Here is a 56200-nt window from a genome sequence, read left to right on the forward strand (position 1 = left end):
CCTCAAGCGGCGCACATGCCGAGGGGGCGAGGCTTGTGAGACATTCACTGCTCTGGAGCCCTCCACCCCCCCTGTGGCAGGGGCACTGCCCCCGCTGGGTGCGCGCCGCACCCCCAGGATTTTGGGGGCGCTCCCCCCCCAAGCGGGAGCAAGCTCCCTCGCCACGGAGTACTCAGTTTGACGATCTTTTAAGAGGGGGACCGCCCCATGTCCGCTGCTTCAGAAAACCAGCCTCGCGGCTACTTCGACAGTTTCGGCAAAAGCGCCGAAGCCGAGTTCATGCCGGAAACCGCCGGCGCGGCGTTGCAGGATTCGCCGCGCAAATCGCGAATCACCGTGTGGCTGGCGGCGGCGCTGCTGATCGCCGCACTGGTCTGGGCCAAATTCGCCGTGCTCGAAGAAGTGACCATGGGCGAAGGCAAGGCGATTCCGTCGAGCAAGGTTCAGGTGATCCAGAACCTGGAGGGCGGCATCGTCACCGAAATTTTCGTCCGTGAAGGCCAGATGGTCGGCAAGGGCGACACCTTGCTGCGTCTGGATGACACGCGCTTTCGCTCGAACAAGGGTGAAAGCGAAGCCGACCGTTACGCGCTGACGGCGCAGGTCGAACGCTTGTCAGCAGAGGCCGAGGGACGCCCCTTCAAGCTTTCTGCCGAAGTAATCGCCAAGGCACCGCAAGTCGCCGAGGACGAGCGCTCGCTGCACGAACAGCGTCAGCGCCGCTTGGCCAGCGAACAGCGCACCCTCAGCGAACAGCTGCGCCAGAAAACCCAGGAGCTGGCCGAATTTCGCTCCAAGCAGGGCCAGTTCAGCTCGAGCCTGGCGCTGCTGCAACAAGAGATGAACATGTCCGAACCGCTGGTGAAAACCGGCGCGGTGTCACCGGTGGAAATCCTCCGGCTCAGACGCAGCGCGGTGGAGATCCGTGGTTCGCTGAACGCCACCACACTGGCGATTCCCCGCGCCGAATCAGCCATCGCCGAGATCCGCAGCAAGATCGACGAATCCGAGCAAACCTTCCGTTCGGAAGCGGCAAAAGAGCTGAATGAGAAACGCACCGACCTGTCGAAAATCACCGCCTCGAGCATCGCCATCGACGACCGCGTCAGCCGTACTACGGTGACCTCGCCTGTACGCGGGGTGATCAAGCAGATGAAGGTCAACACCATTGGCGGCGTGGTTCAGCCGGGCAGCGACATGGTCGAAATCGTGCCGCTGGAAGACAACCTGCTGATCGAAGCCAAGGTCCGCCCGCAGGACGTCGCGTTCCTGCATCCGGGCCAGAAAGCCATGGTCAAGTTCAGTGCCTACGACTACACGATTTACGGCGGGCTGAGCGCCAAACTGGAGCTGATCGGCGCCGATACGATCACCGACGACAAGGGCAACAGCTTCTATCTGATTCAGGTGCGCACCGACAAGAATCACTTGGGCGGCGATGTGAAACCGCTGCTGATCATCCCGGGGATGGTGGCGACGGTGGACATTATTACCGGCGAGAAAAGCGTACTGGATTACCTGCTCAAACCGGTGTTGAAGGCGCGGACCGAGGCGATGCGGGAGCGCTGAGCCGGGCTCGACTCAACCCTGTGGCGAGGGAGCTTGCTCCCGCTCGACGGCGCAGCCGTCGTAAAACCTGTTGGCGGAGTCTGCCTGACCCAATCAGGTGAAGGGTCTTGGCTCTGCTGCGCAGCCCAGCGGGAGCAAGCTCCCTCGCCACAGCGCCCCCTATTGCGGCCCATGGTTCCTCTCATAAGTTTCCTCCCCCATCGCCGCAATCTGCCCTTCAATCAACGCCTCGAACGGCTTGAGTAACGGCGAAAACGTCGTTGGCGCTTCAAGTGTTTCCAACGCCTGCACAATCGCCTCGATAGTCGATAACGCCCCCGGCCCCGGTGCCTTGCGCAAGCGATAGCGCGACACGCCGCCCTCGGCCAGGGTCACCCGTGGCAACGCCGCCAGCAGCGGATTGAGGTGCAACATCTTGCGCGCCTTGCGCCATGTTCCATCCGGAACTACCAGCAACAGTGGTTCATCGGACTCGCCATAAGCCTGCATCGGCTGTGCGTCCTCAGCCGGAAACAGTAATCGCGCCTGATAACCCGGCCGGTTCAGCAGCGTCGGCAAATCCTCGAACACTTCACCGACAATCAGCTCGGCATTGCTCAGGCCAAGCGCCGCCAGGCGCGCGGTATTGAGCGCGTGACTGACCTCGCTCGGGTGCTGCAGCAGCAATACCCGGGTGCGGCTGTCGAGGTGCGGAATCAACGGGCATAGACAATGGGTCTTTGGGCGCAGGCAGCGCTGGCATTGGGGTCGGGACATGATGGATTACGCCTGATTCAATTGCGCTTTGAGCAAATCGCGGAAAGTCTGGATCAGCGGCTCGCGACTGCGACCGCGGCGCATGATCATCGAAAACGGCGCCTGATAACCGAAAGTTGCCGGCAGCAAGACACGCAGATCGCCCTTGTCGGCCCAGGCCTGCGCGTAGTGTTCCGGCAGATATCCGATGTACGCGCCGGAGAGCACCAGAATCAGTTGCGCTTCCATGCTTTCCACGGTCGCGGCGCTGTGTTTGAAACCGTGCCGGGCCAGTTCCGCCTGACTCCAGTAACCGCGCCCGACCATCCGTTGCTGGGTGATGACCTGCTCGGGGATGCGGCGCTCGTTGAACAGCGGATGACGACTGCTGCAATACAGCCAGTGCTGCTCGCGGTACAACGGCATGTAGACCAGACCGCTCATGCGCGTGGAAAACGCACCGATGGCCAGATCGAGGCGATTGTCCTGCACCCCAAGTTGCAACTCATAAGGGCTCATCACCGACAGGTGCAAATGCACCGCCGGGTGTTCCTGACTGTAGGCGCCGATAGCCTCGGCGAACGGCAGGGCCTTGTCGCTGACCGTGGAATCGATCACGCCAAGGTTGAGCGTGCCGCGCAGTTCGCCCTTGAGCGCGGCGGCGTATTGCTCGAAGCCTTCAAGCTCGGCAAGCAGGCGCAGGGTTTCCTGATGGAACAATTCGCCCTTGCTGGTCAGGCTGAACCCGCCGCGCCCACGATGGCACAGCACCAGACCGAGCGCGGCCTCGAGTTGGCTCATGTAGGTGCTGATCGCCGAGGTCGAGAGATTGAGTTCCTGCTGCGCATTGGCGAAACCCTGATGGCGTACGACGCTGACGAAGATGCGCAAGAGTTTCAGGTCGGGTAAAGCGTTGGCCATTTCTGCTCCGGGTGTTGCAGCTGTGTCTCTGTGGGAAAAGCCCCTCACCCCAGCCCTCTCCCCGAGGGAGAGGGAGCTGATCTCCATGGCTTTCAAATCCTGAGTTCGACTCGATTTTTCAGGTCGATGCAGAATCCGCCAACTACTCGGTCGGCCCCCTCTCCCTCTGGGAGAGGGCTGGGGTGAGGGCAACAATCCCCAGCCGAACACACCATTCGAACCCGCCAAAGTCTAATCCCACCTCGCCCATTAGTTTAGAAAAATCTGAACTAAGTTTTTGCCTGTAGCGATTCTTCCCCGTCACTGCATTTCGCATCATCGGCCCCACAGCGGCGTGCGACCTGTGCTCAACGGCGCGCCGACATAAATAAAACAACGACGATGAGGCCCTACCCGTGGACAAGATTCTTCACCAACCACTGGGCGGCAACGAAATGCCGCGCTTCGGCGGCATCGCCACCATGCTCCGACTTCCCCATGTACCGACTGCTGCCGGCCTCGACGCTGCCTTTGTTGGCGTGCCGCTGGACATCGGCACTTCGCTGCGCCCCGGCACCCGCTTTGGGCCGCGCGACATCCGCACCGAATCGGTGATGATCCGCCCGTACAACATGGCCACCGGAGCCGCGCCATTCGACTCGCTGTCGGTTGCCGACATCGGTGACGTGGCGATCAACACCTTCAACCTGCTCGACGCCGTGCGCATCATCGAAGAAGCCTACGACAACATTCTCGAGCACAACGTTGTTCCGATGACGCTGGGTGGCGACCACACCATCACTCTGCCGATCCTGCGCGCGATCCATAAAAAGCACGGCAAGGTTGGCCTGGTGCACATCGATGCCCACGCTGACGTCAACGACCACATGTTCGGCGAGAAAATCGCCCACGGCACCACGTTCCGTCGCGCCGTCGAAGAAGGTCTGCTCGATTGCGAGCGCGTGGTGCAGATCGGTTTGCGTGCACAGGGTTACACCGCCGACGACTTCAACTGGAGCCGCGATCAGGGCTTCCGCGTGGTCCAGGCCGAAGAGTGCTGGCACAAATCGCTGGCGCCACTGATGGCCGAAGTGCGCGAAAAAGTCGGCGGCGGTCCGGTCTATTTGAGTTTTGACATCGACGGCATCGACCCGGCCTGGGCGCCCGGCACCGGCACCCCGGAAATCGGCGGCCTGACCACCATTCAGGCGATTGAAATCATCCGTGGCTGTCAGGGCCTCGACCTGATCGGTTGCGATCTGGTAGAAGTCTCGCCCGCTTACGACACCACCGGCAACACCTCGCTGCTGGCCGCCAACCTGCTGTACGAAATGCTCTGCGTACTGCCTGGCGTGGTTCATCGCTGAGGGTCGGGTCATGCACGCACGTGATCAGGTTCTGCAAGCGGCCGCCGATCTGGTGTCCGCCTTCGCCCGTAACGATCGCGAAGCTTATTTCGGCGCGTTCAGCGCCGATGCAAGTTTCGTTTTCTACACCCTCGATCAGCCATTGCTGTCGCGCGATGCCTATCAGGCCTTGTGGGATAGCTGGCGTGCCGAGGACGGTTTCGAGGTGCTGTCGTGCACCTCGAGCAACGCCTTCGTCAGCCTGCAGGGTGACGTGGCGGTTTTCATCCATGACGTGGCCACCGAGCTGCGCATGCAAGGGGAGCAACACTTCAGCCAGGAGCGCGAGACGATTGTTTTCCGCAAACAAGCGTCGAGCCTAGAACAACAAGGCCTATGGCTGGCCTGTCACGAACATTTGTCCGCAATGCCGGAAGGGCTGCCACCCCCTTAGCCAATGGTGACGCTCACGCACGATGAGCGCGCCTGATGATCGGAGCAGATCATGAATAACAACAACAACGAAAAAAGCCTTAGCAGCATCGAAACAAACGGGGTCGAACAGATCCCGGCTCATGAGCGCGACGCCCGACCCAGCGACTTGTTTCGCTTGATCTTCGGCGGCGCCAATACCTTCGCCACCGCTGTGCTCGGCAGTTTCCCGGTGCTGTTCGGCCTGTCGTTTCAGGCCGGCGTCTGGGCGATTGTCCTGGGTGTGCTGGTCGGTGCGTTGATCCTCGCGCCGATGGGCCTGTTCGGCCCGCTCAATGGCACCAACAATGCCGTGTCTTCCGGTGCGCACTTCGGCGTGCACGGGCGGATTGTCGGTTCGTTCCTGTCGTTGCTGACGGCGATCGCGTTCTTCTCGCTGTCGGTGTGGAGTTCCGGCGATGCGCTGGTCGGCGGCGCCAAACGCCTCGTCGATTTGCCGGAAACCGACCTGACCCTGGGCCTGGCTTACGGTCTGTTCGCGCTGCTGGTGCTGACCGTGTGCATCTACGGTTTCCGCATCATGCTGTGGGTCAACCGTATCGCGGTGTGGGCCGCGAGCCTGTTGTTCCTGCTCGGCATCTTCGCCTTCGCTCCTGCTTTCGACAGCCAGTACGCCGGCAGCGTGGCACTGGGTCAGGCGGGGTTCTGGGCGGCATTCATCGGCGCGGCGCTGGTGGCGATGAGCAACCCGATTTCCTTCGGTGCGTTCCTCGGCGACTGGTCGCGCTACATCCCGCGTGAGACACCGAAAGGCCGGATCATGCTGGCGGTGATCGCTGCGCAACTGGCAACGTTGATCCCGTTCCTGTTCGGCCTCGCCACCGCCACTATCGTGGCGATCAAGGCACCGGACTACATCGCCGCGAACAACTACGTCGGCGGCTTGCTGGCGGTGTCACCGAGCTGGTTCTTCCTGCCGGTGTGCCTGATTGCGGTGATCGGCGGCATGTCCACCGGCACCACGTCGCTGTATGGCACCGGACTGGACATGTCCAGCGTGTTCCCCCGCGTCCTCTCCCGCGTCAAAGCGACTTTGCTGATCGGCGTGCTGTCGATCGCCTTCATCTTCATCGGCCGGTTTGCGGCGAATCTGGTGCAGAGCGTGTCGACCTTCGCCGTGCTGATCATCACCTGCACCACCCCGTGGATGGTGATCATGATCATCGGCCTGCTGGTGCGGCGCGGCTTCTATTGCCCGGATGACCTGCAAGTGTTCACCCGCGGCGAACAGGGCGGACGCTACTGGTTCAACCACGGCTGGAACTGGCGCGGTCTGGGCGCGTGGATTCCGAGCGCACTGGTTGGCCTGTGCTTCGTCAACCTGCCGGGTCAGTTCGTCGGCCCGCTCGGCGAAATGGCCGGCGGCATCGACATCAGCCTGCCGGTGACGTTGGGCTTGGCCTCGGTGGTGTACCTGACGCTGCTCAAGCTGTTCCCGGAACCGCGCGAAGTGTTCGGGCCGAGCGATGTGCGCAGCGAAGCCGCCATAAAACCCGAACTACGTCAGGCCGCCTGATTACACACAAAACCCTGTAGGAGTGAGCCTGCTCGCGATGACTGCAGCACATTCGCCATCGATGTGACTGAAAGACCGCTATCGCGAGCAGGCTCACTCCTACAAGGGAACTGATTTCAGCCTCGATATAAAAAAGACAATCGGAGACACGCCATCATGGCTTTGGATTTATTCGTCGTCCTAATCTACGCCGCCGGCATGCTCTTGCTCGGCTACTTCGGCATGCGCAAGGCCAAGACCAACGAGGACTTTCTCGTTGCCGGGCGCAACCTCGGCCCGAGTCTGTACATGGGCACCATGGCCGCCACCGTGCTGGGCGGTGCGTCGACCGTCGGCACCGTGCGTCTGGGCTACGTGCATGGGATCTCCGGTTTCTGGCTGTGTGCGGCGCTGGGTTGCGGCATCGTTGCGCTGAACCTGTTCCTCGCCAAGCCGCTGCTGAAACTGAAGATCTACACCGTCACCCAAGTCCTGGAAAAACGCTACAACCCGATGGCCCGCTCGGCGAGCGCGGCGATCATGCTGGCTTATGCGCTGATGATCGGCGTGACCTCCATCCTCGCGATCGGCACCGTGCTGCAAGTGCTGTTCGGCTTGCCGTTCTGGATTTCGGTACTGCTCGGCGGTGGCGTGGTGGTGATCTATTCGGCGATCGGCGGCATGTGGTCGCTGACCCTCACCGACATCGTCCAGTTCATCATCAAGACTGTCGGCCTGATGTTCATCCTGTTGCCGATCTGCCTGTACCGCGTCGGCGGCTGGGACGAACTGGTGCTGAAACTGCCGGCCACCGCGTTCAACTTCACCACGATCGGCTGGGACACGATCATCACCTACTTCATGATCTACTTCTTCGGCATCCTCATCGGTCAGGACATCTGGCAACGGGTGTTCACCGTCAAGACTGCAAAAGTCGCGCAATACGCCGGCAGCATCGCTGGCATCTACTGCATCGTTTACGGCCTGGCCTGCGCGTTGATCGGCATGGCCGCGCACGTGCTGATCCCGGATCTGGACAACGTCAACAATGCCTTTGCGGCCATCGTCAAACTGTCGCTACCCGATGGCATCCGTGGTCTGGTGATCGCTGCTGCACTGGCGGCGATGATGTCCACCGCCAGCGCCGGCCTGCTCGCCGCAGCCACGACCCTGACCGAAGACCTGCTGCCGAAACTGCGTGGCGGCAAACAGTCGAGCCTGGGCGTAAACCGATTGTTCACTCTACTGACTGGCGTAGTGGTTTTGGGAATCGCGCTGGTGGTGAATGATGTGATCAGCGCCCTCACCCTCGCCTACAACCTGTTGGTCGGTGGCATGCTGATTCCGCTGATCGGGGCGATTTTCTGGAAGCGCGCAACCACCGCCGGAGCGATCGCCAGCATGGGCCTGGGCTTCGCCACGGCGCTGCTGTTCATGTTCAAGGATGGTCTGGATGCCAACACGCCGATTTACTACAGCCTGGCTGTGGGTCTGGTGAGTTTTGTCGTGGTCAGCCTGATGTCCCGTCGCCCGGCAGTGGTAGCAACTGCGGTGTGAATCGGCGGTAACGCTTTGATGTTTTCTTCAGCGGGTATGGCGTCGGTGGCCATGCCCGTTTTTTTCGCCTGGCGAAAAGCAAAAGATCGCAGCCTTCGGCAGCCTCTACATTTTGTAGAAACCGCCGACGGCTGCGATCTTGAAATCTCTGATCGGAGGTATTAACGCCGACGTGGCTGACGCCGACGCTGTTCGTCGTCCGTGCGAATCGGTACCGGTTGCAGAGGCGGTTCGATCAAACCGAGGGCAACTCCCAAATCGTGCAGCCAGTTCTGGATTTTCTCTTTCATCGTCATGCCCCCTTCAGGGTGGTGCTGAGCGGCCGGAATTCTGAGGCCGCTTCGCACTGATAATAGTCCGAAGTCCTACGCAATGCTCGGCCAAATCCGCAATGATCTGTTACTGAATTGAACAGGATCCGCGGCGATTGGTTCACGCTGTTTCACGCACTTCATCCAAAGCCACGGGATAGACCGCTTGCTGCACGTCGATCCAGGCGTTCAGGTTGGCCCCGGCCATGCCCTTGCGCCACATGAGCCACGTTGTCGCACCCGCGAACGGCTCGGCCAGCGGATGCACCGCGACGCTTTCGCGACCCGGCAGGCTGGCGAGCATCGACTCGGCCATCAGTGCCACACCGCTGCCGGCGATCACACAGGCGAGCATGCCCTGATAGGACTCGATTTCCATCGGCCGGCCCATCGCCGCATGGTAGTGAGAAAACCACGCCTCCAGGCGCATGCGGTAGGAGCAGCCCTGACGGAAGGTGAACACCGCGAGCCCTTCCACGTCCCGCGCGCTGCGCACCGGTGGATGATCGATTTCGGTGATCAGCACCAAGCGTTCCTCGCAAAGCGGCACGCCATCGAGGCCGGCCAGTTCCAGTGGCCCGTCAACCAATGCCGCGTCGAGGCGGCCGGTGAGCAAGCCTTCGAGCAATTCGCCGGTCGGCGCCGATTGCACCTGCAAATTCACCATCGGGTACTGCTTGTGATAACGCGCCAGCAACGCCGGCAGATGGATCGCCGCCGTGCTGTACATGGTGCCCAGCACGAAGTCACCGGCCGGTTGCCCGCCCATCACCGCCGCGCTGGCCTGATCGCGCAGGGCAAACAGTTTGCCGGTGTAGTCGAGCAAAACCTTGCCCGCCGGCGACAACTGCAGGCGCTGCCGCTCGCGGACGAACAGTTCGACACCCAGCTGCTCTTCAAGCTGTTTCAGCCGCGTCGACAGGTTCGATGGCACGCGATGCAGGCGCTCGGCAGCGCGGGTGATCGAGCCTTCTTCGGCGACTGCCTGAAAAATCCGCAACTGACTGAATTCCACCTGCTTTCTCCTGAACAGAACAAGTTACTCACTATTATTCAATTTTAAAGAAAGTCAATCAGTCCTAGCCTGACGGTCATTGTTCCTCAGACGGAAGCCCGACCATGTCGCCGTTGATACGTTTATCTGCCTGCTTCGTCGCCCTGATGCTGGCCATGGGCATCGGCCGTTTCGCCCTGACGCCCCAGATGCCGCACCTGCTCAGCGAAGGGCAGATCGACCTCACCGCCGCCGGTCTGATCGCAGCCGCCAACTATCTCGGCTATCTGCTCGGGGCGCTGGATGCGATGTTCGCCCAGCGTCCGCGACAGGTGCAGCGACGGCTGCATGGCGGGCTGTGGCTGTGCGTGCTGCTGACACTGGCGTCTTTCTGGGCCAACGGTTTCTGGTCACACCTGCTGTTGCGCTTTGGTACCGGGGTGGCGAGCGCCTGGGTGGTGGTAATGATCACTTCGCTCAGTCAGCCGCTGGCGGCGGCAGCAGGTCGTCCGCGCTGGGGCGCTCTGGTTTTCGCAGGGCCGGGGCTGGGGATTTTTCTCACAGGATTGCTGGCACTGGTCTCACATCAGTTGCAGCAGACATCAGCGACGCTGTGGCTGATTTACGCAGCCGCCGCATTGCTGATGATGCTTGGCGTCTGGCGGTTGTTGCCGCAGCCCGCGGCGATAAAGGGGACGGCGATCGCCCCTGCGACATCAGCGAACCGAGGGATTGGCCGACTGGCACTGGTGTATGCGCTCTACGGCATCGGCTACATCATTCCGGCGACGTTTCTGGCGCAGATGGCCAACGCGCAGTTTCATGGCCAGTGGCAGGCGGATCTGTTCTGGCCGTGCTTCGGCCTCGGCGCGGCGCTCGGTGTGTGGCTGGTTAGCCTGCGTCGGCATGATCCCGAGACCACGCGGCACTGGCTGATGGCAACGTTATGGCTGCAAGCGGCCGGCGTGTTCGCCTGTCTGCTGGGCAGCGGCCTCGGCCTGGCGTTGGGGGTGATCCTCTGCGGCACGCCGTTTCTGGCCTGCATGCAACTGGTGATGCAGCGCTCGCGGGAACTGGCACCCCACGCCACTCAACGCAATGCTGGAATGCTCACGGCGTGCTTCGCCGTCGGCCAGCTCAGCGGCCCGTTGCTGGCGGCGCTGAGCAGCCATTTCAGCGGCGGTTTGCAGCCGGCGCTGCTGATCGCCGGCGCAGGCCTGTTGGTGGCAGGCGCGCTGGCGATGCAGGTAAAAGCTACTGGCCCAGCGCCTTGCGCAAACGCCGACGCAGCCACTGCTCGGCGCTGACAAAAGTGATGCCGAGCAGCACCAGCACGGCGCCGATGACGAAGTTCAGGCTCAAAGCTTCACCGAGCAACAGCACGCCGAAGGTCACGCCGAACAACGGCGTCATGAACGAGAACACCGCCAGGTTGGCCGCCAGATAACGACGCAGCAGCCAGAACCACACCAGGTAACTGAAAAACGACACCACCAGGCCCTGGAACAGCACGCTGGCTACCGCCACCGTGGTCAGGCTGACATGCGTGATCTGGCCGCTGAACAGCGCGATCAGCAGCAGGCCGAGGAAGCCGACCAGCAATTGATAAAACAGCGTCAACGTTACCGGCGCTTCCGACAATCGCGAGGCGCGCACCACTACAGTGGTCGCGCCCCAACAGGCGCCCGCGAGCACGCCGAAGGCATCGCCCAGGAGCATGCGGCGGTCGAGGTTGTCCCACGACACACCGCCGGCGAAGGCAATCGCGATGCCGATGAAAGCCAGCAGAATCCCCAACCACTGCAATGGGCGCAGGCGCTCGCTGGCGAGGAGGAAATGCACGCCGAGTGCGGTGAAGATCGGCGCGGTATAGAGGAACACCGACATGTGCGCGGCAGTGGTCAGTTGCAGGCCCTCGGCGATGAACAGGAACTCCAGACCAAACAGGGCACCGGCCAGCAGCCCGCCGCGCCAAGTACTGGGGACCTGATCCCAACCGCCCTTCCAGCAGATCAGCAAGCCGACCAGCAACGCGGAAATTCCCGAGCGCCCCGCCGCTTGCATCACCGGCGCGATGTCCGTTGCCGCCCACTTGATCAGGACTTGCTGGACACCCCAGATCAGGCACAGGCCGATCATCACTTGCAGGGCAAAACCGTCGGCATTGCGCCGCTCGGCACTCACCGCAACACCTCGAACACACACAACATGGCAGGCCATCCATTGGTCAGAACACAGTGTCGGGGATTATCAACCAGATGAGCAGAGAAAGGCGTCTGGAAAAGACATTCAGTTGGTCAGTGACGTCAGCGCTGAATGGTTGACGGCTGCGCCGTCATTCGCGAGCAGGCTCGCTCCCACAGAGGGTTCGGTGAACATGTAGGAGTGAGCCTGCTCGCGAAGAGGGTTCGGTGAACATGTAGGAGCGAGCCTGCTCGCGAAGAGGTCAGCACTGGCGATAAAGCTTTTGGATCAGTCAGGCGAATCGCTTCGCCACCAGATAACCCACCGTGCAGGCAACCGCCGTCGCCACTGTGCCCCACGCCCAATCCAGCAAACTCACCTGCGCCGACCAGCCGCGCAAGGTCGCCCAGTTGGTCAGGTCATACGTGCCATAGGCCACCAGCCCCAGCAGCGCACCGAGCTTCGCCGCTCGCTGCCAGCGCAGCGCCGGCAACACCACGAACACCACGCAGCCGATCACGTACAGGCCATAAAAAACCGCGGCGGGGAACAGCAGCGGTTTTTCCAGCATCAGCGAACCGAGCAGTTCGCGATAGGTCGGAGCCATCAATAGCCCGAGCCAGATACCGTCGAGCAGAAGAAACGTCAGTAGCGTCGAGACGTATGCGATCAGCGCCTTTTTCATTGGCTCACCCCTTTAGATGTGGGAGCCGCCGATTTTCAAGATCAAGATCAAAAGATCGTCCGAACGCGGCCCGAGCCTTCGGCAGCTCCTACCATGGGCCTGCGGTGAGTCAGGTTAGTTCAATGCGATCGGCGTGGATGACGATCTTGCCTTCCTTGTACAGCGAGCCGATGGCTTTCTTGAAGTTGCCTTTGCTGACGCCGAACAGGCTGCTGATCAACGCCGGATCACTCTTGTCGCTGACCGCCAGGGTGCCGTCGTTTTCGCGCAACTTGCCGAGGATCTTCGAGCTCAGGCTGCTGGCGGCTTCCTGGCCAACCGGTTGCAGGCTCAGGCTGATCTTGCCGTCGGCGCGCACTTCCTTGATGAAGCCTTTCTCGCGCATGCCCGAACGCATGAACTTGAAGATCTCGTTCTTGTGGATCAAGCCCCAGTGCTTGTTGTTGATGATCGCCTTGAAGCCCATGTCGGTGGCCTCGGCAACCAGCAGATCCACTTCCTGGCCCGGGCTGTAGGTGGCCGGGGTCTTGTCCAGATAACGATCGAGACGCGCGGTGGCGGTAATGCGGCGCGTGTGTTTGTCGAGGTAGACATGCACCACGCAATATTCGCCAGCGGTCATCTGGCGCTTTTCTTCCGAATACGGCAGCAACAGATCCTTCGGCAGGCCCCAGTCGAGAAACACGCCGATGCTGTTGACTTCAACCACTTTCAGGCTGGCAAATTCGCCGACCTGGACTTTGGGTTTTTCCGTGGTGGCGAGAAGTTTGTCTTCGCTGTCCAGATAGATGAATACGTTGAGCCAGTCTTCATCTTCGCTGGGAATATCCTTAGGGATATAACGGTTGGGCAAAAGAATTTCGCCATCGGCACCGCCGTCCAGATATAAACCGAAGTTAGTGTGTTTAACCACTTGCAAACTGTTGTAACGCCCGACTAAAGCCATTTCCGAAACCCTCAATACGTGGGCGGCATTCTACCCGTTTTTGCCGCGAACGTCGGGCGGCAGATCCTCGCAGCGGGAAATCTGCTTCAACGTGTTGATTTTGCTTGATCACCGCCCCGCGAGGTGCCACTCGTCAGTCCGGCGAGGCGGCTCACTGCCGTGCGCATTTGCCTCGGCCTGAGCAGATGTTCTTATTTAAAACAGCGGGTTAGCGACATATTAATAGTATCGACCCGGCATTAATGCGGCGCTGAGCCTGGTTATTCCCGGGGATATTTACCAAGCTATTGTCAAGTTATTCCTGTACGATGCCTGGCCGAGTTACTTTTCTACAGGTTAATGGCCGCCATGCGTGTAAAAGCATCCACCAGCAAAGCAAAGCCAGCTCCAGCCGTTGAAACCAGCGAATCGATCAACGATCAGATCGCAGCGTTCCTCAAGTCCGGCGGCGAGATCCAGCAAATTGCCAAAGGCGTCAGTGGCCAGACGTTCGGCCCGTCCAAGCAGATCAGCCTGGGCAAGAAGTAATACCGGTTTTACCCCGTCCAGAGGCGCTTTGAGCTTCGAAGCGCCTGGACTGGCACCGCACCACCCCCCTTCGCTTTAAACAAATATCCCCGAAAATCGACGAACGGCCATCATTGCCGAGCATTCGCCGGTATCCTTGCACGCGTCTAGATCAAGCGTTTCAGCAGGCATTCGCCCTGCGCTCGCGGTTCATGGAGTGACGCATGCGCCCATTTCCCTGTTTATTGTTCGTCAGCCTGCTCTCAGGCGCGACCGCGCACGCGCAGGTTTTTCAGGGTCAACTGGGCGACTTCGATCTCAAGCTCGGCACCACGCCCAGCCGCAGCATGGCCCAGGGACTGGTCAAACCGGCGGCGGTCGGCTCGTTCCATGGCGGCCTCGACCTGAGCCATGACAGCGGCGTGTATTTCGGCCAGTACGCGCCGAGCATGGGCATCACGCCGGGCAAAAACCTCGAGATCGATTCCTACGTCGGCTTCAAGCAACCTTTCGATCAGGTGCTCGGCTATGAAGTCGGGATGATTCACTACAGCTATCCCCGCGTCGACACGCTCGACAGCCAGGAGCTGTTTGGTGGCCTGACCCTGCTCGGCAGTCGCTTCGGCATCGCTCTAAGCAACGACCCGGATAAACAGAACAACACCTTGTTTGCCGATCTCAGTGGCAACCAGCCGTTCGGCATTGGCGTGAGCATGAAATACACCACCCACCAATTGAACAGCCCGGTGGCCGTGGACGGAGGCTACATCAGCAGTTTCACCGATTGGTCGGTCAAACTGTCGCGGCCGTTCATGGGCGTCGATCTCGATCTGATCTACAGCAATTCCAGCCTTAGTGGCAGCGATTGCTCGGCCTATTCCGGGCACAACAGCGAGTGCGACGGCCTGGTCACGCTCAAAGCCGTACGCACGTTCTATTGATCGGCTGAACTGCTGCGCGCATCCCGCATCACATAAGAATCAGATTTCCGACGCCAGGCTCTCGCAAGGATTTGCCCATGTCTCGCTGGTTCAAACAGATTGCCGCCCTGCTGATCTTCACCCTCGCCCTCGGCGCCTGCAGCCGCGTGGGCCTGGCCTACCGCAACCTCGACGTAATCATTCCGTGGTCGCTCGGCGACTACGTGGACATGAACGGCGAGCAGAAAGACTGGTTCAACGAACGACTGAAGGAGCACCTGAGCTGGCACTGCACCACGCAGTTACCCGGTTACCTGGACTGGCTGGATCGTTTGCAGGCCATGGTCGAAAGCAACCAGGTCACCGATGCCGCTTTGCAGGAGCGCACCGCCGAAGCCAAACAGGCAATCGCCGAAACCGCCCGGGAGATCACCCCGTCGGCGATCGAACTGCTGCAGGGTCTGGACGACAAACAGGTGGCGGAAATGAATGACGCGTTTGCCAAGGATTTGCGCAAACGCCAGCAGGAATACGTGAAACCACCCTTGGCCCAGCAGATTAAGGAACGCGGCGAACGCATGGAAAAGCGCTTGAACGATTGGCTGGGTCCGTTGAGCGACACGCAAAAACAACGCGTGGTGGCCTGGACCAACGCTTTGGGCGATCAGAACACCCAATGGATCGCCAACCGTGCGCATTGGCAGCAACAGTTCAGCGCCGCCGTTGCGCAACGCAAAAGTCCGGAATTCCCACAACGCATCGAGACGCTTCTGGTCAATCGCGAGCGGTTATGGACAGCGGATTACCGCAAGGCCTACGCCAACACAGAAGCCCAGGCTCGCGCGCTGTTTGTGGACTTGATGGCGGAGAGCACGCCGCAACAACGTGAGCGCTTGCTGAAAAAGATCGAAGGCGTGCGCAAGGATTTCAATGACCTGAAGTGCCTGAAGGCCGCGAAGAAACCTTAAGACATTACACATCCCCCTGTAGGAGTGAGCCTGCTCGCGATAGCAGTTATCCATTCAGCACATATTCAACTGACAGACCGCTATCGCGAGCAGGCTCACTCCTACAGGAGGGCGGTGGTCAGTCAGGCGATCTGGGCTTTTGAGGCGACTTCATCAAACGTCGCTTCCTCCAGCGCATCTTCCTGCTCATCCAGCACCTGGCGCGGGTGGTCATTGCCGGGAATGCTGCTGTCGATCAGGCTCAGCAGGCTGGAGCCACGCGGTGTCAGACTGAAGTTATTGCCGGTACTGCCTTCATGCTCCGCACGCGGCTCGATGAATCCACGTTCCAGCAGGAGCTTCTCGTAACCGCAGGCCACGGTTTTAAGGTGATCGAGATTCTCGATCGGCTCGCCGGCGCTGGCTTTCTCGGCCGCATGGTCCTCGGCATAAGCGCGGGGAGCGAAGCTGTGGCCCGCGCTGTTCTGCACTTCGTGCAGCAAACGTTCAATCAAATCCCAGTTATAAGTCGTCATCCTGATTCAACCTCCGGTGCGGGTGATTTGTGCCGCGTTCAAGGTTGTGACCCAAGCGCCGCGCAGCCGTTCAGCCGCATATTTTCACGCCGACCGACCGGCGGTGTGTCGATTCCCCTGCCCGTTGAACGACTAGTCTCAAAACAGCCGGCTCATCCCGCAGGAGACATCGTCATGAACGTTGCAAATCACCCGGTGGTATCACGCGAAGAATGGCTCGCCGCCCGTCAACAGCATCTGGCTCACGAAAAAGCCTTTACCCGCGAACGCGACCGCCTCAGCGCCGAGCGCCGCGCCCTGCCCTGGGTAAAAATCGACAAGGACTATCATTTCCAGGGGCCGAACGGCGAGCTCAAGCTCAACGACCTGTTTGGCAACCACAGTCAGTTGATCATCTACCACTTCATGTTCGCCAAAGGCTGGAAGGAAGGCTGCCAAGGCTGTTCGTTCCTCAGCGATCACATCGATGGCGCCGATCAGCACCTGGCCCACCACGATGTTTCGGTCGTCGCAGTTTCCCACGCGCCGTTCAGCGAGTTTCAGGCATTCAAACAGCGCATGGGCTGGACATTCGACTGGGTCTCGTCAGAAGGTTGCGACTTCAACTACGACTTCGGCGTCTGCGCCCGGGCTGAAGATGTTGCCAAGGGGACGGCTACGTACAACTACGAAAAGACCAACAGCGCCGAGGAAGAAATGCCCGGTTTGAGCGTGTTTTATCGCAACGACAAAGGCGAGATTTTCCACACTTATTCGACATACGCGCGCGGCCTGGACATGCTGGTTGGCGCCTACCACTATCTTGATCTGACGCCCAAGGGCAGGAACGAGGACGAGATCATGGAATGGGTGCGGCATCATGATCGGTATGAAGGTGCGCCGAAGTCGGGTTGCTGTCATGCCGATTGAGCGCAACGCTGACCCCACAGTTTCTGAACTTTTGCCAGGCTTCAGCCCTCAACCGGTTAACCCGCCTTAACCGGAACTGAGGCCTGCCCATGAAGACCCTGATCAAGCTCTCCCTCGCCGCCACTCTCGCCTGCGCCCTGCCCGTCTGGGCCTGTACGCCAGAAGAGGCGACGATCAAACGCGAACAACTGGCCAAGGAAGTCTCGAAGCTCACCGAGCAGAATCCGGAAAAAGCCAAGGAGATCAACGCCGAGTTGCAGAAAATGGATCTGGAGACGGCCAGCGCTGATGTGCCCGACAAGTGCCAGTTGATCGACCAGCGTTTGAAGGAACTGGGTTCGGCGGAGAAAAAGGCCGAAAGTTGAGGACGAAAAAAAACCGGACAATGTCCGGTTTTTTTTATGCGCGTTCTAAAGCTTACTCAGCCGCAGGTTCTGCTGGCTTGCGACGCTTGAGCGGGGCCATGCCGTCGCTGCTCACCAGAGAATCCGGCTTTGGACGGTTGACGCTCTTGCGCTTGGTTGGCGTCTTGGCGGCGGTCTTTTTCTTGTCGCCCTTGGCGTCGGTCTTTTTCTTCTTCACGCCGACGGCTTTGCCCGAGGCCTTGACCTTTTTAGGGCCGCCGTAGGTGCCTTTGACTTCCTTGATGGTGCGGCGCTCGAAGCTCTGCTTGAGATAGCGCTCGATACTCGACATCAGGTTCCAGTCGCCGTGGCAGATCAGCGAGATCGCCAGACCATCGTTGCCGGCACGGCCGGTACGACCGATGCGGTGCACGTACTCGTCGCCGCTGCGTGGCATGTCGAAATTGATCACCAGATCCAGACCGTCGACGTCCAGACCACGGGCCGCAACGTCAGTGGCAACGAGGATCTTCACACCGCCCTGCTTCAGACGATCGATCGCCAGTTTGCGGTCCTTCTGGTCTTTCTCGCCGTGCAGCACGAACGCCTTGTATTCCTGGGCCACCAGGCGGCCGTAGATGCGATCGGCCATGGCGCGGGTGTTGGTGAAGACGATGGCCTTCTGGTAGGTCTCGTTGGCCAGCAACCAGTTCACAATCTGCTCTTTGTGCTGATTGTGGTCGGCGGTGATGATTTGCTGACGAGTCGTCGAGTTCAGCTGACTGACCGCATTGAGCTGCAAGTGCTCCGGGTTGTTCAGGACCTTGGCGATCATTTCGCGCAGACCGGAACCGCCGGTGGTGGCGGAGAACAGCATGGTCTGCTGACGGTTCGGGCATTCATCGACCAGACGCTGCACGTCTTCGGCGAAACCCATGTCGAGCATGCGGTCGGCTTCGTCGAGCACCAGCACTTCGACTTCTTTGAGGTCGAGGTTGCCGGCGTTGAGCTGCTCGATCATCCGCCCCGGGGTGCCGATGAGGATGTCCGGCACTTTGCGCAGCATTGCGGCCTGTACCTTGAAGTCTTCACCGCCAGTGATCAGGCCGGACTTGATGAAAGTGAACTGCGCGAAGCGTTCAACTTCCTTCAAAGTCTGCTGGGCCAGTTCACGGGTCGGCAGCAGGATCAGCGTCTTGATGCTGACGCGAATCTTCGCCGGGCCGATCAGGCGATTGAGGATTGGCAGAACGAAAGCGGCGGTTTTGCCGCTACCGGTTTGCGCCGTCACCCGCAGATCACGCCCCTGGAGCGCCAGCGGAATGGCCGCGGCTTGCACAGGCGTTGGCTCGACAAATTTCAGCTCGGCCACGGCTTTGAGCAGGCGTTCGTGCAGGGCGAATTGGGAAAACACGGGTGCTACCTCGAAGATATGCAAAAAAACAGCTGCATAGGTTACCGGTTTCGAGCGCTCAGGCCGAGTTTCTTTGTGCAAACGCCGACAATCAGTGGTTTTTTTGTTGCCCGATTTGTCACTCGCTGCAATACACAGCGTCTTAAATGCTCTAATCGGCCCTCGCGTCTTACAGAAGAAACGTTTCGCTCATGGATATCAAACAGCTCTGGCTCAAAGCCCAGGACCTCTGGGGCACACTCGAAGAGCACCCGCTGCTGCAATCGGGACTGGCATTGCTGGTGCTGCTGGTCATCGCGCTGGTACTCGGACGCGTGGCGCGTTACCTGATCCTGCACGCCAGCCGCATGCTCGGCCGCCAACCGGCGCTGCACTGGATCAACGACTTGCGCCACAACAAGGTGTTTCAACGACTGGCGCAAATGACGCCGTCGCTGGTGATCCAGTTCGGCCTGCACCTGGTGCCGGAACTGAGCAAGACCGCGATGAATTTTCTCGGCAACGTCGCGCTGGCCTTCACCATCCTCTTCCTGCTGCTCTCGGTCAGCGCCCTGCTCAATGCCTTGCTCGACATCTACGCGCGCACCGAGCATGCGCGCACGCGCTCGATCAAAGGCTACGTGCAGCTGGCGAAAATGGTCTTGTACGTGTTCGGCGCTATCATCATCGTCGCCACCCTGATCGACCGTTCGCCGCTGTTGCTGCTCTCGGGCCTGGGTGCGATGTCGGCGGTGATCCTGTTGGTCTACAAGGACACCCTGCTGTCATTCGTCGCGAGTGTGCAGCTGACCAGCAACGACATGCTGCGGGTCGGCGACTGGATCGAGATGCCGCAAGTCGGCGCCGATGGCGACGTGGTCGACATCACGTTGCACACGGTCAAAGTGCAGAACTTCGACAAAACCATCGTCTCGATCCCGACCTGGCGCTTGATGTCCGAGTCGTTCAAGAACTGGCGCGGCATGCAGCAGTCCGGCGGCAGGCGGATCAAGCGCAGCCTGTTCATCGACGCCAGCGGCGTGCGCTTCATCCGCGACGACGAGGAAGAAAAGCTTTCGCAAGTGCACCTGCTGACCGACTACATGGGCCGCAAGAAAGCCGAGCTCAAGGCCTGGAACGAAGCGCAGGGCAATGTCGCCGCAATGTCGGCCAACCGCCGCCGGATGACCAATATCGGCACCTTTCGCGCCTACGCTTTGGCGTATCTGAAGAGTCACCCGGAGATTCAGCCGAACATGACCTGCATGGTCAGGCAGATGCAGACCACCGCCCAGGGCATTCCACTGGAAATCTACTGCTTCACCCGCACCACGGTGTGGGCCGATTACGAGCGGATTCAGGGGGATATTTTCGATTATCTGCTGGCGGTGCTGCCGGAGTTTGGCTTGAGTCTGTATCAACAGCCAAGTGGCGGGGATTTGCGCGCGGGGTTGCTGCCGGCGGTGTTGGGCACGGCGAATATTCCGGAGCCGGAAAAACACCTGATGTAACCCACGAATCCAACTGTAGGAGTGAGCCTGCTCGCGATAGCGCCAGTCCAGACAACTCGATGTCGACTGAACAATTGCTATCGCGAGCAGGCTCACTCCTACATGGGCTATGCGGTGGCCTGGGATTTGCGAATACCCAACCGGCTAATCCACACCGCCATCAGAATCACACTGCCGCCGAGGAACAATCTCCCCAGTTCCTCATGCTGATTCCAGATCAGCAAATTCAACAACAACCCTACCGGTACATGCAGATTGTTCATCACCGCCAGCGTCCCGCCGTTGACCATGCACGCGCCCTTGTTCCACCAGTACAAGCCCAGCGCCGTCGACACCAGCCCGAGAAACAGCAACACCGCCCATTGCAGCGGTGCTTCCGGGAGAAAGTTCGATTTGCCGAACAACAGAAACGCCGGCAGCACCACCGCCAATGCGCCGAGGTAGAAATAACCGAAGCGCCGGTAATGCGGCAGATCACTCGGGTGCCTGGCCACCAGATGCTTGTACAGGACCTGCCCGGCGGCGTAGGTGAAGTTGGCCAGTTGTAGCAGCAGGAAGCCCATGAAGAAGTCCGGACTGATGCTGTCGAAACGAATCACCGCCGCACCGCCGACTGCCACCAGCGCGGCAATCAGCGCCCACGGGTTGAAGCGACGGTTCAGCGCGTCTTCGATCAGAGTCACATGCAGCGGCGTGAGAATGGTGAACAGCAACACCTCCGGCACCGTCAGCACACGGAAACTCAGGTACAGGCAGACGTAAGTCACGCCAAACTGCAACGCGCCGATCAGCAACGTGCCCCGCATGAACGCCGGCTCCACCGAACGCCAGCGCGTCAACGGAATAAACACCAGCCCGGCCAATACCACACGGACCAGCACCGCAAAGTAACTGTCGACATGCCCGGCCAGGTACTCGCCGATCAAACTGAAGGAAAACGCCTGGATCAGCGTGACAAAAAGTAGATAGCCCATGTTCGCCTCGAAAATCGAATGGCGGCGACGATAGCGGTTTTTCGGATGGGCTCCAACAGTAATCGGCGCCGGAATCAAAAGCCCCTCACCCTAACCCTCTCCCGGAGGGAGAGGGGACTGACCGAGGGGTTTGGTCGAGAAACGCCGACGTGGCATATCGAGCCGAATGCGGGTCCTGCAAAGATCAAAAGCCGCTCACCCTAACCCTCTCCCGGAGGGAGAGGGGACTGACCGAGGGGTTTGGTCGAAATACGCCGACGTGGCATATCGAGCTGAATGCGGGTCCTGCAAAGATCAAAAACCCCTCACCCTAGCCCTCTCCCAGAGGGAGAGGGGACTGACCGAGGAGTCTGGTCTAGCTACGCCGACATGAAATACCGCATCGAATCCAAAAAAGCCAAAAACCGGCCCTCCACCACTCCACACAATGAGCGCAAGCTCGAGTACCGCTCTTGACCTTGATCCACCCGCCCCGTCGGCAGGCTGAGCGGAGGGATTGATCCGGGCGTGGGAGCGCAGCGACCGTACGACGCAGTCGAACACAGCGAGTGTAGGTGCAGCGAAGCAAACCGGAGCCGCTGCGCCCGGATCGATCCCGCAGCGAAGGAACCCCGAGCCTAAGCGAGCGGGCCGAACGTTGGGGCAAGCCTTTTTGGGTACTTTTTCGGCGTCTGGAAAAAGTGCCTCGCCGTAAGGGCGAAACCGCCAGCCGCAGCACCGCAAAAAACGGATATACCCCCAAAACCCCAAGAACCTGGTCGGCCCAAAGGCCGCCAAGAAAACCCAGACAAAAAAAAGCCCGATCTCGCTAAAGCGTTCAATCGGGCTACAGCACTCAGGAGCAAAAGTGCAAAGGGAGGTTCGATGCGCGTGGAACCTTGAAGGGGTTGCGCCAGGTCACTAGACCATCCAGCGATTATCTGGCGATTAACCGATCAAGCGACCTGAGACAATTTGGCGTTGGCCTGATTCAGCCCCTTCTCCTGGAAGTCACCGCCAAGGTTCATGCCCTCGGCATGGATAAAGGTCACGTCGTTGATGCCGATGAAACCCATCACCTGACGCAGATACGGTTCCTGATGATCCGCCGGACCACCGGCATACACACCACCGCGAGCGGTCAACACAAAGGCACGCTTGCCATTGAGCAAACCTTGCGGACCGGTCTCGGTGTACTTGAAGGTCACTCCGGCACGCAGCACATGGTCAAGCCAGGCCTTGAGCGTGCTCGGGATTGCAAAGTTGTACATCGGTGCAGCCATCACCAGCACGTCGGCGGCGAGCAGCTCATCAGTCAATTCGTTGGAACGATCCAGCGACGCTTGTTCGCTGTCGTTGCGCTGTTCGGCGGGTTTCATCCAGCCACCCAGCAAGTTGGCGTCCAGATGCGGCACCGGGTTCACGGCGAGGTCACGCACGGTGATCTGATCGGCAGGGTGCGCGGCTTTCCACTGAGCGATGAAGGTCTGGGTCAGTTGACGGGAAACCGAGTCTTGCTGGCGGGCACTGCTTTCGATGATCAGAACGCGGGACATGGTGTGTAGTCTCCATCCGAGAATGTTGTAAGTCGATGGAGTGAAGGTTAAACAGAGTCGAATCGATGAAAAAGCGCAAATATCCGCTGTAACCCATCGATAAATTCGTTTATAAGCTAAACCCACATACCCCTGTGGGAGCGAGCCTGCTCGCGATAGCGGTGTATCAGATACACCCATGTCGACTGACACAGCGCTATCGCGAGCAGGCTCACTCCTACAAGTGGAAACCGTTATTTCGGAGTGCAGGTCAGTTTGATGCGCAGCTTGATGATCTCGCGGGTGAACTTGGCCGTGGCGTTTTTGTGCGTGCCGGCCGGCACATCGATGCTGCGCGTGCGTGGTGCTTCCGGGCCGTTGCTGAACACGGCCCGGCAGGTCGCGTCGACATCACCGTAGTTGGCCACCCGGATCGAGCCGATGTCGTTATCGGTGTCGAAGGTCTCGTAGTCGATCTTCATGCCGTTGAGATCCTTCTGCACATCGATCGGATAGGCAAACGCGGTCAACGGCAGCAGCGCCAGCACCACACAACAGAATTTTTTCATTCGGCAGTCTCCATGAGGGACGGCCAGCTTAGGACAAGAGGAGCTATTGATGAAAGCGCCCCGCGTGACCCTTGATCAATGGCGAACGTTGCAGGCCGTGGTCGACCACGGCGGATTCGCCCAGGCCGCCGAGGCCCTGCACCGTTCGCAGTCATCGGTGAGCTACACCGTCGCCCGCATGCAGGATCAGCTCGGCGTGCCGTTGCTGCGCATCGACGGCCGTAAAGCCGTGCTCACCGAGGCCGGCGGTGTGTTGCTGCGCCGTTCGCGGCAACTGGTGAAACAGGCCAGCCAGCTGGAAGATCTGGCCCATCACATGGAGCAAGGCTGGGAAGCCGAAGTGCGGCTGGTGGTCGATGCCGCCTACCCGAGTGCGCGGATCGTCCGCGCGCTGACCGCGTTCATGCCGCAGAGTCGCGGCTGCCGCGTGCGTCTGCGCGAGGAAGTATTGTCGGGCGTTGAGGAAGTGCTGCTCGAAGGCGTCGCGGATCTGGCCATCACCGGCCTGAGCATTCCGGGTTACCTCGGCGCTGAGCTGAGCGATGTCGAATTCGTCGCCGTCGCCCATCCTGATCACCCGCTGCATCGGCTCAATCGCGAGCTGAGCTTTCAGGATCTGGAAACCCAGATGCAAGTGGTGATCCGCGACTCCGGCCGCCAGCAGCCGCGCGATGTCGGCTGGCTCGGCGCCGAACAGCGCTGGACCGTCGGCAGCCTCGCCACCGCCGCGACCTTCGTCAGCAGCGGCCTGGGTTTTGCCTGGCTACCGCGACACATGATTGACCGGGAATTGAAGGATGGCTCGCTCAAGCTGCTACCGTTGGATCGGGGCGGCAGCCGCAACTCCAGTTTCTATCTGTATTCGAACAAGGACAAACCTCTGGGCCCGGCCACGCAAATCCTCATCGAGTTGTTGCGCACCTTCGACACCTTGCCGCTGGATGCCCCGTTCGCCGCCCCCGAGCAAGCCTGACACGGAGTTCACCGATGGCGTATTTCGAGCACGAAGGTTGCAACCTGCATTACGAGGAATATGGCCACGGTACGGCGTTGCTGCTGGTTCACGGGCTCGGCTCGAGCACGCTGGATTGGGAAATGCAGATCCCGGCGCTGGCCGCGCGGTACCGGGTGATCGTCCCGGACATTCGCGGCCACGGGCGCTCGGACAAACCCCGCGAGCGCTACAGCATCGCCGCATTCAGCGCCGACCTGCTGGCCTTGATCGAACACCTGCGCCTCGGCCCGGTGCACTACGTCGGGCTATCGATGGGCGGGATGATCGGTTTTCAGCTGGCCGTCGATCAGCCGCAAGCGCTCAAGAGCCTGACCATCGTCAACAGCGCGCCACAGGTCAAATTGCGCACGCGCGATGATTATTGGCAGTGGTTCAAGCGCTGGAGCCTGATGCGCCTGCTCAGCCTGGAAACCATCGGCAAAGCTTTGGGCAGCAAACTTTTTCCCAAGCCGGAACAGGCCGATCTGCGGCGGAAAATGGCCGAACGCTGGGCAAAAAACGACAAACGTGCTTATCTCGCCAGCTTCGATGCGATTGTCGGCTGGGGCGTTCAGGAACGACTTTCCCGGGTGTCCTGTCCAACGCTCGTCATCAGCGCCGACCGTGATTACACACCGGTGGCGTTAAAGGAAACCTATGTAAGACTGCTGCCGGATGCGCGGCTGGTGGTCATCGCCGACTCGCGCCATGCCACCCCGCTTGATCAACCCGAACGCTTCAATCAAACGCTGCTGGATTTTCTCGCCACAGCCGACCTTCACTCTCAGGATCACTGACCCATGCTGAAAAAACTCGCCCTCGCCGCCGGCTCCGTACTGTTTGCCGCCAACCTGATGGCTGCCACCCCGGCCAAGGCGCCCCACGTGCTGCTGGACACCACCAACGGCCAGATCGAAATCGAACTGGACCCGGTCAAAGCGCCGATCAGCACCAAGAACTTCCTTGAATACGTAGACAGCGGCTTCTACAACAACACCATTTTCCACCGCGTGATCCCGGGCTTCATGGCTCAGGGCGGCGGTTTCACCCAGCAGATGCAACAGAAAGAAACCAAGGCGCCGATCAAGAACGAAGCCAGCAATGGCCTGCACAACGTTCGCGGCACCCTGTCGATGGCGCGCACTTCCAACCCTGATTCGGCGACCAGTCAGTTCTTCATCAACGTTGCCGACAACGCTTTCCTCGATCCGGGCCGTGACGCCGGTTACGCGGTGTTCGCCAAAGTGGTCAAGGGCATGGATGTCGTCGACATCATCGTCAACTCGCCGACCATCACCAAACAAGGCATGCAAAACGTGCCTTCCGACCCTGTGATCATCAAGTCGGCCAAGCGCATCGACTGAGTTTCGCCGGGCATACCGAGCGGCGCCGGGCTGAGCCTGCGTCGCTCGCACTGATAAAAGGAGAGCCCGTATCCCGGGCGGTTATCTGATGCTCTATCGCCGTTTCGAACAACTGATCGATATCTTCCGCGACGCCCCGACGGCGTCCCCGCCGGACCGCGTCTGGCCCTTCTATACCTATTACCTGAAGCAGGTCTGGCCGAGTTTCGCCGCCCTGCTCGTGGTTGGCCTGTTCGCCGCGTTGATCGAAGTAGCGCTGTTCAGTTACCTGAGCCGCATCATCGACCTTGCACAAGGCACGCCCAACCCGAATTTCTTCAGCGACCATGCCCTCGAATTGACCTGGATGCTGGTGGTCGCCCTGGTGCTGCGACCGATTTTCTTCGGTCTGCACGACTTGCTGGTGCACCAGACCCTGAGCCCCGGCATGACCAGCATGATCCGCTGGCAGAACCACAGCTACGTGCTCAAGCAGAGCCTGAATTTCTTCCAGAACGATTTCGCCGGGCGCATCGCCCAACGCATCATGCAGACCGGCAATTCACTGCGAGATTCTGCCGTGCAAGCGGTGGACGCGCTGTGGCACGTGGTGATCTACGCGATCAGTTCGCTGGTGCTGTTCGCCGAAGCTGACTGGCGCCTGATGATCCCGCTGCTGACCTGGATCGTCGCCTACATCGGCGCGCTGTACTACTTCGTGCCGCGGGTGAAAGAGCGTTCGGTGGAAGCCTCGGATGCGCGCTCGAAACTGATGGGGCGCATCGTCGACGGCTACACCAACATCGCCACGCTGAAGCTGTTCGCTCACACCAACTTCGAACAGCACTATGCCAAGGAAGCCATCGAAGAACAGACCGTCAAAGCGCAGATGGCCGGTCGCGTGGTCACCAGCATGGACGTGGCGATTACCACCATGAACGGCCTGCTGATCGTCGGCACCACGGCGCTGGCGTTGTGGCTGTGGACGCAGTCGCTGATTACCGTCGGCGCGATTGCCCTGGCCACCGGTCTGGTGATCCGCATCGTCAACATGTCCGGCTGGATCATGTGGGTGGTCACCGGCATTTTCGAAAACATCGGCATGGTTCAGGACGGTCTGCGCACCATCTCGCAACCGGTCGGCGTCACCGACCGCGAGCAGGCCAAACCGCTGGCCGTGGCCTCGGGCGAAGTGCGTTTCGAGCACGTGGATTTTCACTACGGCAAGAAGAAAGGCATCATCGGCGACCTCAACCTGACGATCAAGCCGGGCGAGAAAATCGGCTTGATCGGCCCGTCCGGCGCCGGCAAATCGACCCTGGTCAACCTGTTGCTGCGCCTGTACGACGTAGAGGGTGGGCGGATCCTGATCGACGGCCAGAACATCGCCGAAGTCGGCCAGGAAAGCCTGCGTGCGCGGATCGGCATGATCACTCAGGACACCTCGCTGCTGCACCGATCGATCCGTGACAATCTGCTTTACGGCAAACCCGACGCCACCGACGCCGAACTGTGGGAGGCGGTGCACAAGGCCCGCGCCGATGAGTTCATCCCGCTGCTGTCCGATGCGGAAGGCCGCACCGGTTTCGATGCGCACGTCGGTGAGCGCGGGGTGAAACTGTCCGGCGGTCAGCGCCAGCGCATCGCGATTGCAAGGGTGCTGCTCAAGGACGCGCCGATCCTGATCATGGACGAAGCCACCTCGGCGCTGGACTCTGAGGTGGAAGCGGCGATTCAGGAAAGCCTCGAGACCTTGATGCAGGGCAAAACCGTGATCGCTATTGCGCATCGTCTCTCGACCATTGCGCGAATGGATCGCCTGGTGGTGCTGGAGAACGGCAAGATCGCCGAGAGCGGCACCCACGCCGAACTGCTTGCGCATCGCGGTTTGTATGCGCGGTTGTGGGCGCACCAGACCGGAGGCTTTGTCGGCATCGACTGATGCACCACATTCCCCTGTAGGAGTGAGCCTGCTCGCGATAGCGGTGTGTCAGTCAATGTTATCAATGCTGACACTCCGCCATCGCGAGCAGGCTCGCTCCCACAGAGGTCAGGTCTGGCGATAGGGCAACGCCGTTCTCGCCTCTTCGGCATAGGCCAGAACGCCGGCGCGCTCTTGCTGGAGGAAATCCTCCACCGCCGCTTTCAGCCCCGGATGGCGCAGGTAGTGCCAGGAGTGGGTGATCACGGGTTCGAAGCCGCGAATCAACTTGTGCTCGCCCTGCGCCCCGGCATCGAAGCGCTGGATGCCATGGGCAATCGCGTAATCCATGCCCTGATAAAAACACGTCTCGAAATGCAGCCGATCGAACTCGGCCAGGCACCCCCAGTAACGCCCGTAGAAACTGTCGCCACCGACGAGACTGAAGGCCGTTGCTACCGGCCGTGATCCCTGTTTGGCCAAGACCACGCGAATCGCCTCGGGCATGCGCTCGGCCAGCAGGCTGAAAAACTCGCGGGTCAGATACGGCGCCTGACGCCGCACCGCGTAGGTGTTGGCATAGCAGGCGTAGACAAAATCCCACTGCGCCTCGTCCAGTTCCCGCCCTTGCAGCCACTCGAAGTCAAAGCCATGCCCCGCCACCTGCTCGCGTTCCTTGCGCATCTGCTTGCGCTTGCGTGAGCTGAGGGCGTCGAGGAAATCCTGAAAGTCGCGGTAACCGCGATTCTGCCAGTGATACTGACAGCCAATGCGTTGCAGCCAGCCCGGTTGCTCGGCCATCGCCGCGTCAGTGAACGGGTCGGTGAAATTGATGTGCGCGCTGGAAAGCCCTTCGATCTCCAGATAGCCGGGCAGGCTCTTGAGCAATTCAAAACCGTCTTCGACACTGGCCGCCAGCAGGCGCGGGCCGCTCACCGGACTGAATGGCACAGCCGTTAAAAGCTTGGGGTAGTAATCGATGCCGGCACGCGCACAGGCGTCGGCCCAGCCGTGATCGAACACGTACTCGCCGTAGGAATGCCACTTGCGGTAACTGGGCAGCGCGGCGATCAGGCGACCCTCTTCGAGGTGCAGCAAATGCTCGGGCTGCCAGCCGGTATGCGGGCCGACACTGCCGCTGTCTTCCAGCGCACTGAGGAAGGCGTGGCGCAGAAAAGGCTGGTTGTCCGGGACCAGCGCATCCCAAGTGGCCGGGGCGATTTCTGACAGGTCTTGCAGGCGTTGCAACGGCATTCACTGGCACTCCACAGCTTGGCGACAAAGCCCGGCGAGTATCGCTGATCGCGACCCGGTTGCACACGCTCAATCGGCCGACAGCGCTCTAACTCGATAGTTCACGCCGGATATGCATCGTCATCAACCTGCCATCACTGTGCCACCGCTCTGTCATAAACCATCGCGATACTGGCGCCTGTTTTTAGAGCGCCGGGTTCTAACCCGGACACAGTTTTCCGGCCTTCGGGTCGGTTGTGCCCAGGATGGTTCAGCCATCCCCTTCATCTTCGGAGATTGCTATGCGTCTTGCTTCCACGAAAACTGCAGCGGCCCTGTGCGGCGGCTTGTTGCTGGCCATGAGCGTTCCGGCCAGTGCTGCAGTCGACGCCAAACTGCTCGACATGCTCAAGGCCAACGGGTCGATTTCCCAGGCGCAGTACATCGAGCTGCAAACAGAACTGGCCAAGGATCAGAAGGCTCAGCAAATCGCCCAACAGGCGCAGCAGGAAACCAACGAACAAGTGGCAGCGGTCGCGAAGAAGACCAACGAACAGAGCCTGTTCGACCAGAAACTGGCCTGGGCGGCCAAAACCCAATTCAAGGGCGACGTACGTATCCGTCAGGAAACCATCAAGATCGACGGCGAGCCGAACAATGGCGGCCGCGACAAGGATCGTCAACGCATCCGTGCCCGTCTGGGCGCCTACACCGAGATCAACCCGCAGGTCGACACCGGCATCCGTATCGCCACCGGCGGCGGCGACGACGCCCGTTCGACCAACCAGGACCAGGACAACTACTTCGACAAGAAGCAGATCTGGCTCGACCTCGGCTACATCGACTACCACCCCGATCAGATCAAGAACCTGCACGTGATCGGCGGCAAGATGCTGCAACCGTGGGTGAGCATGGGCGACGTGATCTGGGACAGCGACATCAACCCGGAAGGTCTGGCCGTTACCTACAAGTACCCACTGGGCGGCAGCGCCGAACTGTTCGGCAGCCTGGGTAACTACAACCTCAAGGACAACGTTGACGGCGACGGCGTGCAATTCCGTCACGATCTGCGCCTGACCGCTGGCCAGTTGGGCAGCCGCTTCAACATCACCGATAACCTGAAGATGACTTTGGGCGGTAGCGTCTACGCCTACCAGAACGACGAAGACAGCCGCTGCACCGGCACCTCGACGCCGTGCGCGCTGGCAGTCAACGGCAACTCGGCGAACAACGAATTCCGTCTGTATGAAGGGTTCAGCCAGATCGATATCGGCGGCCTGCCAATGCCGTTGTCTTTCTACGGCCAGTACGTGAAGAACAACGATGCCGTGACCGATCAGGACACCGCATGGTTGCTCGGCGCCAAGTCGAAAGTCTTCGGCTTCAACCTCGACTACAACTACCGTGACGTGCAGCGCAACGCCGTGGTCGGCGCCTTCACCGACTCCGACTTTGCCAACGGCACCACCGGTTCCCGCGGGCACAAGTTCAAGGTCGGTTACGACATCGACAAGAACTTCGCCGTCGGCGCCACGTACTTCCTGACCAAGGCCGACTTCGCCAGCCGCGGCCAGCGCGATGCAGATGCCAACACCCTGCAGCTGGATGCTGAAGCGAAGTTCTAAAAAAGTGATAGCCCGGTGCGGGCGGGACGATCCCCATCATCCGTTCGTTTCATCCGCACCGGGTTATTTCTGCAGGATGCAAAACCCCCTGTAGGAGCTGCCGAAGGCTGCGATCTTTTGATCTTGATCTTGAAAACAAGATCAAAAGATCGCAGCCTCGTTTCACTCGACAGCTCCTACAGGGGGTTATCTTTTCGTCGTTGATCGGCGAGGCGTTCGGCCAACGCATCGACATGCTCGTCCGGTTGTTCCGGCAACGCCTTCAGCGTCGCCTGCATCAAGCGCATCTGCCGCAGGAAACGCCGGCAGTTGGGGCAGAACAACAGGTGATGACGCACCATCAGCGTCTCGCGAAAGCTCAGTTGGCCGTCGAGATAATCGCTGGATCGTGCTACTTGCTCCTTGCAGGTCAACATTCTCCCGTCTCCTCAAAATGTTCCACGGTCGCAAAAACCTTCAAGCGTGCCCGGTGCAGCAGCACGCGGACATTGGAGAGCGAGATCTCCAGAAGATTACAGATCTCTTCCAGCTCCAGGCCCTGGCGTTCGCGCAACAGCAGGACACTGCGCTGCAACTCGGAAAGACTCAGCAACGTATGTTCGAGGCATTCGCGCAGTTCGTTTTCGGTGAGCAGCGCTTCGGGGGTGTCCTGATGCCAGGCGAACGGCGCCACCAGCCAGTGACCGTCGCTTGATGAAAACCGATCGTCGCCGATAGTGCCGTGCGGCGATGGCAGGTCATCGAGCAGGACTTCCCGGCGATTGAGCTTGTAGCGACTTTTGGCCGAGTTGGCGGTGATGGTCAGCAACCAGGTCTTCAGACTGGAACGGCCCTCGAAGCTGCTCAGATGGCGCACCACCGACAGCCACGCATCCTGCACGACTTCCTCGACATGACGCTGGCCGACAATCGCGTAAGCCACCGCTCGCATGGCGCTCTGATAGGTAGTAACCAGTTCCTTGAAAGCCTTTTGCTCCCCCGCCAGCAAGCGCGCGAGCAGTTGGGTGTCATCAGCCGCCATCCATCAATCCCCTTGTCCGGACTTCGAAAATGAACGCGGCAGGTATTCACCTGCCGCGACGTCCGAAAAATTACAGCGTTTCACTCGCTTCGAATGTAGGAAAGATCGACGCGATTAAGGGGAAATTAACCTGTTTCAGCGTTTGCGCAGCAACACACTACCAATCGAGTAACCGGCACCGAACGAGCTCAACACCGCCAGCGAACCCGAGGCCAGGTCATCCTGGTATTTGTGGAAGGCAATGACCGAACCGGCCGAGCTGGTGTTGGCATAGCTGTCGAGAATCACCGGCGCTTCTTCTTCGCTGGCTTCGCGGCCGAGCAGCTTGCGCACGATCAGGTGGTTCATGCTCAGGTTGGCCTGGTGCAGCCAGAAGCGTTTCACGTCGCCGACGTTGAGCTGGTTCTCTTCCAGGTGCTCGCCGATCAGCTCGGCAACCATCGGGCAGACATCCTTGAACACCTTGCGGCCTTCCTGCACGAACAGCTTGTCGCGGGCGCCCACACCCTCCTCGGCAGCGCGATTGAGGAAGCCGAAGTTGTTGCGGATGTTGTTGGAGAACTTGGTCAGTAATTTGGTGCTGACCACGTCGAACTGGTACGGCGAGGTCGCCAGATCCGCGCGTTCGATGATCACCGCAGTCGCGGCATCGCCGAAAATGAAATGGCTGTCGCGGTCACGGAAGTTCAGGTGCCCGGTGCAGACTTCCGGGTTGACCATCAGGATCGCCCGCGCCTGGCCCAGTTGCACGCTGTTGGCGGCGGCCTGGATGCCGAAGGTGGCCGAAGAACAAGCGACGTTCATGTCGAAACCGAAACCTTCGATGCCCAGTGCTTCCTGGACTTCGATGGCGATGGCCGGATAAGCGCGTTGCAGGTTCGAGCAGGCAACGATCACGCCGTCGATGTCGGCTGCGGTTTTGCCGGCTCGTTGCAGGGCTTGTTCAGCCGCGCCGACGGCCATTTGGCAGAGCACCGACCATTCGTCGTTGGAACGTTCCGGCAGGCGCGGGGCCATGCGTTGCGGATCGAGGATGCCGTCCTTGTCCATGACAAAGCGGCTCTTGATGCCCGAGGCTTTTTCGATGAATGCGGCGCTGGATTCGGTCAGGGCCTGGACTTCACCGCTGGCAATGGCCTCGGCGTGATCGGCGTTGAACTGGGCGACGTAGGTATTGAAAGACTGCACCAGCTCTTCGTTGGAGATGCTGTTGGCCGGTGTGTACAGGCCGGTGCCGCTGATGACGACGTTATGCATGGTCGTTTCTCTAATCTGTTCAGGCAGAAAGTGCTGGAACCGTCGTACCAACACGCAAAGGGTCTATTCCCATCCGGGGGACGCAAACCTGGCATCGTTTTATTCCGCAGCGCGACACGGCCGAAGGCTCTGGGTCGCGAAACGGCGGGTTATGGGGGCGAAGTTTGCCATAAACCTTGGCTTTTGGCGCCATTCCCGACATTCCGCCATTCCCGATGTGGGAGCGAGCCTGCTCGCGAAGACGGTGTGTCAGTCACACAAAGGGTGTCAGACATGACGCTTTCGCGAGCAGGCTCGCTCCCACAGGGGATTACACAAACTCTGAAGGTCAGGGTTCGACCTGACTCCACTGTTTGCTCAGGCGTTTGTCGGAGATCGGCACTTTCGTGCCCAACTGCTGGGCAAACAGCGAGACGCGGTACTCCTCCAGCCACCAGCGGTACAACTCCAGTTGCGGGTCGCGCTTGCCTTCCTGCGCATGCTTGGCCGCGCGGCTCTGGTATTGCGCCCACAGGCCCGCGAGTTCGCCACTCCAGACCCGATCCTTCTGCACCTGCGCGCCGAGTTTCTCGAAACGTTGCTCGACCGCTTTCAGGTAACGCGGCAACTCCTTGAGCCATTGCATCGGCGTTTCACGGACGAAGCCCGGATAGATCAGATTGCCGATCTGCTGCTTGATGTCATTCAACGCTACGGCCTGGGCCAGATCGATCTTGCCCTTGAAGCGTTTTTGCAGACCGTGCCAGATCTTCAGGATTTCCAGGGTCAGCCGCGCCACGCGCTCGGCGTGCTCGGTCCAGTTGCCGCGTTTGCGCTCGGCCAATGCCGCCAACCCGGCACCATCCCGGGGCAGCGGGTCTTCGCCTTCGAGAATGCAACTGTCGAGGCTGGCCAGCAGAATGTCTTCCACCAGCGCATCGACGCGGCCCAGCTCACGATAAAGCAAGCCCAGTTCAGTCTGCCCCGGCAACTTGCCGCGCAGGAACTTGGCCGGCTCGGCCAGTTGCTGCATCAACAAGCGCTGCAAGGCGCGACGATGCTGGAACTCGGCTTCGGCCGGGGTCGAGAACCGCCCTTCCTTGACCGTGCCGCCCTCTTCCACCAACGCTGGGTAAACCGTCATCGACAGCCCGGCGATCTTCTGCTGGGTCTTTTCCGCCACCGGCGCGAAAACCTTCGCCTCGACCGGTTGCTGGGTTTTCGCACTCTGCGGCACCGCCAGCGCGGCCTGGCTGGCTTCAGCGAAGCGTGCGGTCAGCTCAGCCAGATCGCGGCCTTCGCCAAGGAACTTGCCCTCGCCGTCGACGATCTCCAGGTTCATGCGCAAATGGCTTTCGACCTGTTGCGCGGCTTCCGCCCACGCCTCATCACTGACCCGTGCGCCAGTCATGCGCAGCAGTTCGCGACCGAGCGCTTGCGGCAGCGAACCTTCGGCGAACGTCATGCGCTGCAGCGCGGCTTTGATGAAGTCCGGCACCGGCACGAAATTCTTGCGCAGGGCTTTCGGCAGGTTCCGCACCAAGGCAATGCACTTGGCCTCGATCAGGCCCGGCACCAGCCATTCCAGACGCTCCGGTGGCAGCATCGGCAGCAGCGGCGCCGGCACGCGCAAGGTCACGCCATCGCGCGGGTGATTCGGTTCGAAATGGTAAGTGAGCGCCAGCTCGAGATCGCCGATGTGCAGCGTGTCCGGGTAATCACGGGCGGTGACTTCACTGGCCTCGCGGGCCAGCACGTCTTCTTCGCGCATGATCAAAAGTTGCGGGTCTTTCTGGCTGTTGACCTTGTACCAACTGTCGAACGTCGCGGTCTGGTGGATTTCCGCCGGCAGACGCGCATCGTAGAAGGCGTAGAGGGTTTCCTCGTCGGCGAGAATATCGCGACGGCGCGCCTTGGCCTCGAGTTCGTCGAGCTGCTCGAGCAGTTTCTGATTGGCGCTCAGGCATTTGGCCCGCGACTGAATCTCGCCGCGCACCAACCCTTCGCGGATAAACAGCTCACGGGAGACCACCGGATCGACCGGGCCGTAATGCACCGGGCGGCGACCGACGACGATCAGGCCGAACAGGGTGATCTGCTCGTAGGCCACGACCTGGCCGCGCTTCTTTTCCCAATGCGGTTCGAAGTGATTCTTCTTGATCAGGTGCCCGGCCAGCGGTTCGATCCAGTCGGCATCGATCTTGGCGACCATGCGCGCGTAAAGCTTGGTGGTTTCCACCAGTTCGGCGGTCATCAGCCACTGCGGGCGCTTCTTGCCGATGCCCGACGACGGATGAATCCAGAAGCGCCGCTGCCGCGCGCCGAGGTAATCGCCGTCTTCGGTTTTCTGGCCGATCTGGCTGAGCAAGCCGACCAGCACCGCCTTGTGCAGTTTCGGATAATCCGCCGGCTCTTTGTTCAGGCTCAGCTGCATGTCGCGGCAGATCAGGCTCAACTGACGATGGGAATCTCGCCACTCGCGCAAGCGCAGGTAATTGAGGAAATTCTTCCGGCACCAGTTACGCAGCGGGTTGGCGGTCAGCGCTTGGCGCTGCTCTTCAAAACCTCGCCACAGATTGACCAGCCCGGCGAAGTCCGAATCCGGATCCTTCCATTGTGCGTGGGCCTGATCCGCCGCTTGCTGACGCTCCGGCGGACGCTCGCGCGGGTCCTGAATCGACATCGCACTGGCGACAATCAGCACTTCCTGCAGGCTGCCGAGTTTGGCCGCTTCGAGCAGCATGCGGCCCATGCGCGGGTCGACCGGCAAGCGCGCCAACTGTCGACCGAGCGGCGTCAGCTGGCTGTTGCGATCCACCGCCGAAAGCTCCTGCAGCAGGTTGAAACCGTCGCTGATGGCCTTGCCGTCCGGCGGTTCGATGAACGGGAACGCGGTGATTTCGCCGAGACGCAGATGGAGCATCTGCAAAATAACGGCGGCGAGGTTGGTGCGCAGAATTTCCGGGTCGGTAAATTCCGGACGACCGAGGAAATCCTCTTCGCTGTACAACCGCACGCAGATGCCCGGCTCGACCCGCCCGCAACGACCTTTGCGTTGATTGGCGCTGGCCTGGGAAATCGCTTCGATCGGCAAGCGCTGGACTTTGGCCCGATAGCTGTAGCGACTGATGCGCGCGGTGCCGCTGTCGATCACATAGCGAATACCCGGAACGGTCAGCGAAGTCTCGGCAACGTTGGTCGCCAGCACCACACGGCGGCCTGGGTGCGACTGGAAAATCCGCTGCTGTTCGGCCGGCGACAGACGCGCGTACAGCGGCAGGATTTCGGTGTGCTTGAGCTGGGCCTTGCGCAGCATGTCCGCGGCATCACGAATCTCGCGCTCACCGGGCAGGAACACCAGCACATCACCCGGACTGCGGCGTTCGCTGCGCTCGTAGGCGGCGATTTCGTCGAGGGTGGCGAGGATCGCCTGATCGACGGTAAGGTCGTCCTCGACCCGGTTGCCCTCCTCGTCCTGCTCCAGCGTCAGCGGGCGATACCAGGTGTCCACCGGGAACGTGCGACCGGACACTTCAACAATCGGCGCATCATCGAAATGCTTGGAGAAACGCTCCAGATCGATGGTCGCCGAGGTGATGATGACTTTCAGATCCGGGCGACGCGGCAGCAGGGTTTTCAGGTAACCGAGGAGGAAGTCGATGTTGAGGCTGCGTTCGTGCGCTTCGTCGACGATGATCGTGTCGTAGCGTTCGAGATAACGATCGTTCTGGGTTTCCGCCAGCAGAATGCCGTCGGTCATCAGCTTGATCAGGGTGTTGGCATCGCTCTGATCTTCGAAGCGCACCTGATAGCCGACCAGTGCACCGAGGGGCGTGCCGAGTTCTTCGGCGACGCGGCTGGCGACGCTGCGCGCGGCGATCCGACGCGGCTGGGTATGGCCGATCAGACCGTGCTGGCCGCGACCGATTTCCAGACAGATTTTCGGCAACTGAGTGGTTTTGCCCGAGCCGGTTTCGCCAGCGATGATCAGCACCTGATGCTGCTCCAGGGCCTTTTTGATCTCGTCGCGTTTGGCCGCGATCGGCAAACTGTCGTCGTAGCGAATCACCGGCAGGCTGGCACGGCGCGCCAGCACCTGATCACAGGATGCCTGCATCCGCACCACCCATTGGGCCAGTTTGGCTTCGTCGGGCTTCTTGCGCAGCTCAAGCAACTGCCGCCGCAGCCGGTGACGGTCGGCGAGCATGGCGTGATCGAGGTTTTTCAGCAGTTTGTCGATGGAGGGCGATTCGTCGGTCATCGGGTAGGCAATTCGGTCGTCTATTTATGCAGGGGGCGGATTGTCGCAGATTTGGGGGGGTTGTGGCGTGTCAGGGGGATTGCGACCCTCACCCTAGCCCTCTCCCAAAGGGAGAGGGGACCGATTGGGGGATGCTTCAAAGGTACATCGACCTGAAAGAGCTTTGCCGAATCCATAATCGCCGAGCTCTTTCAGGTCGGCGTTTGACCCAAGACACCTCGGTCAGCTCCCTCTCCCTCTGGGAGAGGGCTGGGGTGAGGGGCTTTTAAAAGAGCTACTCGTTGTCGAGGCCTTTGCGCCGATATGGGAAGACGTCAATCACCTTCCCCGCCCGAATCGCCTCCTGCAGGCTCTTCCAGTAATCGGCGTCATACAACTCGCCGTGCAACTGATCGAACAATTTGCGTTGCCCGGCATCGGCGAACAGAAACGGCGGAAATTCCTCGGGAAACACGTCCAGCGGGCCGATCGAGTACCACGGTTCGGAGGCCATTTCGTCCTCCGGCGTGCGCGGTGCCGGGATGTGGCGGAAATTGGCTTCAGTCAGAAAGCAGATTTCGTCGTAGTCGTAAAACACCACTCGCCCGTGGCGGGTGACGCCGAAGTTTTTCAGCAGCATGTCGCCGGGGAAAATATTCGCCGCGGCCAATTGCTTGATCGCCAGGCCGTAATCCTCCAGCGCTTCACGTACCTGGGCGTCGTTGGCATTTTCCAGATAGAGATTGAGCGGGGTCATCCGGCGTTCGGTCCAGCAGTGGCGGATCAGCACGGTTTCGCCGTCGACCGACACCGTGGACGGCGCGACTTCTAGCAATTCCTCCAGACACGCCGGATCGAACTTGCTCAGAGGAAAACGGAAGTCGGCAAACTCCTGGGTATCGGCCATGCGCCCGACCCGATCGACGCTTTTCACCAGCCGATACTTTTCGATCACCGTGGCGCGGTCGACGTTTTTCGACGGTGAGAAACGGTCCTTGATGATTTTGAACACGGTGTTGAAACCCGGCAGGGTGAACACGCTCATGACCATGCCGCGCACGCCCGGGGCCATGATGAACTGGTCGTCAGTGTTGGCCAGGTGATTGATCAGCGCGCGGTAGAACTCGGATTTGCCGTGCTTGTAGAAGCCGATCGAGGTGTACAACTCGGCGATGTGCTTGCCCGGCAGGATGCGCCGCAGAAAACCGATGAACTCCGCAGGCACCGGCACATCGACCATGAAATAGGAGCGGGTGAAAGAGAAGATGATCGACACATCGGCTTCGTCGGTAATCAACGCGTCGATCTGAATGCCGCGACCCTCGCGGTGCAGCAGCGGAATCACCAGCGGCCATTGCTCATCGCGGGTGTAGATGCGCCCGACCAGATAGGCGCCCTTGTTGCGGTAAAGCACCGAGGAAAACAGCTCGACGCTCAGCTCCGGGTCCTTGCACACCCAGTCCGGCAGGTTTTCGCGCAACTGCGCTTCGAGCCGCAGCAAGTCGCCGGGCAGATCGGCGTAATCCTCGCTGAAGCGGTAATCGGCAAAAATGCTCGCGAGCATGGCGGACAACTGGCCCTGCGGCTTGTACGTGCGGGTTTGCGCAGCGCGGGCTCGGCGCAGGCTCGGGCGCGTGGTATGGATGAACATGCAGCCGTCGCTGATCAGGTCGTGGCTGAACAACCCGCAGAAAATCGAGTTGTACCAGGTCTCGGAAAGCTCATCGTCGAAGCGCAGATCGATAACACTGATATAGGCGCTTTTCACCAGCGGCCAGCAGCTGACGTTCATCAGCACTTCTTCGTCGAAATACTCGCGCAGGCGAGCAACGGTTTCGCCGACCTTTTCCTCATACAGACTGATCCGCGCCGCCGACGCGGCCTGCGCCTCCTGCCAGCGCGCCTGCTCGAAGCGCTCCCGCGCGCCATCGGTGATGCGACGGAAATGCTCGCGGTAATCGTCGAAGCCGGCGAGGATCATCCGGGCGATCTCGGTGGCTGGCCATTGCTGCGACATAGAGGGAACCTCGGCGGGAATTCGATTCGTCTGAGCTTAGTCACGGAACGGCTCGCAGGAAAAGCGCAATTTCTGCCAAAACCGATACAGGGCTGACCGTTGACGCGCTTTCTCGGGCCGATGCATCGGCAGGCAAAATTAAAAGCCCGAATAGCGGTTGCCATGATCCGGACGCTCGGCAACACTCTCGTCCCGATCAAGGAAGGAGCCCGCCGTGAGCCCTGTCGATATTTTCCGTATGTTGTCGCTGGCCGCTATCTGGGGCGCGAGCTTTCTGTTCATGCGCATCATTGCGCCGGTGATCGGCACGATCCCGACCGGGTTCTTTCGCGTGTCGATTGCGGCCGCCGGGTTGCTGGTGATCCTTGGGCTGATGCGCATCAGCTGGGATTTCAAGGGCAAGCTGAAAACCGTGATGCTGCTGGGGGTGATCAACTCGGGGATCCCGGCGACGCTGTATTCGGTGGCGGCGCAAGTGCTACCGGCCGGCTATTCGGCGATTTTCAATGCCACCACGCCACTGATGGGCGTGTTGATTGGCGGCCTGTTCTTCAGCGAAAAACTCACGATTGCGAAGCTGGGCGGCGTATTCCTCGGCCTGTTCGGCGTCGGCGTGCTGACGCGGGCGGGTCCCGTGGCCTTCGACCTGCAACTGCTGATGGGCGCGGTTGCTTGCCTGCTGGCAACCACTTGTTATGGCTTTGCCGGATTTCTCGCGCGGCGCTGGCTGGATCAGGCCGGTGGGCTGGACAGCCGTTTGTCGGCACTGGGCAGCATGCTCGGGGCGACGTTGTTCTTGCTGCCGCTGTTCGCCTACAGCGTGATCACTGCGCCGCCGGTCAGTTGGGGCGGTTGGCACGTCTGGCTGTCGCTACTTGGCTTGGGTCTGGGTTGCACGGCGTTTGCCTACATCATCTATTTCCGCCTGCTCAGCTCGATCGGCCCGGTGAAATCGATGACCGTCACCTTCATGATCCCGCCGTTCGGCGTGTTGTGGGGGGCGTTGTTGCTGGATGAGCCGTTGTCGATGGCGCACATTTATGGCGGGTTGCTGATTGCAGCGGCGTTGTGGCTGGTGTTGAAGCCGGCGGTGGTGAAGCCTGGTGAGATGATCAATCGGTAATCCGCTTTGTTGGCAAAATCGCTATCGCGAGCAGGCTCACTCCTACAGTTGGAATACGTTCCCCTGTAGGAGTGAGCCTGCTCGCGATGGCGCCCGAACAGCCACCGCTTATCTTTCTTTTATCCGGTTTTACGGAACACAAAAGCCAATCCAATAATGATCAGCAGCATCCCCAGCACACTCAACGCGGCCAACCGATTACCGAAAATCAGATAATCCATCACCGCTGTCACCGCCGGCACCAGATAGAACAGGCTGGTGACGTTCACCAGATTGCCCCGCGCGATCAGCCGATACAGCAACAACGTCGCCAGCACCGAGACCACCAGGCCCATCCACAACACCGGCACGATGAAACCTGTGCTGTGCTCGAAGTGGAACGGCTGGAACGGCACGAAGATCGCACACAGCAACAGCCCCGCCAGATACTGCACTGGCAGCGTGCCGAGAGGATTGTCGGTGATGCGTTTTTGCATGATCGAGCCCAGCGTCATGCTCGCCAGCGCGAGCAAGCCGAACAACATGCCAGCCCAGGACATTCCGGCCAGACCGATGCCCTGATAAACCACCATGATCAACCCGGCCAGCCCCAGCGCCAGGCCGAACAGACGGCTCGCCGACCGCTGACGCTCCATGAGCACCACCGTGAGGATCGGCTGTACCCCCATCAGAGTCGCCATTACCCCCGGCGTGACTTTGCAGTCCAGCGCCAACAGATAAAAAATCTGATACGCCCCGAGCAACACCAACCCCGTGGTGATCGCAAACAGCATCGGTTTGCCGCCCTTGGGCAACTTCAACTTGAGCAGCGGCGCCAGCAGCAGCAACCCGCACAGGGCGATGGCGAAGCGAATCAACAGAAAGGCAAAGGGTGAAGCGTGGGCCAGGCCCCATTTGGAGAAAATCGCCCCGCTGCTCCACAGCAGAACGAACAGGCTCGTGGACGCCGCCGCGAGCACGGATTGTTTCGAAAGGACAAACATGAATACCACCTGTAGTCAGGCAAGAAGCCAACTCAGCCGAAGCTGAAATCCAGTAGTTTTTTCTGGCGGGCGCAGGGTTCAGCAGAAACTGCCGATCAGCCCCGAACACCAACGCCCGGCGGCGATACAACTGCGCACACCGGCGTGCTACTGACAGGTGGAGGGTAATGACTGATCTGCACAGGCTGCTGATTCCCGCACGGCACGACGCCAGCGTTGACCGCTGAATCGACTACCGCATTGATGAGGGATGCAGGCATGGAGGCAGATCTTTATTGAGGAAATGAAAGCGTGAGCACGGCGCTCAAGCGGGCTGACTATAACCAGCCCGGGACACAGATTGCAATGACTTGGGCAAAGGGCCGGCAGCGACAGTTTGGGGCGGGATGATTAGGGTGATTGGCGGTGGCAATGGATTGTCAGGAGACATGGAATGCAAGAGATCATATGCCAAGGGAACGGACGTATTTGCGGTATCAGGTTTATCGGTCAGAGGCCAGGAAGCGGGCCGCACTTACATTTGCGAAGCTACACAGCGAACTTGAGGCGCGCGCAATTGTTGACGTTGATTATTCCAGGGTTCGCTTCGAGGCGATTGATGCGTCCGCCATGAAAGCTTATGAGCAATGGCTCGATCCGCATTTCTGCTGGGAGGAAATTGTCCGATGGAAAGCCAAGGAACCAATGAGCTTCGATTTGGCAATCTGGTTTGATCGTGAACTGTGCGGACTTTGTTTCGCCAATCCGAACCAAAGCCGGCTGAGAGTCAGGATTGTGCGTCTTGAGGGGCAGCCAGACGAACACCCACTCAAGAGCCGCATAGCGACCTTCGCCCTGACTGCGGTCACTCACTTCGCCCGTATCATCGGCAGCCAGCAGATCGAAATTCAGGAGCCTCTTTCGGGAGCTATACCTCTATACCGTCAACTGGGTTTCGAATTCGACTCTGAGGGCCGTCTTGTGAAGCGCATTGACCAAGTCTAGTATCTGAGCACCTGCTCATTTACTCATCAACGTCGGAGATCCCATGAAAGCTGTCGTTGAAAAGAAAGCATCAAACTCCAAATCCAGAAAGATGGAGAAAAAGCAGCCATCTGTTGAGTTATCTGAAACCGAGATGCATCGCATCAGGAATGCACTGGCCAATCCAGCCGTTGAAGAGCCAAGCGGCGTATTAGCCGGGTCGTCCTTTTCCTTCCGCTAACAAAAAACCGCTCGCAAAGAGCGGTTTTTTCATTGCCTGATCCAGCCTCAACCAAACAGCCAATACCCCAACAACGTCAGCACCAGCACCGCCAGCACCGGGCGCATGACGCGGTAGGCCTTGGGATGCCGGCGTTTCCACTGTTTGACCACGCCGCTGAAACGGTCGCTGAAGTTCTTGCTCCAGGCATAAGCCTGGTTGATGCCGCCGACGCGTTCATCGTCAAGGTTCTGCGGGGCAGTGGCGCGGCCGAGCCAGCCGCTGATGAAGCGATTGATGCGGGTCATCAGGCGATTGCTCAGTGGGCGTTCGATGTCGCAGAACAGAATGACGCGAGTCTGATCGGTTTCATTCTTGACCCAGTGCACGTAGGTCTCGTCGAACATCACGTCATCGCCGTCGCGCCAGGCGTAAACCTGACCGTCGACGAAGATCCGGCAATCGTCAGAGTTGGGTGTCGACAGACCGAGGTGATAACGCAGGGAGCCGGCAAACGGGTCACGATGCGGATTGAGGTGACTGCCGCCCGGCAGCAGCGCGAACATCGCGCCCTTGACGTTGGGAATGGCACTGACCAGTGCCACGGTTTTCGGGCACAGGGCTTCGGCCGATGGCAGCGGTTTGTCGTACCACTTCAGATAGAAGCGCTTCCAGCCCTTCTTGAAGAACGAGCCAAAACCGGCGTCGTTGTTCTTTTCGGCGGCGCGAATATAGCCCTCGTCAAACAGATGCATGGCTTCGTCGCGGATGGTTTCCCAGTTATCGCGCAGCACATCCAGTTCCGGAAACTTGCTGCGATCCAGATACGGTCTGGACGGCACTGCGGAGAACAGGTACATCAGAGCGTTGTACGGGGCGAACAGCGCCGAGTGGTTGACGAACTGGCGCAATACCGGCAAACGCGCCTTGCCGCGCAAATGCACATAGAGCGTGCTGCCCAGAAACAGCAACAGCACAAACGCCTTGGCGGCAAACGAAACGGTCATCAACGACTCCTTGAATAAAGACAACGCTGCGCAATGCCCTTTTCCCAGCATGGCAGCCGGCCATGATAAACACTACCGGCTCCGGGAAAAACCCGCCTGATACATGATTCAGTGTTATGCATCGCGCAACAAAGCCTTTATTAACATGCAGCGCCTGAACCTCGGCTGACCTGAATCAACAGGATTACTGCTGGTTCTCCTGCTCGGTGAACAGGTCACTGAACAACATGCTCGACAGATAACGCTCACCCGAATCCGGCAGCACCACGACGATGGTTTTGCCCTGCATCTCCGGGGTTTCCGCCAGACGCACTGCCACCGCCATGGCGGCACCGCAGGAAATACCACACAGAATCCCCTCTTCCTGCATCAGGCGCAAAGCCATGGCCTTGGATTCTTCGTCAGTCACCTGCTCGACACGATCGACCATCGACAGATCCAGGTTCTTCGGCACAAAACCGGCGCCAATGCCCTGAATCTTGTGCGGGCTAGGCTTGATCTCGTCACCGGCCAGCGCCTGGGTGATGACCGGCGAAGATGCAGGCTCCACAGCCACCGACAGAATCGGTTTGCCGGCGGTGTTCTTGATATACCGCGAGACGCCGGTGATGGTTCCGCCGGTGCCGACGCCAGCCACCAGCACGTCGACGGCCCCATCGGTGTCATTCCAGATTTCCGGACCGGTGGTCTTTTCGTGAATCGCCGGGTTGGCCGGGTTATCGAATTGCGCCGGCATGAAATATTTGTCGGCATCACTGGCGACGATTTCCGCGGCTTTCTCGATGGCGCCCTTCATGCCCTTGGCCGGCTCGGTCAACACCAGTTCCGCCCCCAGGGCCTTCAGGACCTTGCGGCGCTCGATGCTCATCGACGCCGGCATGGTCAGCATCAGTTTGTAGCCACGCGCAGCAGCGACGAAGGCCAGGCCGATGCCGGTGTTACCGGAGGTGGGCTCGACAATGGTCATGCCCGGTTTGAGTTTGCCGCTGCTTTCGGCGTCCCAGATCATGTTGGCGCCGATCCGGCACTTGACCGAGTAACCGGGGTTGCGCCCTTCGATCTTGGCCAGGATCGTGACCCCGCGCGGCGCGATGCGGTTGATCTGGACCAGCGGCGTATTGCCGATGGAGTGGGCGTTGTCAGCGTAGATACGGCTCATGGCTGGGTCCTTATGCAGCGTTGAATTCAGCCTTTCAAGGTAAGCCTGTTACCGATCACAGTCCAGTCGGGGCGAACGTCTGCGAACGCGCGCAGTCAATCGCTTTGAATCGTCAAGGCACACTCTTGAAGGAACAATGGCATGAAACGTCGTTACAGCTGGCCGCTCTGGACCCTGGCGGGTGTCGTGGTGCTGCTGGTCGCTCTGCACTTCGCCCTGCCCTATCTGGTACGCGACTACCTCAATGACAAGCTCGCGGACATGGGTGATTACCGTGGCCAGATCACCGATGTCGACCTCGCACTGTGGCGCGGCGCGTACAAAATCAACGGTCTGAAAATCGTCAAGGTCGACGGCAAGGTGCCGGTGCCGTTCGTCGATGCGCCGTTGATCGACCTCTCGGTGAGCTGGCATTCGCTGTGGTACGACCATGCGGTGGTTGCGCAGGTGCAATTCCTCAATCCCGAAATCAACTTTGTCGACGGCGGCCCCAACAAGCAGAACTCGCAGACCGGTCAGGGCACCGACTGGCGCGAGCAACTGGGCAAGCTGCTGCCGATCACCCTCGATGAAGTGCAGATCAACGACGGCCGTATCACTTTTCGCAACTTCAATTCCAAGCCGCCGGTGAACATGAATGCCAGCAACGTCAACGCCAGCATCTACAACCTGACCAACGTGGTCGACAAGGAAGGCAAGCGCGACGCCCGCTTCGAAGGCAAGGCGCTGCTGCTGGGCCACGCGCCACTGGAAACCACCGCCACCTTCGATCCGTTGAGCAACTTCGAAGACTTCGAATTCCGCCTGCGTGCCCGCGACATCGAGCTCAAACGCATGAACGACTTCGCCTCGGCCTATGGCAAGTTCGACTTCAACGCCGGCCACGGCGATGTGGTCATCGAAGCCAAGGCAGAGAAAGCCCTACTCACCGGCTACATCAAACCCCTGCTGCGCGACGTCGACGTTTTCAACTGGCAGCAGGACGTCGAGAACAAGAACAAAGGCCTGTTCCGCTCGGTCTGGGAAGCACTGGTCGGCGGCACCGAGACCGTTCTGAAAAACCAGAACAAAAACCAGTTCGCCACCCGGGTCCAACTCAGTGGCAATGTGCACCAGCAGAACGTCAACGCGTTCGAGGCGTTTTTGCAGATTTTGCGCAACGGGTTTATCCAGGCCTTCAATGCGCGGTATGAAAGGCCGAAGCCGGATGAGGGTTAAGTTTTGCGGTTGACGACATATCTACCAGTGTCTTCGGCCGCGATCGATGAGCGCTGTTGCAGCGAATCCCAGCCCAGACAGGCCAACGCCAAAGAACGTGGCACTGCCTCACGCCCATTGCTGTAACGGCTGATGCTCCGAGCGCTCACACCCAGCGCCTCGGCCGCCTCACTGAGCGAAAGTCCCGTACGGGCGCGCCAGTCGATAAAAATGCGTGTGTTCTCGTCTTGGGCATTTTGCGCCAGCGCATCCATGTACAAGGTGTCTGCGCCAATCTGTATGTCGGGCTCTAGCCATTCGACGAACCAACCCTCGTCCCCACCTACGGCAGTCGCAAAGACATCGCGATCAAGCAGTGGCCGCAGACCTGGACAAGTATGAATATCCACCCCCAAATCAACTGTCAGTTCCTGACCATTGATAAATGTCAGCGCCAACCTGAAATCCGACAGGACCTGCGCAGATCGTAGACGCGGGCGTTTCATGGGTAACATCGATTTTCTGCCTTTTTATCTACCAAGTAAGAAAGGCTATCGCCAAATCGGCGATACCTGAATACTGGCCATCCGCCGAGACTGAGTCAACATGTGACGCCCCATTCAGAGACTGAATAAGCCGTCTGCGTTCACAGTCGACCGGCGTGCGCGTTATAGTCGGGGCATCCGATTATTCGCCCCCGCCCTGCCCGCAAGGTCGGCGTTACCGTTCGAGGATTTGCAGATGAAGTTCGAAGGCACCCAGGCCTACGTCGCCACCGATGACCTGAAGCTGGCGGTCAATGCCGCCATCACCCTGGAGCGGCCACTGCTGGTCAAAGGTGAGCCGGGCACCGGCAAGACCATGCTCGCCGAGCAACTGGCCGAGTCGTTCGGTGCCAAGCTGATCACCTGGCACATCAAGTCCACCACCAAGGCCCATCAGGGTCTTTACGAGTACGACGCGGTCAGCCGTTTGCGCGACTCGCAGTTGGGCAATGAAAAAGTCCACGACGTGCGCAATTACCTGAAGAAAGGCAAGCTCTGGGAAGCGTTCGAGTCCGAGGAGCGGGTGATTCTGCTGATCGACGAAATCGACAAGGCTGACATCGAGTTCCCCAATGACTTGCTGCAAGAACTCGACAAGATGGAGTTCTACGTTTACGAGATCGACGAGACCATCAAGGCCAAGAAGCGCCCGATCATCATCATTACCTCCAACAACGAGAAAGAGCTTCCGGACGCCTTCCTGCGCCGCTGCTTCTTCCACTACATCGCTTTCCCCGACCGCACTACCCTGCAGAAAATCGTCGACGTGCACTACCCGGACATCAAGAAGGATCTGGTCAGCGAAGCGCTCGACGTGTTCTTTGACGTGCGCAAGGTACCGGGCCTGAAGAAAAAACCTTCGACGTCGGAACTGGTCGACTGGCTGAAACTGCTGATGGCCGACAACATCGGCGAAGCGGTGCTGCGCGAGCGCGACCCGACCAAAGCCATCCCGCCGCTGGCCGGTGCGCTGGTGAAGAACGAACAGGACGTGCAACTGCTTGAGCGCCTGGCGTTCATGAGCCGTCGCGGCACCCGCTAAGAGGCTGCTGCCATGCTGCTCAACCTGTTCAATGAAATGCGTGCAGCCAAGGTGCCGGTGTCGGTGCGTGAGTTGCTCGACCTGATCAACGCGCTGAAAGAGCGCGTGACCTTCGCCGACATGGACGAGTTCTATTATCTGTCGCGGGCGATTCTGGTGAAGGACGAACGTCATTTCGACAAGTTCGACCGTGCGTTCGGCGCTTACTTCAATGGCCTCGAAAAACTCGACGACCACTTGCAGGCGCTGATTCCCGAAGACTGGCTGCGCAAGGAGTTCGAGCGCTCTCTGACTGATGAAGAACGCGCGCAGATCCAGTCCCTGGGCGGGCTGGACAAGCTCATCGAGGAGTTCAAGAAGCGTCTGGAAGAACAGAAGGAACGTCACGCCGGCGGCAACAAATGGATCGGCACCGGCGGCACCAGCCCGTTCGGCTCCGGCGGTTTCAACCCGGAGGGCATCCGGGTTGGCGATGCCGGCAAGCGTCAGGGCAAGGCAGTCAAGGTCTGGGATCAGCGCGAGTACAAGAACCTCGACGATTCAGTGGAACTGGGCACCCGCAATATCAAGGTCGCCTTGCGTCGTCTGCGCAAGTTCGCTCGACAGGGCGCGGCGGAAGAGCTGGACATCGATGGCACCATCGACCACACCGCCAAGGATGCCGGCCTGCTGAATATCCAGATGCGCCCGGAACGGCGCAACACGGTGAAGCTGCTGCTGTTGTTCGATATCGGCGGCTCAATGGATGCGCACGTGAAGATCTGCGAGGAATTGTTTTCGGCCTGCAAGACCGAGTTCAAGCATCTGGAGTACTTCTACTTCCACAACTTCATTTATGAATCAGTGTGGAAGAACAACATGCGCCGCACTTCCGAGCGCACCTCGACCCAGGATCTGCTGCACAAGTACGGTGCCGACTACAAAGTGATCTTCATCGGCGACGCCGCCATGGCGCCTTATGAAATCACCCAGGCTGGCGGCAGTGTCGAGCACTGGAACGAAGAGCCGGGCTACGTGTGGATGCAGCGCTTCATGGAGAAATACAAGAAACTCATCTGGATCAACCCGTATCCGAAGGACACGTGGGGCTATACCTCGTCGACCAACATTGTCCGCGACCTGATCGAGGATCAGATGTATCCGCTGACGTTGCGCGGGCTTGAGGAAGGGATGCGGTTTCTTTCCAAATAATCGTTAACCCGACGAACGCCTTCGCGAGCAGGCTCGCTCCCACATTGGAATGCTTTTACCTGTGGGAGCGAGCCTGCTCGCGAAGCTTTTAGCGATCTATAAAACGCTGCAAATACTCGACATGCTCGCGGTGCGCGACGTCCTGCACCACCGGCCGCAATCTCACCTTCGCTCCCGGCAAGCACTGCGCCAGCCGCGCCAGTGCCAGCGGCGTCAACGCGCCCAGGCGCGGATACCCGCCGATGGTCTGGCGATCATTGAGCAACACAATCGGCTGCCCGTCCGGTGGCACTTGCACCGCGCCCAAGGGAATCCCTTCGGAAATCATCGCCGCGCCCTGATAGTGCAATGTCGCGCCCTGCAGGCGGATGCCCATGCGGTCGGCGCGGCTGTCGATTGTCCAGGTGCTGTTGAAGACATCAAACAGACTTTGCCCGCTGAACTGGCCGATCTGTGCACCAATCACCAGATCCAGCGGTTTAACCGAGCGCAGGTCCGGTTGCTGCGTCTGTGGTACGTCACGCACCGGCCGGGGTTCGCCGTGATAACTCAGGATCGCTCCTTTTGTCAGCGGCACGCCCAGACCATCAAGCCCTCCGAGCTCTTCGCGCACGACCGTCGCGCAACTGCCCAACACGGACGGCGCGGCAAAACCGCCGGGAGCCGCCAGATAAGCCCGGGCGCCAAGCAAGGGTTGGGTGAACTGCAACCTCTGACCTTTGTGCAACGTGAAACCGCGCCACGGCGCCAGCGCCTGTCCATCGATCTGCGCGCCGAGATCCGCTCCGGCCAGCGCCAGCAGGCAATCCTCTTCAGCCACCACGGCAAACCCGCCGAGGGTGATTTCAACCACCGCAGCATCCAGCTCATTGCCAAGCAGCCAATTGGCCCAGCTCATGGAACACCAATCCGCCGCGCCGCCTTGGGTTACGCCCAGGTGTCGCACACCGAAGCGCCCGGCATCCTGCACCAGGCACAGCGATGTGCTGGCTTCGATCGTCAGTCGACTCATGCCAGCGCCTCCAGTGGTGTGTCGTCACCGCCCAGACGAATGAATTCGGCGTGATCGACCGCTTCGAAGCGTACCGTGTCACCGGGCTGCATCAGGCTGTAGCCGTCGCGATGGCGATCAAACAGTTTCGCCGGGGTGCGGCCGATCAGGTTCCAGCCGCCGGGTGAAACGACCGGATAAGCCGCGGTCTGCCGCTCGGCGATACCGACGCTGCCGGCGGCGACTTTTTTGCGCGGTGTGCTCAATCGCGGCGCGGCGAGAATCTCTTCGACCAGGCCCATGAAGGCAAAGCCCGGCGCAAAACCAAGGGCGAATACCTGATACTCCCGTGCGCTGTGCCGACGGATCACCTCCTCCACCGCGAGCCCGCTACGTTCAGCCAGCAGGCTCAGTTCCGGGCCGACACTGAGGTCGTACCAGACCGGCAAGACGTGACACTGCCCAGCGCTTCGCGCATTCGGCGACAGGTCGACCAGCGCTTCGGCGATCAATTCGCGCGCCTGAGCCGGACTCAGCAGCGTCAGATCGTAATGCACCATCAACGTCGTATAGGACGGCACCAGATCGATCAGTTGGGCGCCAAACGCCGTGCGCAAACGCTCGGTGGCGGCGAGCATCCACGGCATGTTGGCTTCGGCGATTTCATCGAACAGACGCAGCATCAGGCAATCCAGCGCCACCACTTCAATCCGTGGATTCATGACGCACTCGACTGCTGTAAGGCTTGGCGAATGCGCTGCACGGCGGCCACGGAACTGGCGTTGTCGCCGTGTACGCACAAGGTGTTGGCGCGCAGGATCAAGGCGCTGCCGTCGCTAGCGGTGAGCTCGCCGCCATGGGCGATGGTCAGCGCTTGCTCGATGATTTTCTCGGGATCGTGATGCACCGCACCCGGCAACTGTCGTGAGACCAGCCGGCCGGCGCTGTCGTAAGCGCGATCGGCGAAAGCTTCGAACCACAGCGTCACGCCGTATTCATCGCCGACTTGCTGCGCCGCAGCGTTGTCGCGGGTCGCCATGAGCATCAGCGGAAGATTGCGGTCATACGCGGCCACGGCCTGCACTACCGCATGCAGTTGCGCCGGGTTGGCCATCATGTCGTTGTACATCGCGCCGTGGGGTTTGACGTAGCTGACCCGCCCGCCCTGCGCCTTGCAGATGCCATCGAGCGCACCGATCTGGTAATGCAGGATGTCTTGCAGCTCCTGCGCGGAATAGGCCATGGAGCGCCGGCCGAATCCGACCAGATCCTGATAGGCCGGATGCGCGCCAATCTGTACGCCGTGCTCAAGGGCCAGCGCCACGGTCTTGCGCATGATGCTCGGGTCGCCGGCATGGAAACCGCAGGCAACGTTGGCGCAATCGATGAAGGGCATGACCTCGGCGTCCAGACCCATGGTCCAGCTGCCGAAGCTCTCGCCAATGTCGCAATTCAATAGCAGGCGGCTCACGGTGAACACTCCTGTAGCTGCTCGTCTTTTTATCTGTAGGACACTGCCCAGCAGGTTATCAGTTACTGCGCCTCGAGTTGTTTGCCGCGGGTTTCCGGCAGGCTCAAAGCCGCAATAATCACCACGCCGTAGGACACCGCCGCGAAGGCACCGATGCCCATGCTCAATGGCACTTTCTGGCTGAGCAGGCCGATCAGCAGCGGGAACAACGCCGCCAGCGCGCGGCCGATGTTGTAGCAGAAACCCTGACCCGAGCCGCGAATCCGCGTGGGGAACAATTCAGTGAGAAACGCACCCATGCCGCTGAAAATCCCCGAGGCAAAGAAGCCCAGCGGAAACCCCAGCCACAGCATCACGCCGTTGCTGACCGGCATCTGCGTGTACAGCAGAACGATGGTGAACGAGCCGACCGCGAACAAAATGAAATTCTTTTTCCGCCCCAGCAGATCAGTCAGATAAGCGCTGATCACGTAACCGACGTAGGAACCGACGATCACCATCGCCAGATAACCACCGGTGCCAAGCACGCTCAAACCGCGTTCGTTCTTGAGGAAGGTCGGCAGCCAGGAGGTGATTGCGTAATAACCGCCCAGCGCACCGGTGGTCAGCAACGACGCGCGAAACGTGGTGAAGAGCATGCCCGGAGCAAAAATCTCGTAGAACTTCGCCGGGTTTTCTGGCGTTTGCGCGGCTTTGGCTTCGCGATAGATTTCCGGATCTTTCACCAGGCGTCGGACAAAAATCACGAATATCGCCGGCACGATGCCGAGGATGAACAGCGCACGCCAGGCATCTTCCGGTGGCAATACCGAGAACAGCAGCGCATACAGAATCGCCGTCAGCCCCCAGCCCAGCGCCCAACCGGATTGCACCATGCCCACCGCTTTGCCGCGATCCTGGGCGCGGATCACCTCGCCGATCAGTACTGCACCGGCGGTCCACTCACCACCGAAACCGAAGCCCATCAGGGTGCGGGCGATCAACAGTTGTTCATAGTTTTGCGCGAAACCGCAAAGGAAAGTGAAGAAGGCAAACCACAGCACCGTCAGTTGCAGGGTGCGCACGCGACCGATGCGGTCGGAGAGAATTCCGGCGACCCAGCCGCCGATCGCCGACGCGATCAGGGTGCTGGTGTGAATCAGCCCCGCTTCGCCAGTGGTGATGCCCCACATCGCAATCAGCGTCGGCACGACGAAGCTGAGCATCTGCGTGTCCATGCCATCCAGACCGTAACCGATCTTGCAGCTCCAGAACGTGCGGCGCTCCTGCTGGTTGATGTTGCGGTACCAGTCGAACGGCCCGGGCCGCGCCGCAGGCTTGGATAAAGGGAGGGTGTCAGGAGCACTCATGGCAAATCTCCGCAGGGCTTTTATTGGTCTTGTTCGAAGCTCCGACGACGCCTATCGTGGGAACCGGATGCGCCGATTTTTCGTCGCCCTGCCCCGCGCCGTCCAACGAATAAAAACCCGCCTTAGGCATAAGAAAAATTTGTCAGCCGAGCCTTGCCCATGAACCTGAAGTTTCTCGAGACCTTTGTCTGGGTCGCGCGCCTGAAGAGTTTTCGCCTGACCGCCGACAAGCTGTTCACCACTCAGGCGTCGATTTCCAGCCGCATCGCAGTGCTCGAAGGCGAGCTGGGAGTGAAGCTGTTTCTGCGCGACTCACGCGGCGTCAGCCTGACCCCGGAAGGTCTGAAGGTGCTCGATTATGCCGAACAGATGCTCGACACCATGGCGGCGCTGAGACAGTCGATCGAGACTCGTTCGAGCAAGGTCGGCCGGGTGCGTATCGGCGTGATGGATACGGTGATCCATACCTGGCTGAGCCCGCTGGTGGCGCAGATGACCGATCTGTACCCGCGAGTGGAAATCGAGCTGGTCGCGGATACCGCGCTGAATCTCTGCGATCAGCTGCAAAAAGGCTTCCTCGATCTGGTTCTGCAAACCGATCTGGTCCGTCACGAAAGCGTGCGTAGTCTGGAGTTGGCCAGCCATCCGTTGGGCTGGATCGTCGCGAGCAATTCGATCTACAACCGCGACTACGCCGACCTCGCCGAACTGGCGCAGGAGCGGATCGTCACTTACTCGAAAAACTCACGACCGCATCAGGATATCGTCGCGCTGATGCAGGCCAACGGCGTCATGGCGCCACGCTTGAATTGCGTGAACTCGGTGTCAGCGATCACCCGGTTGTTGCGTGACGGCTTCGGTATCGGCGCGCTGCCACCGGTGCTGGTGGCCGAGGAACTGGCACGCGGCGAACTGACCCTGCTCGACATCGCGCAGCGGCCGGCGAATCTGCCGGTGGTGGTGTCGTGGCGGGTCGGGGGTGGGGGGGTCGAGGAGATAGTGACGGTGTGTCAGCAGGTCTTGGCGGGGTATGCGCAAAAGGGGGGCAAGGACTGCATCACCCTCACTGACTGAGCACACTTGTGGCGAGGGAGCTTGCTCCCGCTCGGCTGCGCAGCAGTCGTAAAATCGTTACCTGCGCTCGCTCAGAATAACTGGACGGGAGCGCTTCGCACTCCAGCGGGAGCAAGCTCCCTCGCCACAGGGGAAATGAGCGATCTCAAAGGCCGCGCACGTCGCGATCTTCGATCGGCCGGCTCTGGCGCAGACGGCGGCCGCCGAGTACTACCCAGTCGATCAGGCGGAACAGGCATTCGATGCCGAACGACAGCAGCAACGCCCCGCTCATGCCCCAGATCATTGCCTCTGGCGTCAGCAGGATCTGATAGCTGTAGCCATTCCAGGTTTCCTTGCGAATGTCCGGATCGGCGGCCAGCACCACTTGCAGGAAGCGCACGTACCACGGGCCTTGCATCGCCTGGAATTGTTTATCCAGCGCGACCTGGCGAGTGAGCAAGGTGTTCAGGCTGTCGGCATCGCTACGAAAAATCGGGTCTTCGCTGGCCCGGTAATGCGCGACCAGCGCCTGCATGTCGCCTTTGAAAAACTGATCGGCGGTGCCCTGAAAACCACGCAGACCGGTCTGCGCTTCGATCAGATGCGCTTCGACCCGCTGGGCGTAATCGTTGATGAACCCCGGCACCTGGACACCGATCAACAGGCCCGCCGCAAACAACACCAGCCGTACATAACTGAGCAACATGGGTGCAAATCCTTATTCGGTCTTGCCCTGGCTGACGCATTCGCCGCGTCGCCACAGGCTCCATTGGCCCGGTTCGTAGCGGGTCCAGGTTTCGTTTTCGGTCAAAGGCTCGGTGGCGATCACCGTGACCACGTCGTTGGGCGTGGTTTCGGCCTGGAAGTCGACAATCACATCGACATCCTTGAGCCGTGCGGGGCCGAACGGTGCGCGCCGGGTGATCTGGGCCAGTTTGGTCGAGCAATAACAGAACAGCCAGTCGCCGTCGCTGAGCAGGCAATTGAACACGCCTTTGCTGCGGTATTCGGCGCAGGCGGCGACCAGATCCGGCAGCAGCACTTCGATATCCACCGGTTCCGGAAAGGCTGCGCGCACACGGTTGAGCAAATCGCAGAACGCCGCTTCGCTGTCGGTATCGCCGACCGGGCGGTAGAAACTCTTGATCGGGGTGAAGTCGGCGAGCTGCCCGTTGTGCGCGAAACACCAGTTGCGCCCCCACAGTTCGCGGACGAACGGGTGGGTGTTGGACAGGCAGACCTTGCCGACGTTGGCCTGGCGAATATGGCCGATGACCACTTCGCTCTTGATCGGATAACGCTGCACCAGATTGGCGACTTCCGACTCGCTGCTCGCCGCCGGGTCCTGGAACAGCCGCAAGCCCCGGCCCTCATAGAAGGCAATGCCCCAGCCGTCGCGGTGCGGGCCGGTGCGGCCGCCGCGCTGCATCAGGCCAGTGAAGCTGAACACGATGTCGGTCGGCACGTTGGCACTCATGCCCAGTAATTCACACATGTGCGGACTCTCGGGTTACAGACGCGGCTCGACCCGCATGCGCTGCGGATTGTTCGGCACGGGCGGGCGACCGTAGCGGTCGTCACCGGCGCCGCCGAACGGCTGATCATCTTCGCGTTCTTCGGCACGGGCCGCAGCCTTGGCGGCCTCGGCGCGTTCGCGACGCGCTGTTGAAGCACGCTCGATCGGCATACGGATCAAGACGAAAACCAGATAAATCCCGAAGGCGATCATGCCGTACATGAACAGATCGGAAACCGCGCGCCAGGCGTTGTTGCCGACCTTGAACAGTGTGTCCAGCGCGGTGATGGCGATGGCCGGCGCAACCTTGGCTTTCACTGGATCGACGATGGTCGGGCTGAACAGCAACACCGCCATCAGCACACGCAGCGGCTCGCGCAGCCAGCGCCACATCCAGGTGGTCAGGCGCATCCATACCAGCAGGCAGCCTACGGCGGCAAAGGCGTAAAGGCCCCAGGCGATCAGATAGTCGTTCTCGGTCATGGTGTCCATGGCAAGGCAGGCAAAGAGGCGCTTATAGTAACGACTTTTCGCCCATGCGGCTTGTCCCAATAGACACATCCCCTGTAGGAGTGAGCCTGCTCGCGATAGCAATTGATCAGTCAAAGTCATTCTGAATGACACACCGCTATCGCGAGCAGGCTCACTCCTACAGGGATTGCGGCAGTTTCAAATGCTGCGAAAAACCCTATTTGTATATCTGTCCGAGAGCCTTCCATGCCCCAATCCGCCAATGTCATCCCAGCCCCGATTGCCCACCGGGCGCCCGGCGCCGACCCGTATGCCTGGCTGCAGGAGCGCGATACCGACGCGGTGCTCGACTACCTCAAGGCCGAAAACGCTTATCAGGAAGCGCAAACCGCTGATCAGGCCGAACTGCGCGAAAGCCTGTTCAACGAGATCAAGGGCCGGATTCTGGAAACCGACCTGTCCCTGCCCTCGCCCTGGGGCCCGTATCTGTATTACACGCGCACCACCGCCGGTGACGAATACGCCCGGCACTACCGCTGCCCGCGTCCGGCGGACGACAGCCTGACGCTCGACGAAAGCCGCGAACAGCTACTGCTCGATCCGAATGCGCTGGCCAATGGCGGCTTCTTCTCGCTCGGTGCTTTCAGCATCAGCCCCGATCACCAGCGCCTGGCTTACAGCGTCGATGCCTCGGGCGATGAGATCTACACGCTGTTCGTCAAGGAACTGTCCAACGACAAGGTCAGCGAACTCGAATTCGCAGACTGCGACGGCAGCATGACTTGGGCCAACGACAGTCTGACCCTGTTCTTCGGCGTGCTCGACGACACCCATCGCCCGCACAAACTGTTCCGCTATCGACTCGATGGCACCGCCGCCGAAGAGGTTTTTCACGAGCCGGACGGGCGCTTCTTCCTGCATTGCTACCGCGCCAGCTCCGAGCAGCAA

At 60.2% G+C, this 56200-nt stretch carries 54 protein-coding genes (1 of these 54 cut by a window edge); 25 read left to right on the top strand and 29 right to left on the bottom strand.

The genetic code is table 11. The features are described from left to right. The first annotated feature begins 207 nt into the window (after nt 1–207). A complete protein-coding gene (locus tag AEQ63_RS07185; RefSeq protein WP_064362482.1) occupies nt 208–1569 on the top strand; it encodes an HlyD family type I secretion periplasmic adaptor subunit in 1362 nt (453 codons plus the stop codon). Between the two features lie 159 nt (nt 1570–1728). On the opposite strand, the gene AEQ63_RS07190 is transcribed toward AEQ63_RS07185, so the two are convergent. After that, a complete protein-coding gene (locus AEQ63_RS07190) occupies nt 1729–2325 on the bottom strand; it encodes a tRNA-uridine aminocarboxypropyltransferase (protein ID WP_064362484.1) in 597 nt (198 codons plus the stop codon). A gap of 6 nt (nt 2326–2331) precedes the next feature. After that, nucleotides 2332–3225: a LysR family transcriptional regulator gene (locus AEQ63_RS07195; protein ID WP_007956593.1), complete on the bottom strand. Its 894-nt coding sequence runs from the start codon at nt 3223–3225 to the stop codon at nt 2332–2334. Nucleotides 3226–3620: 395 nt separating this feature from the next. Between AEQ63_RS07195 and speB the strand changes: the two genes are divergently transcribed. The 4 genes from speB (at nt 3621) to AEQ63_RS07215 (ending at nt 8094) form a co-directional block, all read left to right on the top strand. Then, the gene (gene speB, locus AEQ63_RS07200) at nt 3621–4571 is read left to right on the top strand and encodes an agmatinase (RefSeq protein ID WP_042607473.1); all 951 of its coding nucleotides are present in this window, start codon (nt 3621–3623) and stop codon (nt 4569–4571) included. A gap of 10 nt (nt 4572–4581) precedes the next feature. Then, a complete protein-coding gene (locus AEQ63_RS07205) occupies nt 4582–5004 on the top strand; it encodes a YybH family protein (RefSeq protein WP_064362486.1) in 423 nt (140 codons plus the stop codon). A gap of 51 nt (nt 5005–5055) precedes the next feature. Next, nucleotides 5056–6558, top strand: coding sequence for a purine-cytosine permease family protein (locus AEQ63_RS07210; RefSeq protein ID WP_064362488.1), 1503 nt, complete (start codon nt 5056–5058; stop codon nt 6556–6558). Between the two features lie 156 nt (nt 6559–6714). Continuing rightward, nucleotides 6715–8094, top strand: a complete 1380-nt coding sequence (locus tag AEQ63_RS07215; RefSeq protein ID WP_064362490.1) for a sodium:solute symporter — start codon at nt 6715–6717, stop codon at nt 8092–8094. Nucleotides 8095–8255: 161 nt separating this feature from the next. On the opposite strand, the gene AEQ63_RS29080 is transcribed toward AEQ63_RS07215, so the two are convergent. Next, nucleotides 8256–8384: a PA1414 family protein gene (locus tag AEQ63_RS29080; protein ID WP_003184145.1), complete on the bottom strand. Its 129-nt coding sequence runs from the start codon at nt 8382–8384 to the stop codon at nt 8256–8258. A gap of 142 nt (nt 8385–8526) precedes the next feature. Next, complete coding sequence (gene ptrR / locus AEQ63_RS07220; protein ID WP_064362492.1) at nt 8527–9420, bottom strand: putrescine utilization regulator PtrR; 894 nt, start codon at nt 9418–9420, stop codon at nt 8527–8529. A gap of 104 nt (nt 9421–9524) precedes the next feature. Between ptrR and AEQ63_RS07225 the strand changes: the two genes are divergently transcribed. Then, nucleotides 9525–10706 (top strand): MFS transporter, encoded by a 1182-nt coding sequence (locus tag AEQ63_RS07225; RefSeq protein ID WP_064362494.1) that lies wholly within the window; start codon nt 9525–9527, stop codon nt 10704–10706. Here AEQ63_RS07225 and AEQ63_RS07230 read toward each other — a convergent pair. From AEQ63_RS07230 to AEQ63_RS07240, 3 genes are all read right to left on the bottom strand, one after another. Next, complete coding sequence (locus AEQ63_RS07230; protein WP_042607467.1) at nt 10654–11583, bottom strand: DMT family transporter; 930 nt, start codon at nt 11581–11583, stop codon at nt 10654–10656. The genes AEQ63_RS07225 and AEQ63_RS07230 overlap by 53 nt on opposite strands. Nucleotides 11584–11875: 292 nt before the next feature. After that, a complete protein-coding gene (locus AEQ63_RS07235; protein WP_064362496.1) occupies nt 11876–12268 on the bottom strand; it encodes a DUF2177 family protein in 393 nt (130 codons plus the stop codon). 109 nt (nt 12269–12377) lie between these two features. Then, a complete protein-coding gene (locus AEQ63_RS07240) occupies nt 12378–13214 on the bottom strand; it encodes a CvfB family protein (protein ID WP_016771157.1) in 837 nt (278 codons plus the stop codon). 339 nt (nt 13215–13553) lie between these two features. Here AEQ63_RS07240 and AEQ63_RS07245 point away from each other — a divergent pair, with 339 nt between their 5' ends. From AEQ63_RS07245 to AEQ63_RS07255, 3 genes are all read left to right on the top strand, one after another. Further along, the gene (locus AEQ63_RS07245) at nt 13554–13742 is read left to right on the top strand and encodes a hypothetical protein (protein ID WP_016985943.1); all 189 of its coding nucleotides are present in this window, start codon (nt 13554–13556) and stop codon (nt 13740–13742) included. Nucleotides 13743–13945: 203 nt separating this feature from the next. Then, a complete protein-coding gene (locus AEQ63_RS07250; RefSeq protein ID WP_064362498.1) occupies nt 13946–14662 on the top strand; it encodes a TorF family putative porin in 717 nt (238 codons plus the stop codon). Nucleotides 14663–14739: 77 nt separating this feature from the next. Further along, nucleotides 14740–15609 (top strand): DUF6279 family lipoprotein, encoded by an 870-nt coding sequence (locus tag AEQ63_RS07255; protein WP_064362500.1) that lies wholly within the window; start codon nt 14740–14742, stop codon nt 15607–15609. 122 nt (nt 15610–15731) lie between these two features. Here the strand turns inward: AEQ63_RS07255 and AEQ63_RS07260 are convergent, their stop codons facing one another. Then, a complete protein-coding gene (locus AEQ63_RS07260; RefSeq protein ID WP_064362501.1) occupies nt 15732–16124 on the bottom strand; it encodes a hypothetical protein in 393 nt (130 codons plus the stop codon). 174 nt (nt 16125–16298) lie between these two features. Between AEQ63_RS07260 and AEQ63_RS07265 the strand changes: the two genes are divergently transcribed. Together AEQ63_RS07265 and AEQ63_RS07270 are read left to right on the top strand one after the other, a co-directional pair. Further along, complete coding sequence (locus AEQ63_RS07265; protein WP_064362503.1) at nt 16299–17033, top strand: DUF899 domain-containing protein; 735 nt, start codon at nt 16299–16301, stop codon at nt 17031–17033. 89 nt (nt 17034–17122) lie between these two features. After that, complete coding sequence (locus tag AEQ63_RS07270) at nt 17123–17398, top strand: hypothetical protein (RefSeq protein ID WP_042607461.1); 276 nt, start codon at nt 17123–17125, stop codon at nt 17396–17398. Between the two features lie 52 nt (nt 17399–17450). Here the strand turns inward: AEQ63_RS07270 and AEQ63_RS07275 are convergent, their stop codons facing one another. Then, nucleotides 17451–18791, bottom strand: coding sequence for a DEAD/DEAH box helicase (locus tag AEQ63_RS07275; RefSeq protein WP_039761006.1), 1341 nt, complete (start codon nt 18789–18791; stop codon nt 17451–17453). A gap of 191 nt (nt 18792–18982) precedes the next feature. Here AEQ63_RS07275 and AEQ63_RS07280 point away from each other — a divergent pair, with 191 nt between their 5' ends. Further along, complete coding sequence (locus AEQ63_RS07280) at nt 18983–20281, top strand: mechanosensitive ion channel family protein (protein WP_042607459.1); 1299 nt, start codon at nt 18983–18985, stop codon at nt 20279–20281. Between the two features lie 107 nt (nt 20282–20388). Here AEQ63_RS07280 and AEQ63_RS07285 read toward each other — a convergent pair whose 3' ends face one another. The 3 genes from AEQ63_RS07285 to AEQ63_RS07295 form a co-directional block, all read right to left on the bottom strand. Then, nucleotides 20389–21255, bottom strand: a complete 867-nt coding sequence (locus AEQ63_RS07285; RefSeq protein ID WP_064362504.1) for a carboxylate/amino acid/amine transporter — start codon at nt 21253–21255, stop codon at nt 20389–20391. Between the two features lie 935 nt (nt 21256–22190). Further along, nucleotides 22191–22790: an FMN-dependent NADH-azoreductase gene (locus AEQ63_RS07290; RefSeq protein WP_042607457.1), complete on the bottom strand. Its 600-nt coding sequence runs from the start codon at nt 22788–22790 to the stop codon at nt 22191–22193. Between the two features lie 233 nt (nt 22791–23023). After that, a complete protein-coding gene (locus tag AEQ63_RS07295) occupies nt 23024–23338 on the bottom strand; it encodes a hypothetical protein (protein ID WP_042607456.1) in 315 nt (104 codons plus the stop codon). Nucleotides 23339–23387: 49 nt separating this feature from the next. Between AEQ63_RS07295 and AEQ63_RS07300 the strand changes: the two genes are divergently transcribed. The 4 genes from AEQ63_RS07300 (at nt 23388) to AEQ63_RS07315 (ending at nt 27617) form a co-directional block, all read left to right on the top strand. Beyond that, a complete protein-coding gene (locus tag AEQ63_RS07300) occupies nt 23388–24311 on the top strand; it encodes a LysR family transcriptional regulator (protein WP_016771199.1) in 924 nt (307 codons plus the stop codon). A 14-nt stretch (nt 24312–24325) separates the two neighbouring features. Then, complete coding sequence (locus AEQ63_RS07305) at nt 24326–25129, top strand: alpha/beta fold hydrolase (protein WP_064362505.1); 804 nt, start codon at nt 24326–24328, stop codon at nt 25127–25129. Nucleotides 25130–25132: 3 nt separating this feature from the next. After that, on the top strand, nt 25133–25696 hold the full coding sequence (locus tag AEQ63_RS07310; RefSeq protein WP_042607454.1) for a peptidylprolyl isomerase: 564 nt from the start codon (nt 25133–25135) through the stop codon (nt 25694–25696). Nucleotides 25697–25784: 88 nt separating this feature from the next. Further along, nucleotides 25785–27617 (top strand): ABC transporter ATP-binding protein, encoded by a 1833-nt coding sequence (locus AEQ63_RS07315; RefSeq protein WP_042607453.1) that lies wholly within the window; start codon nt 25785–25787, stop codon nt 27615–27617. Nucleotides 27618–27725: 108 nt separating this feature from the next. On the opposite strand, the gene AEQ63_RS07320 is transcribed toward AEQ63_RS07315, so the two are convergent. Further along, nucleotides 27726–28850, bottom strand: a complete 1125-nt coding sequence (locus AEQ63_RS07320; RefSeq protein WP_064362507.1) for a GNAT family N-acetyltransferase — start codon at nt 28848–28850, stop codon at nt 27726–27728. A gap of 281 nt (nt 28851–29131) precedes the next feature. Here AEQ63_RS07320 and AEQ63_RS07325 point away from each other — a divergent pair, with 281 nt between their 5' ends. Then, a complete protein-coding gene (locus AEQ63_RS07325; protein ID WP_039760990.1) occupies nt 29132–30454 on the top strand; it encodes a putative porin in 1323 nt (440 codons plus the stop codon). 176 nt (nt 30455–30630) lie between these two features. Here the strand turns inward: AEQ63_RS07325 and AEQ63_RS07330 are convergent, their stop codons facing one another. The 5 genes from AEQ63_RS07330 to aceK all read right to left on the bottom strand — a co-directional run bounded on the left by AEQ63_RS07330 (nt 30631) and on the right by aceK (nt 38968). Next, nucleotides 30631–30870 carry an anti-sigma factor family protein gene (locus AEQ63_RS07330; protein WP_042607451.1) on the bottom strand — a complete coding sequence of 80 codons (240 nt, stop codon included), beginning with the start codon at nt 30868–30870 and terminating at the stop codon, nt 30631–30633. Continuing rightward, complete coding sequence (locus tag AEQ63_RS07335; RefSeq protein ID WP_064362510.1) at nt 30864–31475, bottom strand: RNA polymerase sigma factor; 612 nt, start codon at nt 31473–31475, stop codon at nt 30864–30866. Before AEQ63_RS07335 ends, AEQ63_RS07330 begins: the two co-directional genes overlap by 7 nt. 135 nt (nt 31476–31610) lie before the next feature. After that, on the bottom strand, nt 31611–32732 hold the full coding sequence (locus AEQ63_RS07340) for a beta-ketoacyl-ACP synthase III (RefSeq protein WP_042607449.1): 1122 nt from the start codon (nt 32730–32732) through the stop codon (nt 31611–31613). Nucleotides 32733–33060: 328 nt separating this feature from the next. Beyond that, nucleotides 33061–36972 carry an ATP-dependent RNA helicase HrpA gene (gene hrpA / locus AEQ63_RS07345; RefSeq protein WP_064362511.1) on the bottom strand — a complete coding sequence of 1304 codons (3912 nt, stop codon included), beginning with the start codon at nt 36970–36972 and terminating at the stop codon, nt 33061–33063. A gap of 274 nt (nt 36973–37246) precedes the next feature. After that, complete coding sequence (aceK, locus tag AEQ63_RS07350) at nt 37247–38968, bottom strand: bifunctional isocitrate dehydrogenase kinase/phosphatase (protein WP_064362514.1); 1722 nt, start codon at nt 38966–38968, stop codon at nt 37247–37249. A gap of 214 nt (nt 38969–39182) precedes the next feature. Between aceK and AEQ63_RS07355 the strand changes: the two genes are divergently transcribed. After that, nucleotides 39183–40091 carry a DMT family transporter gene (locus AEQ63_RS07355; RefSeq protein WP_042607446.1) on the top strand — a complete coding sequence of 303 codons (909 nt, stop codon included), beginning with the start codon at nt 39183–39185 and terminating at the stop codon, nt 40089–40091. 119 nt (nt 40092–40210) lie between these two features. Here the strand turns inward: AEQ63_RS07355 and AEQ63_RS07360 are convergent, their stop codons facing one another. Continuing rightward, nucleotides 40211–41074 (bottom strand): DMT family transporter, encoded by an 864-nt coding sequence (locus tag AEQ63_RS07360; protein ID WP_064362516.1) that lies wholly within the window; start codon nt 41072–41074, stop codon nt 40211–40213. 447 nt (nt 41075–41521) lie between these two features. On the opposite strand from AEQ63_RS07360, the gene AEQ63_RS07365 reads away from it, so the two are divergent. Beyond that, nucleotides 41522–42058 carry a hypothetical protein gene (locus AEQ63_RS07365; protein WP_064362517.1) on the top strand — a complete coding sequence of 179 codons (537 nt, stop codon included), beginning with the start codon at nt 41522–41524 and terminating at the stop codon, nt 42056–42058. 43 nt (nt 42059–42101) lie between these two features. Beyond that, a complete protein-coding gene (locus AEQ63_RS28605) occupies nt 42102–42278 on the top strand; it encodes a hypothetical protein (protein ID WP_161806070.1) in 177 nt (58 codons plus the stop codon). Between the two features lie 47 nt (nt 42279–42325). Here AEQ63_RS28605 and AEQ63_RS07370 read toward each other — a convergent pair whose 3' ends face one another. Together AEQ63_RS07370 and cysK are read right to left on the bottom strand one after the other, a co-directional pair. Then, nucleotides 42326–43264 (bottom strand): aspartyl/asparaginyl beta-hydroxylase domain-containing protein, encoded by a 939-nt coding sequence (locus tag AEQ63_RS07370; RefSeq protein ID WP_039760974.1) that lies wholly within the window; start codon nt 43262–43264, stop codon nt 42326–42328. A 184-nt stretch (nt 43265–43448) separates the two neighbouring features. Then, nucleotides 43449–44423 carry a cysteine synthase A gene (gene cysK / locus AEQ63_RS07375; protein WP_064362519.1) on the bottom strand — a complete coding sequence of 325 codons (975 nt, stop codon included), beginning with the start codon at nt 44421–44423 and terminating at the stop codon, nt 43449–43451. 141 nt (nt 44424–44564) lie between these two features. Between cysK and AEQ63_RS07380 the strand changes: the two genes are divergently transcribed. Next, nucleotides 44565–45641, top strand: a complete 1077-nt coding sequence (locus AEQ63_RS07380; RefSeq protein WP_064362520.1) for a DUF748 domain-containing protein — start codon at nt 44565–44567, stop codon at nt 45639–45641. Here AEQ63_RS07380 and AEQ63_RS07385 read toward each other — a convergent pair. Then, on the bottom strand, nt 45638–46135 hold the full coding sequence (locus AEQ63_RS07385; RefSeq protein ID WP_064362522.1) for a helix-turn-helix domain-containing protein: 498 nt from the start codon (nt 46133–46135) through the stop codon (nt 45638–45640). The two genes, AEQ63_RS07380 and AEQ63_RS07385, sit on opposite strands and share 4 nt — an antisense overlap. 226 nt (nt 46136–46361) lie before the next feature. Here AEQ63_RS07385 and AEQ63_RS07390 point away from each other — a divergent pair, with 226 nt between their 5' ends. Next, on the top strand, nt 46362–47207 hold the full coding sequence (locus AEQ63_RS07390) for an AAA family ATPase (protein WP_007911294.1): 846 nt from the start codon (nt 46362–46364) through the stop codon (nt 47205–47207). A 12-nt stretch (nt 47208–47219) separates the two neighbouring features. Continuing rightward, nucleotides 47220–48398 carry a vWA domain-containing protein gene (locus AEQ63_RS07395; RefSeq protein WP_064362524.1) on the top strand — a complete coding sequence of 393 codons (1179 nt, stop codon included), beginning with the start codon at nt 47220–47222 and terminating at the stop codon, nt 48396–48398. 88 nt (nt 48399–48486) lie between these two features. Here AEQ63_RS07395 and AEQ63_RS07400 read toward each other — a convergent pair whose 3' ends face one another. From AEQ63_RS07400 to AEQ63_RS07415, 4 genes are all read right to left on the bottom strand, one after another. Beyond that, entirely contained in the window at nt 48487–49410 is a 924-nt protein-coding gene (locus tag AEQ63_RS07400) for a biotin-dependent carboxyltransferase family protein (RefSeq protein ID WP_064362526.1), read from the bottom strand. Then, on the bottom strand, nt 49407–50111 hold the full coding sequence (gene pxpB / locus AEQ63_RS07405; RefSeq protein WP_064362528.1) for a 5-oxoprolinase subunit PxpB: 705 nt from the start codon (nt 50109–50111) through the stop codon (nt 49407–49409). The genes AEQ63_RS07400 and pxpB overlap by 4 nt, the downstream gene beginning before the upstream one ends. Beyond that, entirely contained in the window at nt 50108–50860 is a 753-nt protein-coding gene (locus AEQ63_RS07410; RefSeq protein ID WP_064362529.1) for a 5-oxoprolinase subunit PxpA, read from the bottom strand. Before AEQ63_RS07410 ends, pxpB begins: the two co-directional genes overlap by 4 nt. 62 nt (nt 50861–50922) lie before the next feature. Next, the gene (locus AEQ63_RS07415; RefSeq protein ID WP_064362531.1) at nt 50923–52209 is read right to left on the bottom strand and encodes an MFS transporter; all 1287 of its coding nucleotides are present in this window, start codon (nt 52207–52209) and stop codon (nt 50923–50925) included. A 159-nt stretch (nt 52210–52368) separates the two neighbouring features. On the opposite strand from AEQ63_RS07415, the gene AEQ63_RS07420 reads away from it, so the two are divergent. Then, complete coding sequence (locus AEQ63_RS07420) at nt 52369–53283, top strand: LysR family transcriptional regulator (RefSeq protein ID WP_064362534.1); 915 nt, start codon at nt 52369–52371, stop codon at nt 53281–53283. Between the two features lie 145 nt (nt 53284–53428). Here AEQ63_RS07420 and AEQ63_RS07425 read toward each other — a convergent pair whose 3' ends face one another. Genes AEQ63_RS07425 through AEQ63_RS07435 form a run of 3 tightly spaced genes read right to left on the bottom strand, consistent with a single transcriptional unit; the run spans nt 53429 to nt 55273 of the window. Then, nucleotides 53429–53971: a DUF2937 family protein gene (locus AEQ63_RS07425; RefSeq protein ID WP_042607436.1), complete on the bottom strand. Its 543-nt coding sequence runs from the start codon at nt 53969–53971 to the stop codon at nt 53429–53431. A gap of 12 nt (nt 53972–53983) precedes the next feature. Further along, nucleotides 53984–54760, bottom strand: a complete 777-nt coding sequence (locus AEQ63_RS07430; RefSeq protein WP_024012022.1) for a class II glutamine amidotransferase — start codon at nt 54758–54760, stop codon at nt 53984–53986. Between the two features lie 15 nt (nt 54761–54775). Further along, nucleotides 54776–55273, bottom strand: coding sequence for a hypothetical protein (locus AEQ63_RS07435; protein WP_064362536.1), 498 nt, complete (start codon nt 55271–55273; stop codon nt 54776–54778). A 225-nt stretch (nt 55274–55498) separates the two neighbouring features. Here AEQ63_RS07435 and AEQ63_RS07440 point away from each other — a divergent pair, with 225 nt between their 5' ends. Continuing rightward, a protein-coding gene (locus AEQ63_RS07440) for a S9 family peptidase (RefSeq protein WP_064362538.1) crosses the window boundary here: on the top strand, nt 55499–56200 show its beginning. Its footprint extends 1353 nt past the window's final position; only the first 702 of its 2055 coding nucleotides appear in the window; its start codon is at nt 55499–55501; its stop codon lies off the right edge, out of view.

This window comes from Pseudomonas sp. RIT-PI-o, assembly GCF_001297215.1.
GTDB lineage: Bacteria > Pseudomonadota > Gammaproteobacteria > Pseudomonadales > Pseudomonadaceae > Aquipseudomonas > Aquipseudomonas moraviensis_A.

Bases quoted from the DNA above. Each gene is read 5' to 3' on its own strand.
- AEQ63_RS07415 (WP_064362531.1), bottom strand. From the start codon at position 52,209: ATGAGTGCTCCTGACACCCTCCCTTTATCCAAGCCTGCGGCGCGGCCC.
- AEQ63_RS07195 (WP_007956593.1), bottom strand. From the start codon at position 3,225: ATGGCCAACGCTTTACCCGACCTGAAACTCTTGCGCATCTTCGTCAGC.
- AEQ63_RS07235 (WP_064362496.1), bottom strand. From the start codon at position 12,268: ATGAAAAAGGCGCTGATCGCATACGTCTCGACGCTACTGACGTTTCTT.
- AEQ63_RS07215 (WP_064362490.1), top strand. From the start codon at position 6,715: ATGGCTTTGGATTTATTCGTCGTCCTAATCTACGCCGCCGGCATGCTC.
- cysK (WP_064362519.1), bottom strand. From the start codon at position 44,423: ATGAGCCGTATCTACGCTGACAACGCCCACTCCATCGGCAATACGCCG.
- AEQ63_RS07330 (WP_042607451.1), bottom strand. From the start codon at position 30,870: ATGTTGACCTGCAAGGAGCAAGTAGCACGATCCAGCGATTATCTCGAC.
- AEQ63_RS07290 (WP_042607457.1), bottom strand. From the start codon at position 22,790: ATGTCCCGCGTTCTGATCATCGAAAGCAGTGCCCGCCAGCAAGACTCG.
- AEQ63_RS07320 (WP_064362507.1), bottom strand. From the start codon at position 28,850: ATGCCGTTGCAACGCCTGCAAGACCTGTCAGAAATCGCCCCGGCCACT.
- AEQ63_RS07225 (WP_064362494.1), top strand. From the start codon at position 9,525: ATGTCGCCGTTGATACGTTTATCTGCCTGCTTCGTCGCCCTGATGCTG.
- AEQ63_RS07430 (WP_024012022.1), bottom strand. From the start codon at position 54,760: ATGTGTGAATTACTGGGCATGAGTGCCAACGTGCCGACCGACATCGTG.
- AEQ63_RS07270 (WP_042607461.1), top strand. From the start codon at position 17,123: ATGAAGACCCTGATCAAGCTCTCCCTCGCCGCCACTCTCGCCTGCGCC.
- AEQ63_RS07420 (WP_064362534.1), top strand. From the start codon at position 52,369: ATGAACCTGAAGTTTCTCGAGACCTTTGTCTGGGTCGCGCGCCTGAAG.
- AEQ63_RS07255 (WP_064362500.1), top strand. From the start codon at position 14,740: ATGTCTCGCTGGTTCAAACAGATTGCCGCCCTGCTGATCTTCACCCTC.
- AEQ63_RS07295 (WP_042607456.1), bottom strand. From the start codon at position 23,338: ATGAAAAAATTCTGTTGTGTGGTGCTGGCGCTGCTGCCGTTGACCGCG.
- AEQ63_RS07380 (WP_064362520.1), top strand. From the start codon at position 44,565: ATGAAACGTCGTTACAGCTGGCCGCTCTGGACCCTGGCGGGTGTCGTG.
- AEQ63_RS07185 (WP_064362482.1), top strand. From the start codon at position 208: ATGTCCGCTGCTTCAGAAAACCAGCCTCGCGGCTACTTCGACAGTTTC.
- AEQ63_RS07360 (WP_064362516.1), bottom strand. From the start codon at position 41,074: ATGTTTGTCCTTTCGAAACAATCCGTGCTCGCGGCGGCGTCCACGAGC.
- AEQ63_RS07260 (WP_064362501.1), bottom strand. From the start codon at position 16,124: ATGACGACTTATAACTGGGATTTGATTGAACGTTTGCTGCACGAAGTG.
- AEQ63_RS07305 (WP_064362505.1), top strand. From the start codon at position 24,326: ATGGCGTATTTCGAGCACGAAGGTTGCAACCTGCATTACGAGGAATAT.
- pxpB (WP_064362528.1), bottom strand. From the start codon at position 50,111: ATGAATCCACGGATTGAAGTGGTGGCGCTGGATTGCCTGATGCTGCGT.
- hrpA (WP_064362511.1), bottom strand. From the start codon at position 36,972: ATGACCGACGAATCGCCCTCCATCGACAAACTGCTGAAAAACCTCGAT.
- AEQ63_RS07340 (WP_042607449.1), bottom strand. From the start codon at position 32,732: ATGCATAACGTCGTCATCAGCGGCACCGGCCTGTACACACCGGCCAAC.
- aceK (WP_064362514.1), bottom strand. From the start codon at position 38,968: ATGTCGCAGCAATGGCCAGCCACCGAGATCGCCCGGATGATCCTCGCC.
- AEQ63_RS07365 (WP_064362517.1), top strand. From the start codon at position 41,522: ATGCCAAGGGAACGGACGTATTTGCGGTATCAGGTTTATCGGTCAGAG.
- AEQ63_RS07400 (WP_064362526.1), bottom strand. From the start codon at position 49,410: ATGAGTCGACTGACGATCGAAGCCAGCACATCGCTGTGCCTGGTGCAG.
- AEQ63_RS07395 (WP_064362524.1), top strand. From the start codon at position 47,220: ATGCTGCTCAACCTGTTCAATGAAATGCGTGCAGCCAAGGTGCCGGTG.
- AEQ63_RS07300 (WP_016771199.1), top strand. From the start codon at position 23,388: ATGAAAGCGCCCCGCGTGACCCTTGATCAATGGCGAACGTTGCAGGCC.
- AEQ63_RS07370 (WP_039760974.1), bottom strand. From the start codon at position 43,264: ATGACCGTTTCGTTTGCCGCCAAGGCGTTTGTGCTGTTGCTGTTTCTG.
- AEQ63_RS07315 (WP_042607453.1), top strand. From the start codon at position 25,785: ATGCTCTATCGCCGTTTCGAACAACTGATCGATATCTTCCGCGACGCC.
- AEQ63_RS07325 (WP_039760990.1), top strand. From the start codon at position 29,132: ATGCGTCTTGCTTCCACGAAAACTGCAGCGGCCCTGTGCGGCGGCTTG.
- AEQ63_RS07310 (WP_042607454.1), top strand. From the start codon at position 25,133: ATGCTGAAAAAACTCGCCCTCGCCGCCGGCTCCGTACTGTTTGCCGCC.
- AEQ63_RS07425 (WP_042607436.1), bottom strand. From the start codon at position 53,971: ATGTTGCTCAGTTATGTACGGCTGGTGTTGTTTGCGGCGGGCCTGTTG.
- AEQ63_RS28605 (WP_161806070.1), top strand. From the start codon at position 42,102: ATGAAAGCTGTCGTTGAAAAGAAAGCATCAAACTCCAAATCCAGAAAG.
- AEQ63_RS29080 (WP_003184145.1), bottom strand. From the start codon at position 8,384: ATGAAAGAGAAAATCCAGAACTGGCTGCACGATTTGGGAGTTGCCCTC.
- AEQ63_RS07285 (WP_064362504.1), bottom strand. From the start codon at position 21,255: ATGGGCTATCTACTTTTTGTCACGCTGATCCAGGCGTTTTCCTTCAGT.
- AEQ63_RS07250 (WP_064362498.1), top strand. From the start codon at position 13,946: ATGCGCCCATTTCCCTGTTTATTGTTCGTCAGCCTGCTCTCAGGCGCG.
- AEQ63_RS07240 (WP_016771157.1), bottom strand. From the start codon at position 13,214: ATGGCTTTAGTCGGGCGTTACAACAGTTTGCAAGTGGTTAAACACACT.
- AEQ63_RS07385 (WP_064362522.1), bottom strand. From the start codon at position 46,135: ATGTTACCCATGAAACGCCCGCGTCTACGATCTGCGCAGGTCCTGTCG.
- AEQ63_RS07390 (WP_007911294.1), top strand. From the start codon at position 46,362: ATGAAGTTCGAAGGCACCCAGGCCTACGTCGCCACCGATGACCTGAAG.
- AEQ63_RS07335 (WP_064362510.1), bottom strand. From the start codon at position 31,475: ATGGCGGCTGATGACACCCAACTGCTCGCGCGCTTGCTGGCGGGGGAG.
- AEQ63_RS07280 (WP_042607459.1), top strand. From the start codon at position 18,983: ATGGATATCAAACAGCTCTGGCTCAAAGCCCAGGACCTCTGGGGCACA.
- AEQ63_RS07190 (WP_064362484.1), bottom strand. From the start codon at position 2,325: ATGTCCCGACCCCAATGCCAGCGCTGCCTGCGCCCAAAGACCCATTGT.
- AEQ63_RS07210 (WP_064362488.1), top strand. From the start codon at position 5,056: ATGAATAACAACAACAACGAAAAAAGCCTTAGCAGCATCGAAACAAAC.
- AEQ63_RS07205 (WP_064362486.1), top strand. From the start codon at position 4,582: ATGCACGCACGTGATCAGGTTCTGCAAGCGGCCGCCGATCTGGTGTCC.
- AEQ63_RS07265 (WP_064362503.1), top strand. From the start codon at position 16,299: ATGAACGTTGCAAATCACCCGGTGGTATCACGCGAAGAATGGCTCGCC.
- AEQ63_RS07435 (WP_064362536.1), bottom strand. From the start codon at position 55,273: ATGGACACCATGACCGAGAACGACTATCTGATCGCCTGGGGCCTTTAC.
- AEQ63_RS07245 (WP_016985943.1), top strand. From the start codon at position 13,554: ATGGCCGCCATGCGTGTAAAAGCATCCACCAGCAAAGCAAAGCCAGCT.